Annotated in this window: 50 protein-coding genes and 2 pseudogenes; 22 read left to right on the top strand and 30 right to left on the bottom strand. The window is 59.9% G+C overall.

The genetic code is table 11. The features are described from left to right. Both JFT63_RS27335 and JFT63_RS27330 read left to right on the top strand, forming a co-directional pair. Positions 1-1577: RHS repeat-associated core domain-containing protein (locus tag JFT63_RS27335; RefSeq protein ID WP_198845148.1), on the top strand; the 1577-nt coding region annotated here is incomplete at its 5' end. Between the two features lies 1 nt (position 1578). Continuing rightward, positions 1579-1992, top strand: a complete 414-nt coding sequence (locus JFT63_RS27330; protein WP_034125790.1) for a hypothetical protein — start codon at positions 1579-1581, stop codon at positions 1990-1992. 59 nt (positions 1993-2051) lie between these two features. Here JFT63_RS27330 and hemB read toward each other — a convergent pair whose 3' ends face one another. From hemB to JFT63_RS27315, 3 genes are all read right to left on the bottom strand, one after another. Further along, positions 2052-3026 (bottom strand): porphobilinogen synthase, encoded by a 975-nt coding sequence (hemB, locus tag JFT63_RS27325; protein ID WP_016977356.1) that lies wholly within the window; start codon positions 3024-3026, stop codon positions 2052-2054. A 116-nt stretch (positions 3027-3142) separates the two neighbouring features. Further along, the gene (locus JFT63_RS27320; RefSeq protein WP_198845147.1) at positions 3143-3985 is read right to left on the bottom strand and encodes a PhzF family phenazine biosynthesis protein; all 843 of its coding nucleotides are present in this window, start codon (positions 3983-3985) and stop codon (positions 3143-3145) included. 3 nt (positions 3986-3988) lie between these two features. Next, positions 3989-4687, bottom strand: coding sequence for a glutathione S-transferase N-terminal domain-containing protein (locus tag JFT63_RS27315; RefSeq protein WP_057704314.1), 699 nt, complete (start codon positions 4685-4687; stop codon positions 3989-3991). A gap of 252 nt (positions 4688-4939) precedes the next feature. On the opposite strand from JFT63_RS27315, the gene JFT63_RS27310 reads away from it, so the two are divergent. Both JFT63_RS27310 and JFT63_RS27305 read left to right on the top strand, forming a co-directional pair. Further along, complete coding sequence (locus JFT63_RS27310) at positions 4940-5641, top strand: hypothetical protein (protein ID WP_057704315.1); 702 nt, start codon at positions 4940-4942, stop codon at positions 5639-5641. Between the two features lie 58 nt (positions 5642-5699). Continuing rightward, complete coding sequence (locus JFT63_RS27305) at positions 5700-6755, top strand: permease (RefSeq protein WP_198707886.1); 1056 nt, start codon at positions 5700-5702, stop codon at positions 6753-6755. A 441-nt stretch (positions 6756-7196) separates the two neighbouring features. On the opposite strand, the gene mnmH is transcribed toward JFT63_RS27305, so the two are convergent. From mnmH to JFT63_RS27285, 4 genes are all read right to left on the bottom strand, one after another. Next, positions 7197-8300, bottom strand: coding sequence for a tRNA 2-selenouridine(34) synthase MnmH (mnmH, locus tag JFT63_RS27300; RefSeq protein WP_198845146.1), 1104 nt, complete (start codon positions 8298-8300; stop codon positions 7197-7199). After that, positions 8300-9334 (bottom strand): selenide, water dikinase SelD, encoded by a 1035-nt coding sequence (gene selD / locus JFT63_RS27295; RefSeq protein ID WP_057704318.1) that lies wholly within the window; start codon positions 9332-9334, stop codon positions 8300-8302. Before selD ends, mnmH begins: the two co-directional genes overlap by 1 nt. A 94-nt stretch (positions 9335-9428) precedes the next feature. Continuing rightward, entirely contained in the window at positions 9429-10178 is a 750-nt protein-coding gene (locus tag JFT63_RS27290; RefSeq protein WP_057704319.1) for a TerC family protein, read from the bottom strand. A gap of 31 nt (positions 10179-10209) precedes the next feature. Beyond that, complete coding sequence (locus tag JFT63_RS27285) at positions 10210-10461, bottom strand: hypothetical protein (protein WP_057704320.1); 252 nt, start codon at positions 10459-10461, stop codon at positions 10210-10212. A 134-nt stretch (positions 10462-10595) separates the two neighbouring features. On the opposite strand from JFT63_RS27285, the gene nhaR reads away from it, so the two are divergent. Beyond that, a complete protein-coding gene (gene nhaR, locus JFT63_RS27280) occupies positions 10596-11498 on the top strand; it encodes a transcriptional activator NhaR (protein ID WP_057704321.1) in 903 nt (300 codons plus the stop codon). A gap of 25 nt (positions 11499-11523) precedes the next feature. On the opposite strand, the gene JFT63_RS27275 is transcribed toward nhaR, so the two are convergent. Continuing rightward, positions 11524-12678 (bottom strand): MFS transporter, encoded by a 1155-nt coding sequence (locus JFT63_RS27275; RefSeq protein ID WP_198845145.1) that lies wholly within the window; start codon positions 12676-12678, stop codon positions 11524-11526. Between the two features lie 242 nt (positions 12679-12920). Between JFT63_RS27275 and sstT the strand changes: the two genes are divergently transcribed. Beyond that, on the top strand, positions 12921-14141 hold the full coding sequence (gene sstT, locus JFT63_RS27270) for a serine/threonine transporter SstT (protein ID WP_057704323.1): 1221 nt from the start codon (positions 12921-12923) through the stop codon (positions 14139-14141). Between the two features lie 68 nt (positions 14142-14209). Here sstT and JFT63_RS27265 read toward each other — a convergent pair whose 3' ends face one another. Further along, on the bottom strand, positions 14210-14719 hold the full coding sequence (locus tag JFT63_RS27265) for a DUF1993 domain-containing protein (protein ID WP_044273114.1): 510 nt from the start codon (positions 14717-14719) through the stop codon (positions 14210-14212). Between the two features lie 116 nt (positions 14720-14835). Between JFT63_RS27265 and JFT63_RS27260 the strand changes: the two genes are divergently transcribed. Further along, positions 14836-15486 carry a YceH family protein gene (locus JFT63_RS27260; RefSeq protein ID WP_057704324.1) on the top strand — a complete coding sequence of 217 codons (651 nt, stop codon included), beginning with the start codon at positions 14836-14838 and terminating at the stop codon, positions 15484-15486. A gap of 143 nt (positions 15487-15629) precedes the next feature. Here JFT63_RS27260 and JFT63_RS27255 read toward each other — a convergent pair whose 3' ends face one another. Beyond that, a complete protein-coding gene (locus JFT63_RS27255) occupies positions 15630-16448 on the bottom strand; it encodes a shikimate 5-dehydrogenase (RefSeq protein ID WP_198707890.1) in 819 nt (272 codons plus the stop codon). Between the two features lie 156 nt (positions 16449-16604). Here JFT63_RS27255 and JFT63_RS27250 point away from each other — a divergent pair, with 156 nt between their 5' ends. The 3 genes from JFT63_RS27250 to JFT63_RS27240 all read left to right on the top strand — a co-directional run bounded on the left by JFT63_RS27250 (position 16605) and on the right by JFT63_RS27240 (position 17667). After that, complete coding sequence (locus tag JFT63_RS27250) at positions 16605-16979, top strand: hypothetical protein (protein WP_078820851.1); 375 nt, start codon at positions 16605-16607, stop codon at positions 16977-16979. Between the two features lie 219 nt (positions 16980-17198). Next, positions 17199-17393, top strand: a complete 195-nt coding sequence (locus tag JFT63_RS27245; RefSeq protein ID WP_003190284.1) for a hypothetical protein — start codon at positions 17199-17201, stop codon at positions 17391-17393. Positions 17394-17484: 91 nt separating this feature from the next. After that, the gene (locus JFT63_RS27240) at positions 17485-17667 is read left to right on the top strand and encodes a hypothetical protein (protein WP_057704326.1); all 183 of its coding nucleotides are present in this window, start codon (positions 17485-17487) and stop codon (positions 17665-17667) included. Here the strand turns inward: JFT63_RS27240 and JFT63_RS27235 are convergent. Next, positions 17664-18731: an AI-2E family transporter gene (locus JFT63_RS27235; protein WP_057704327.1), complete on the bottom strand. Its 1068-nt coding sequence runs from the start codon at positions 18729-18731 to the stop codon at positions 17664-17666. The genes JFT63_RS27240 and JFT63_RS27235 overlap by 4 nt on opposite strands. A gap of 171 nt (positions 18732-18902) precedes the next feature. Between JFT63_RS27235 and trhP the strand changes: the two genes are divergently transcribed. Then, a complete protein-coding gene (trhP, locus tag JFT63_RS27230; protein WP_198845144.1) occupies positions 18903-20234 on the top strand; it encodes a prephenate-dependent tRNA uridine(34) hydroxylase TrhP in 1332 nt (443 codons plus the stop codon). Here the strand turns inward: trhP and JFT63_RS30185 are convergent. The 3 genes and pseudogenes from JFT63_RS30185 to JFT63_RS27220 all read right to left on the bottom strand — a co-directional run bounded on the left by JFT63_RS30185 (position 20224) and on the right by JFT63_RS27220 (position 23389). Then, the gene (locus tag JFT63_RS30185) at positions 20224-20979 is read right to left on the bottom strand and encodes a methyl-accepting chemotaxis protein (protein ID WP_438811495.1); all 756 of its coding nucleotides are present in this window, start codon (positions 20977-20979) and stop codon (positions 20224-20226) included. The two genes, trhP and JFT63_RS30185, sit on opposite strands and share 11 nt — an antisense overlap. Before the next feature lie 102 nt (positions 20980-21081). Then, positions 21082-21903 (bottom strand): annotated as a pseudogene (locus tag JFT63_RS30180) (cache domain-containing protein); the annotation flags it as partial. Positions 21904-22069: 166 nt separating this feature from the next. Beyond that, a complete protein-coding gene (locus tag JFT63_RS27220; protein ID WP_198708125.1) occupies positions 22070-23389 on the bottom strand; it encodes a Na+/H+ antiporter family protein in 1320 nt (439 codons plus the stop codon). Between the two features lie 228 nt (positions 23390-23617). Here JFT63_RS27220 and JFT63_RS30175 point away from each other — a divergent pair. Together JFT63_RS30175 and JFT63_RS30170 are read left to right on the top strand one after the other, a co-directional pair. Next, positions 23618-24907 (top strand): annotated as a pseudogene (locus JFT63_RS30175) (HAMP domain-containing protein); the annotation flags it as partial. Between the two features lie 102 nt (positions 24908-25009). Further along, the gene (locus JFT63_RS30170; RefSeq protein WP_420875860.1) at positions 25010-25765 is read left to right on the top strand and encodes a methyl-accepting chemotaxis protein; all 756 of its coding nucleotides are present in this window, start codon (positions 25010-25012) and stop codon (positions 25763-25765) included. A 128-nt stretch (positions 25766-25893) separates the two neighbouring features. On the opposite strand, the gene JFT63_RS27210 is transcribed toward JFT63_RS30170, so the two are convergent. From JFT63_RS27210 to JFT63_RS27195, 4 genes are read right to left on the bottom strand one after another with little or no spacing between them, the layout of a single operon-like run. Beyond that, positions 25894-27207, bottom strand: a complete 1314-nt coding sequence (locus tag JFT63_RS27210) for a sensor histidine kinase (RefSeq protein ID WP_057704332.1) — start codon at positions 27205-27207, stop codon at positions 25894-25896. After that, complete coding sequence (locus tag JFT63_RS27205; RefSeq protein WP_057704333.1) at positions 27204-27872, bottom strand: response regulator transcription factor; 669 nt, start codon at positions 27870-27872, stop codon at positions 27204-27206. Before JFT63_RS27205 ends, JFT63_RS27210 begins: the two co-directional genes overlap by 4 nt. Next, a complete protein-coding gene (locus JFT63_RS27200; protein WP_057704334.1) occupies positions 27872-28183 on the bottom strand; it encodes a PepSY domain-containing protein in 312 nt (103 codons plus the stop codon). The genes JFT63_RS27205 and JFT63_RS27200 overlap by 1 nt, the downstream gene beginning before the upstream one ends. Beyond that, positions 28183-28485, bottom strand: a complete 303-nt coding sequence (locus JFT63_RS27195) for a PepSY domain-containing protein (RefSeq protein WP_057704335.1) — start codon at positions 28483-28485, stop codon at positions 28183-28185. Before JFT63_RS27195 ends, JFT63_RS27200 begins: the two co-directional genes overlap by 1 nt. Before the next feature lie 159 nt (positions 28486-28644). On the opposite strand from JFT63_RS27195, the gene JFT63_RS27190 reads away from it, so the two are divergent. The 4 genes from JFT63_RS27190 to codA all read left to right on the top strand — a co-directional run bounded on the left by JFT63_RS27190 (position 28645) and on the right by codA (position 32955). Further along, complete coding sequence (locus tag JFT63_RS27190; protein ID WP_198845143.1) at positions 28645-29724, top strand: patatin-like phospholipase family protein; 1080 nt, start codon at positions 28645-28647, stop codon at positions 29722-29724. Positions 29725-29834: 110 nt separating this feature from the next. After that, positions 29835-30191: a 6-carboxytetrahydropterin synthase QueD gene (gene queD, locus JFT63_RS27185; protein WP_003190259.1), complete on the top strand. Its 357-nt coding sequence runs from the start codon at positions 29835-29837 to the stop codon at positions 30189-30191. A 209-nt stretch (positions 30192-30400) separates the two neighbouring features. After that, positions 30401-31669 (top strand): cytosine permease, encoded by a 1269-nt coding sequence (gene codB, locus JFT63_RS27180; protein WP_198845142.1) that lies wholly within the window; start codon positions 30401-30403, stop codon positions 31667-31669. 50 nt (positions 31670-31719) lie between these two features. Continuing rightward, on the top strand, positions 31720-32955 hold the full coding sequence (gene codA, locus JFT63_RS27175; protein WP_057704338.1) for a cytosine deaminase: 1236 nt from the start codon (positions 31720-31722) through the stop codon (positions 32953-32955). Positions 32956-32963: 8 nt separating this feature from the next. Here codA and JFT63_RS27170 read toward each other — a convergent pair whose 3' ends face one another. From JFT63_RS27170 to tssI, 4 genes are read right to left on the bottom strand one after another with little or no spacing between them, the layout of a single operon-like run. Then, positions 32964-35114: a lipase family protein gene (locus JFT63_RS27170; protein ID WP_198845141.1), complete on the bottom strand. Its 2151-nt coding sequence runs from the start codon at positions 35112-35114 to the stop codon at positions 32964-32966. 14 nt (positions 35115-35128) lie between these two features. After that, positions 35129-35890: a hypothetical protein gene (locus JFT63_RS27165; RefSeq protein WP_198708114.1), complete on the bottom strand. Its 762-nt coding sequence runs from the start codon at positions 35888-35890 to the stop codon at positions 35129-35131. A gap of 4 nt (positions 35891-35894) precedes the next feature. Next, on the bottom strand, positions 35895-36731 hold the full coding sequence (locus tag JFT63_RS27160) for a DUF4123 domain-containing protein (RefSeq protein WP_198845140.1): 837 nt from the start codon (positions 36729-36731) through the stop codon (positions 35895-35897). After that, positions 36731-38734, bottom strand: coding sequence for a type VI secretion system tip protein TssI/VgrG (tssI, locus tag JFT63_RS27155; RefSeq protein ID WP_198845139.1), 2004 nt, complete (start codon positions 38732-38734; stop codon positions 36731-36733). Before tssI ends, JFT63_RS27160 begins: the two co-directional genes overlap by 1 nt. Positions 38735-39426: 692 nt before the next feature. On the opposite strand from tssI, the gene JFT63_RS27150 reads away from it, so the two are divergent. Then, positions 39427-40578, top strand: coding sequence for an MFS transporter (locus JFT63_RS27150; protein WP_057704344.1), 1152 nt, complete (start codon positions 39427-39429; stop codon positions 40576-40578). Positions 40579-40587: 9 nt separating this feature from the next. Here the strand turns inward: JFT63_RS27150 and JFT63_RS27145 are convergent, their stop codons facing one another. The 7 genes from JFT63_RS27145 to JFT63_RS27115 form a co-directional block, all read right to left on the bottom strand. Next, positions 40588-41493 (bottom strand): type III secretion protein, encoded by a 906-nt coding sequence (locus JFT63_RS27145; RefSeq protein WP_186562008.1) that lies wholly within the window; start codon positions 41491-41493, stop codon positions 40588-40590. A gap of 177 nt (positions 41494-41670) precedes the next feature. Next, entirely contained in the window at positions 41671-41988 is a 318-nt protein-coding gene (locus tag JFT63_RS27140) for a hypothetical protein (RefSeq protein ID WP_057704345.1), read from the bottom strand. A 140-nt stretch (positions 41989-42128) separates the two neighbouring features. Then, complete coding sequence (locus JFT63_RS27135; protein ID WP_233102427.1) at positions 42129-43211, bottom strand: type III secretion effector protein; 1083 nt, start codon at positions 43209-43211, stop codon at positions 42129-42131. 161 nt (positions 43212-43372) lie between these two features. Next, the gene (locus JFT63_RS27130) at positions 43373-45778 is read right to left on the bottom strand and encodes a TonB-dependent siderophore receptor (protein WP_198845138.1); all 2406 of its coding nucleotides are present in this window, start codon (positions 45776-45778) and stop codon (positions 43373-43375) included. A gap of 97 nt (positions 45779-45875) precedes the next feature. Next, positions 45876-46826, bottom strand: a complete 951-nt coding sequence (locus JFT63_RS27125) for a FecR family protein (RefSeq protein WP_198845137.1) — start codon at positions 46824-46826, stop codon at positions 45876-45878. Positions 46827-46852: 26 nt separating this feature from the next. Then, positions 46853-47350: a sigma-70 family RNA polymerase sigma factor gene (locus JFT63_RS27120; RefSeq protein ID WP_057704349.1), complete on the bottom strand. Its 498-nt coding sequence runs from the start codon at positions 47348-47350 to the stop codon at positions 46853-46855. A gap of 98 nt (positions 47351-47448) precedes the next feature. After that, complete coding sequence (locus JFT63_RS27115) at positions 47449-47823, bottom strand: c-type cytochrome (RefSeq protein ID WP_198845149.1); 375 nt, start codon at positions 47821-47823, stop codon at positions 47449-47451. 197 nt (positions 47824-48020) lie between these two features. Here JFT63_RS27115 and JFT63_RS27110 point away from each other — a divergent pair, with 197 nt between their 5' ends. The 3 genes from JFT63_RS27110 to JFT63_RS27100 are packed head-to-tail and all read left to right on the top strand — an operon-like array spanning position 48021 to position 51539. Beyond that, entirely contained in the window at positions 48021-48821 is an 801-nt protein-coding gene (locus JFT63_RS27110; RefSeq protein ID WP_198845136.1) for a glucose 1-dehydrogenase, read from the top strand. Beyond that, complete coding sequence (locus tag JFT63_RS27105) at positions 48814-50640, top strand: glycoside hydrolase family 15 protein (RefSeq protein WP_198845135.1); 1827 nt, start codon at positions 48814-48816, stop codon at positions 50638-50640. Before JFT63_RS27110 ends, JFT63_RS27105 begins: the two co-directional genes overlap by 8 nt. Beyond that, on the top strand, positions 50628-51539 hold the full coding sequence (locus JFT63_RS27100) for an alpha/beta fold hydrolase (protein ID WP_198845134.1): 912 nt from the start codon (positions 50628-50630) through the stop codon (positions 51537-51539). Before JFT63_RS27105 ends, JFT63_RS27100 begins: the two co-directional genes overlap by 13 nt. On the opposite strand, the gene JFT63_RS27095 is transcribed toward JFT63_RS27100, so the two are convergent. After that, positions 51525-52493, bottom strand: a complete 969-nt coding sequence (locus JFT63_RS27095) for a GlxA family transcriptional regulator (protein WP_057704354.1) — start codon at positions 52491-52493, stop codon at positions 51525-51527. The two genes, JFT63_RS27100 and JFT63_RS27095, sit on opposite strands and share 15 nt — an antisense overlap. Positions 52494-52581: 88 nt before the next feature. Here JFT63_RS27095 and inhA point away from each other — a divergent pair, with 88 nt between their 5' ends. Further along, positions 52582-53262 (top strand): isonitrile hydratase, encoded by a 681-nt coding sequence (inhA, locus tag JFT63_RS27090; protein ID WP_057704355.1) that lies wholly within the window; start codon positions 52582-52584, stop codon positions 53260-53262. Positions 53263-54089 lie beyond the last annotated feature (827 nt).

The raw sequence follows: 54089 nt of genomic DNA, 5'->3' as shown, positions 1-54089 counted from the left end.
ACCTGCGCCTGCCGGACAACAACCGCCTCACCTTCAACCACGACAAGGGCGGCCACCTCGCTACCGTCGAACTCAACGGCGAAGTGCTCACCTCACACCTATTCAAGAGCGGCCGCGAACACCAACGCCAACAAGGTCAACTGCTCAGCCACTATCACTACGACGAGCAAAACCGCCTGCACGCCCACGCAGTAACGCAGCAGCAAAACTACCTCTACCAACGCCAATACGACTACGACAAAAGCGGCACCCTCACCCGCCTGCTCGACACACGCAAAGGCGAACACCTTTACCGCTACGACCCACTGAATCGTCTGACCCGCGCCGATCATTCTCAAGACGTCCAGGAACGCTTCGCCCACGACCCGGCGGGCAACCTGCTGATGCAAGACCGCCCCGGCCCGGACATCGTCGCCGGCAACCGCCTGATGATCCAGGGCGACCGCCATTACGACTACGACGCCTTCGGCAACCTCATCCGCGAACGGCGCGGCAAGGGCCAGCAACTCGTCACGGAATATCGCTACGACTGCCAGCATCGGTTGATCAGCGTCATCATGCCCAACGGCGAAACCGCCCGTTATCGGTATGACCCGTTTGGGCGGCGTGTCAGCAAGACTGTGGATGGCAAGACCACGGAGTTTTTCTGGCAAGGCGACAAGCTAATTGCCGAACACCATGCGGACTGTCATCGCAGTTATATCTACGAGCCCAACAGCTTCCGCCCACTGGCACTGTTGGAAGGTTTCGGCCCAGAAGAAACCCAGCCCTACCACTACCAGTTGGACCACCTCGGCACGCCGCAAGAACTGACCGACACCGAAGGCGAAATCGTCTGGTCCGCCCACTACCGTGCCTACGGCCAGATCGCCCGGCTCGATATGGGCAAAATTGATAATCCGCTACGTTTCCAAGGGCAGTATTTCGACCAGGAAAGCGGGCTGCACTACAACCGCCATCGCTACTACAATCCGGATATTGGTCGCTACCTGACACCGGACCCGGTGAAGCTGGCGGGTGGGATCAATGGGTACCAGTACGTGCCCAATCCTACGGGGTGGGTAGATCCGCTTGGACTGAACAGATGCCCAGGTACGGTAGGATGCAAGCCATCCCTAGGCGTTGAAGATCCTTCAACTCCAACATTAAGTAAGAAATCAGAACCCAACCTTCCGATTTCTCATAATGACGAAGAGTATCTTTTTCGCGGAGACAAAACCCCTCCAAGCGAGGTATTCAAAAATGGCTTTAAAAGCAAAGGTGATAGCGAAGATTTGTACCTACACGCAATTGACAGTAGTGACCCTCCCAGCAACTTCATAAGCACATCGCCATCACGGGCAGTCGGGATCACTTTTGCTACCAGCTACGGAGATAAAAAAGGCTATTTATACACACTTAAGAATATTGAGGGGCATGATATAAATACAGAACTAGGCAAGCAGGCGCCGTACCCTAAAGAGCTAGAATTCGCTATCCATAACAAAATCGACACAGAGGACATATTAGGCGCCACCCCAGTAAAATCTGATGGAACTTACGTTGGATATTCCATACCAAACCCCAACAGGAAATAAAATGAAAACTAAAAATATAAAGGTAATAATCAAAAACGAGCACAAGGAGGTCACCGTCAAATATGACCCAAGGAAGCTCATCATGACATTTTCAGAGGCCGATAACTTTAAAAAAGTTTATGAAGGGCATGACCTATATATTTGCCTCGCAAAAATCAGAGCAGACTTCCCGCATATAACTTTTTTATGCAAAGGGGCAAAAATAAATGTTAAACCTTCAAGAATGGCTTCTCAGATGAGCGCGGGGCTCGTCGCATATGAAATGACTTTAGGTCAGCAAGCTACCAACGACGACATAGTCCATTTGTTTGACTACGAAGAGGAGAACCTAACAAACGACCCACAGGAACAAATTGATTTCTTCAGGAAATGGTTGGTGTCACTAGGTGCGCAAGATTACGAAAAATTCAACTAAGTTATGAGTGCCCCTCCCCCTGTGATAAGCCTGCTCACCACAGGGGAGAAAAGATGTCTTTAGATCCCCGCCAACGCCAAATCCATCGCAAAGTAGGTAAAGATCAAATCCGCCCCCGCCCGCTTGATCGATCCCAACGTCTCGCGCACCACCCGGTCCTCATCAATCGCTCCGGCCTGTGCGCCGAACTTGATCATCGCGTACTCACCGCTCACCTGGTAGGCCGCGACCGGTAGGCGTGAGGCCTCACGGATGTCGCGGATGATGTCGAGGTAGGCACCGGCTGGCTTGACCATCAGCGCATCAGCGCCTTCCTGTTCGTCCAGCAGCGATTCGCGCACGGCTTCGCGGCGGTTCATCGGGTTCATCTGGTAGCTTTTGCGGTCGCCCTTGAGGGCGCTGCCGCCCGCTTCGCGGAACGGGCCGTAGAGGGCCGAAGCGAATTTGGTCGAGTAAGCCATGATCGGAATGTGGGTGAAACCGGCGTCGTCGAGGGCACGGCGGATGGCCTGGACCTGGCCGTCCATCGCGGCTGACGGGGCGATCACATCGGCGCCGGCGCGGGCAGCGGCCACGGCTTGTTTGCCGAGATTGACCAGGGTTGCATCGTTGTCGACATGGGCACCGTGCATCACGCCGCAGTGGCCGTGGTCGGTGTATTCGCAGAAGCAGGTGTCGGACATCACGATCATTTCCGGCACCGCGTCCTTGATGATCGAGGACATACGCGAAACCAGGCCGCGCTCTTTCCAGGTATCGCTGCCGCTGGCGTCGAGGTGGTGAGACACGCCGAAGGTCATTACCGACTTGATGCCGGCACGGGCGTAACGTTCAATCTCGCCGGCCAGTTTCTTCTCCGGGATGCGCAGCACGCCCGGCATACTGGTAATCGGCACGAAATCGTCAATTTCTTCTTCAACGAAGATCGGCAACACCAGGTCGTTAAGAGTGAATTCGCTTTCCTGGAACAAGCCACGCAGCTCCGGGGAGCGGCGCAGGCGACGTGGGCGGGCTTGGGGGAACTGACTGGTCATGGCTTTCCTGAAAAATGGCTGAAATCTTTGGGGCCAAAGCTTATGCCCCCAAGTCCCGGCAACACAAACGCCAAGGGGCCAATAGTGTATTGCCGGGCGCGTAACAATTTATTGATCTAGAGCTGTAGACGCCCCTGAATACGCAGCGCCACGGCACCGCCGACCCAGATCTCATCGCCCTCACGTTCGATGTGAATACGCCCCGCGCGCCCTATCGCCGTGCCCTGGCTGACCACATAACGGCTGGGCGCCAGCCCCTCGGCGAGCAGCCATTGGGCCACACCGGCGTTCAAACTGCCGGTGGCCGGGTCTTCCGGGGCGCCGTCGCCAGCGATAAAGGCGCGCACTTCAAACTGCGCGTCTACCGCGTCACGCAGCGGATCACAGGGGGCGATCACCCCCACGGCCAGGCCCAGCAGTTGCGAATAGTCCGGTTGCAACGCGAGCACCGCGTCACGATCAGCCAGCATCACCGCCAGCCAACCCGCACCATTGTCGACCCACTGACTGCGCACAATCGCCTCGGGCGCCAGCCCCAATGCCAGGCGCACGCGCTCCAGCAATGGCGCCTCAACCGCTCCCGCACGCAGCAACGGCGGCGCGATAAACGCCAGTTGCTCACCCTGGCGGCGAATGCGCACCAGACCGATTTCGCACTCCTGGATGATCTCCTCGCCTCGGGGCACGCCACCGGCCTGCAGCCAGGCGTGGCAACTGCCCAAGGTCGGGTGGCCGGCAAACGGCAGTTCCGTGAGGGTGGTGAAAATGCGTACGCGGTAGTCGGCTCGTGGATCCCTGGGTGTCAGCAAAAACGTGGTCTCGCTGAGATTGGTCCAATTGGCAAAGCCCGCCATCTGCTGCTCGGTCAGGCTGTCGGCGCCGAGCACCACGGCCAGCGGATTGCCTTTAAGCGGTACGCGGCTGAATACATCCAGTTGCTGGAAATCGAAAGTCGGCATGTTTCAGCTCGGAATGTTCAGGCCACGAATCACCGCCGGACGTGCGACAAAGCCGTCCAATGCGCGCAGTACATTAGGGAAATCGGCAATACCCACCAGGTCGCCGGATTCGTAGAAGCCGATCAGGTTGCGAATCCAGGGGAAGGTGGCGATGTCGGCAATGCTGTAGTCATCGCCCATGATCCAGGTGCGGCCCAGCAGACGCTTCTCCAGAACACCGAGCAAGCGTCGGGCTTCGGCGGCGTAGCGGTCACGCGGGCGCTTGTCTTCGTAAGCCTTGCCGGCGAACTTGTTGAAGAACCCCACCTGGCCGAACATCGGGCCGATGCCGGCCATCTGGAACATCAGCCATTGCAGGGTTTCATAACGGGTGGCCGGGTCTTCGGGCAGCAACTGGCTGGTCTTTTCCGCCAGGTAGATCAGGATCGCGCCGGACTCGAACAGCGCCAGCGGCTGCCCGCTCGGGCCGTTGGGATCAATGATGGCGGGGATTTTGTTGTTGGGGTTCAGGGACATGAACTCTGGGGACAACTGGTCCTGGGTGTCGAAACTGACCTTGTGCGCCTCATAGGGCAGGCCCAGTTCCTCAAGCATGATCGACACCTTGACGCCGTTGGGCGTGGGCAACGAATACAACTGCAAGCGTTCCGGGTGCTGGGCGGGCCATTTGCTGTTGATCGGGAAAGCGGCGAGTGCGTTCATCGAGAACCCCCTGGACGGAAAGTCCCCATGATAGTCATCTACCCGTTGTCGTGCATGGGTCATCGTTGCGCAACATTTTCCGGCTAGTATCCCCCGTGGGCGAACCAAAACGCCCGTTTGCACTCTTAAGAGCGCCCGAAGGGTGAATGGAGGCACCTTGCTATATCGACAGGGAATACCGCAGGACGCTCCACGCGTCACTGGGGCCGGGCCTGTCCGCCTTAACCCGACGCACGAAGACTCGAACCTATAATGAAGATCAAGCCTCTGCGCCTTGTGCAACGATTCAAACGTTATTCATACATGATGTTGCCGCTGCTGCTGGTCAGCGCCGCCGCCGTCACCGCCCTGGACGCGCGTGAAAGCCGTGCGCAACCGGTCGATGGCGTGCAAACCCTGGTTTTCCTGCGCCATGGCGAGAAACCTGCCGGCGGCCTGGGCCAACTCAACTGTCAGGGCCTGAACCGCGCCATGAACCTGGCGAGCGTGTTGCCGGAAAAATTCGGCAAGGCCAACTACGTATTTGCCGCCAACCCGACGCGCAATGTTGAAGAAGGCGAGCTGGATAATTCCTACAGCTACATTCGCCCACTAATAACCATCAGCCCCAGCGCGATCAAGCTCGGCCTACCGGTGAACATCGAGTTTTCAGCGAATGACACCAGTGCCCTCGCCGAAGAACTGGTCGAGGACAAGTATCGCAACGCGATAATCTACACGGCCTGGTCCCATGGTTACTTGCCGGAGCTGATCAACAAAGTCGCCAGCGAAGCAGCCGGCGAGAAGCACACTATTACCGAAGACTGGTCCGGCAATGACTATGACTCGCTGTACGTGCTGACATTGACCTGGCACAACGGCAAGGCGTCACTGCTCAGTCGCAATTACAAGCAGGGGCTCAACAATGGTGACGAAAGCTGCCCGGACCCGACTCAGTTGAGTGCCGATTCCTGAAGGTTGAGCCGCAGGGGCGTATGATGCCGGGCTATCGACTCACCTGCGGATCCTCTTCATGTCCAATCTCGCTTCCACCCAGCCCCGTCGGGGCTGGTCGTTCTGGTACAAGCCTGCACTGTTTCTCCTGGTGGCCTGCATCGGCCTCTACTATGTGAAGTGGTCGCCCTACTACCTCAAGGCGTTTGTAGCGGCCGACAACCACAGCATTGGCGCCTCGATTCTCAATGATCAGCAAAGCTCGCCCCTGGCGGCGGCGCTGGCCTACGCCCAGGTGTATTTCCTGGCGATCTGGAAAGCCGCGGTGCTGGCGGTAATCCTCGGTTCCTTGCTGCAGGTATTGATCCCTCGCGACTGGCTGCTGCGCCTGTTCGGCCGTGCCGGGCTGGGCTCGACCCTGCGCGGCGGGCTGTTCGCCTTGCCGGGGATGATGTGCAGTTGCTGTGCGGCGCCAGTGGCAGCGGGTATGCGCCGTCAGCAGGTGTCGGTGGGCGCGGCGTTGGCGTTCTGGATCGCCAACCCGGTGTTGAACCCGGCCACGCTGGTGTTCATGGGGTTTGTGCTGGGCTGGGATTTTACCGCGCTGCGGCTGGTGGCTGGGATTGTGCTGGTGGTGGGAGTGTCCCTGGTGGCGCAGCGTATTGCGCGCCCTGATCAAGTGCCGGAAGCGGCGCTGGAGGCTGTCGCCGAAGTCAGCACCGTCGAGTCGCAACCCTTCCTGAGCCGCTGGTTGCGCACCTTGTGGCAACTGTTCTGGAGCACCATCCCGGTGTACATCCTGGCGGTGCTGATCCTCGGCGCGGCCCGGGTGTGGCTGTTCCCACACGTGGACGGCGCAATGGCCAACAGCCTGGTGTGGCTGGTGCCGCTGGCGATCGTCGGTACGCTGTTTGTGATTCCTACGGCGGCAGAGATTCCCATCGTACAAACCATGATGACCCTGGGCATGGGTACCGGCCCGGCAGTGGCCTTGCTGATGACCCTGCCGAGCGTGAGCCTGCCGTCGCTGCTGATGCTGCGCAAGGATTTCGATGCACGGGTACTGGTGACGGTGGCCGGGTTGACCATGCTGGTGGGGGTGGTGTGTGGGTTGATTGGGGCGGTAATTCTTTAGAGTTTCAGTGGGGCTGATGGCCTCATCGCAGCATAGGTATCTACACAACTGTGCAGTTCGCCGCAACCGCCGGTAACCACGATGCGAAGCGAGCCGCTCTTGATCTTGATCTGCTTTTGATCTTAGGCGCCCCGTTAAACCACGCTGGCCGGAATTCAGGTGGCCGTTACCGCAGGAATGGATATGTACACGGTCCAACTGTGTTGACTGTCAGGCCGTCTTCGCAGGCAAGCCAGCTCCCACAGTTGGATCGCGGTGCGTCAGCTCGATCAGCGTCGGCTGCCAGGCCGTCACGGGAGCAAGCTCCCTCGCCACAGGTCCAGCGTCGCGCCGAAGTTGTGTAGATACCTATGCTCATCACAGGCAAGCCAGCCCCTACCTTTTGAAGTGTGAATACATACAAAGGTGGGAGCTGGCTTGCCTGCGATGGCGTCCGAAAGGTCACCCCACCCGAGCTGCTCGCTCGCGCAAATACTCCACCACCGCACCCTGCTCCCCGGCAAACTCGATACGCGCGCCCTTGCTCTCGCGCTGGAACGCATACATCGGGTCGTAATACTCACGCAGCAAGCCTTCAATCCATACCTGATGCAGCTCCACTGCGCCGCTGCGTGCCTGTTCGGCCAGGGCCTCCTGCAACACCGCCTGCAGCCGTTGGAAACGCTCGCCGCCCAGGCGCTTGTGAATATTGGCCAGGCTCTGGGTCAGGCGCTCGGCAAATAATCGCTGGCCGATTTCCCCAAACACCTCAATGAACTCGGCGCACAGATCCACCACGTAATCCTTAAGGATGCGCTCGACACGGCCCTCGACGCTGTCTTCCAGCCACACCATAGGAAACGTCTGCATGCCCTTGTGCAATGGCAGCGGCAGCGCACAGCTGCCGATCATGCGGCTCTCGTCCTCCACCACAAACTGCTCGATACCACCTGCGCGCTTCTTCAGCAAATCCACCGCCAGGCGATTTTCGAAGTCGATATTGGAGGGTTGCGCCGTGGCGCGCTTGCCGAAGCTGGAACCGCGATGGTTGGCATGGCCTTCCAGGTCCAGGGCATTGTGCAGTTGGCCCAATACTTCGGTCTTGCCCGTGCCGGTCATACCGCCAAGCAGTACGAAATCGCACTCGGCGGTCGTCTGTTCCAGGGTCTCCAACAGGAACGTACGCATGGCCTTGTAGCCACCGCCGACACGCGGGTAGTCAATGCCCGCTTCGGTTTTCAACCATTGCTGCACGATCTGCGAGCGCAGCCCACCGCGAAAGCAATACAGATAGCCATCGGGGTTAGCCTGAGCAAACTGCGCCCACTGCTCGATGCGCTCGGCCTTGATCGCGCCAGAGACCAGCTCATGGCCCAGGACGATTGCGGCTTGCTGGCCTTGCTGCTTATAGCAAGTGCCCACCCGCTGACGCTCGTCGTCGGTCATCAGCGGCAGGTTGACCACACCGGGGAACGCGCCCTTGGTGAATTCCACCGGCGCGCGGGTATCCATCATCGGCCGGTCGTTGAGGAAGATGTCGCGGTAATCGGTGATGTCAGTTGCCATCAAATCACCTCTACCGCGTTGCTCTGTCGCTCAAGCAGTTCGCCGATAGGTTCAAGGCTCAGGCCCAGCTCAGCGGCTACCGCATGAAACTCGGCATCGCCTTCGGGGGTAACGGCGATCAGCAGGCCACCGCTGGTTTGTGGATCGCACAGCACGCGCTTGTGCAGCTCCTGCACGCGCCCCAGCTTGCTGGCGTAGCTCTCGAAGTTACGCAAGGTACCGCCCGGTACGCAGCCCTGGTCCAGGTAATACTCAACCCCTGGCAGGCGTGGGACTTTTGCATATTCGATGCGGGCCGTCAGGCCACTGCCGTCGGCCATTTCCACCAGATGGCCGAGCAGGCCGAAACCGGTGACGTCTGTCATCGCGGTCACACCGGCCAACTTGCCGAAGCGGCTGCCGGGCTTGTTGAGAGTACACATCCAGTCACGGGCCAGGCCAATATCGGCCTCGCGCAATTTGCCCTTCTTTTCGGCGGTGGTGAGGATGCCGATACCCAAAGGCTTGGTCAGGTACAGCTTGCACCCGGCGGTGGCGGTGTCGTTGCGCTTCATGTGGCGCTTTTGCACGATCCCGGTAACGGCCAGGCCGAAGATCGGCTCCGGCGCGTCGATGGAATGCCCACCTGCCAGCGGGATGCCGGCGGCGTCACACACCGAACGGCCCCCGCGGATCACTTCTCGGGCAATCTCCGGCGCCAGCACATTGACCGGCCAGCCGAGAATGGCGATGGCCATCAAGGGGTCGCCGCCCATGGCGTAGATGTCGCTGATGGCATTGGTGGCGGCGATGCGGCCGAAGTCGAAGGGATCGTCGACTATCGGCATGAAAAAGTCAGTGGTGGAGACCACGCCGCGCTCGTCGTCGATGGCGTACACCGCCGCATCATCGCGTGAAGCGTTGCCCACCCACAGGTTAGGGTCCAGGTTCTGTGCGCCACTGCCGGCAAGGATAACCTCCAACACCTGGGGCGAAATCTTGCAGCCGCAACCCGCGCCGTGGCTGTACTGGGTAAGGCGAATCGGCTCGTTCATGGGTGACCTCAAGCTATCAAGTGGGCCGATTCTAGCAGACAGCAAAAGGCCGGCTGGGCTCTTGTGAGCGCAGCCGGCCTGTTTGGGTCAGCGGTTACTGGCGGGCAGCGAGCAAACGCTTGTGGCGATTACGCCGTGCAATGTTCAGGCACTCGATAGCCGCCGAGAATGCCATGGCCGCATACACGTAGCCTTTTGGCACATGGGCGCCGAAGCCTTCGGCGATCAGCGTCATGCCGATCATGATCAAAAAGCCCAGGGCCAGCATCACCACGGTCGGGTTGTCGTTGATGAACTTGGCCAACGGTTCGGCCGCCACCAGCATCACGATCACCGATGTCACGACAGCAATGATCATGATCGGCAAATGCTCGGTCATGCCCACAGCAGTGATGATGCTGTCGATGGAGAACACCAGGTCAAGCAACAGGATCTGCCCGATGGCCGCCGCGAAGCCGATGGCCACAGTGTTGCCCACTGTTGCTTTCTCTTCAGGCTCCGGATCCATGCTGTGATGGATTTCGGTAGTTGCCTTCCACACCAGGAACAGGCCACCGGCGATCAGAATCATGTCCTTCCACGAGAACGCCTGGCCGAGCACTTCGAACACCGGCGCCGTCAACTGCACGATAAAAGCGATGGTGCTCAACAGGCCCAGACGCAATATCAGCGCCATGCTGATACCGATGCGCCGCGCCTTGGCCCGGTGCTGCTCGGGTAATTTGTTGGTGAGGATCGAGATAAAGATCAGGTTATCAATGCCCAGCACGATTTCCATGACGATCAAGGTAGCCAGTGCGACCCAGGCGGTGGGGCTGGCGGCCAGTTGTAAAAGGTAATCCATAGGTCAGTCCTGACGTGGTAGTGCTGGGAAATTAGGTTTCTTGGGTGTTCGATTCAGCGTCTTTTTCTTCCTGATCATCCTTGTTCTGCGGATTGATCAAGCCTTGGGTCGCTTCGCTCAATGCCTGTTCGGCGGCCTTCTGGGTGTCATCAATCGCTTGTTTGGCCGTTTCACTGGCTTTGCCCAGCACTTGCTGCGCGCTTTTCTCGACCTGGTCACAACCGCTGATCATCACCAATGAAAGCGCAAGCAGCGACGCCACGCCCAGAGAATTGAGTTTCATGCTGTATTCCTCATTAGAACCATTGGGTCCAAATAGTGGCCCCGCGATAGCGAGGCATTCTATGCAGGCGAACAGTTCAGGAAAATTCGTATTTTTCTCGCGTATACTTCGTTTTTTACGAAGTGTAGACCGCGATGCTCAATTATCGACAACTGCATTACTTCTGGGTGGTGGCCAAGACCGGCAGCATCGTGCGCGCCTGCGAACAACTGAATCTCACGCCCCAGACCATCAGCGGGCAGATCAGCCTGTTGGAACAAACCTTCGGCATTGCCCTGTTTCAGCGGGTGGGACGCCAGCTGGAACTGACCGAAGCCGGGCGTCAGGCGCTGCCCTACGCCGAGCAGATGTTCCAGACGGGTAATGAGCTGGAGGCGATGTTGCGCGCCCAGCCCGATGAGCAACAGATCCCGTTCAGGGTCGGCGTGGCGGATGTGGTGCCCAAATCCATCGTCTACCGGCTGATCGCGCCGACCATGGAGCTGAGCGAACCGCTGCGCATCACCTGCCGTGAAGACAAACTCGAACGTTTGCTCGCCGACCTGGCGATCCAGCGCCTGGACCTGGTGATTTCCGACAGCCCCATGCCCACGCATCTGGACATCAAGGGCTACAGCCAAAAACTGGGGGAATGTGGTATCAGCTTTTTCGCCACCCAGGCGTTGGCTGACCAGCATGGCGGCGATTTCCCACAGTGTTTGCACGGTGCGCCGTTGTTGATTCCGGGCGCAGAAACCGTGGTACGCAGCCGCTTGCAGCGCTGGTTTGCCGAGCAGCAGATTCAACCGCGGATCATCGGTGAGTTCGACGACAGTGCGTTGATGCAAGCGTTTGGGCAGTCCGGCAGCGGCATCTTCATCGCCCCCAGCGTGATTGCCGACGAGGTGGTGCGCCAGTACGGCGTGGCGCTGATCGGCCAGACCGACGCGGTGACCGAGTCGTTCTACGCGATTTCGGTGGAGCGCAAGGTCAAGCATCCTGGGATCGTGGCGATTACCGAAGGGGCAAGGCGGGAGTTGTTTACCGCCCTGCCCTGAAAAATGTGGCAGTACGCCCTTTTAATCAGGCGTTGGCCGCAGAAGGTTTGGCGGTCATCAGCCACAGTGCGAGCAGAATCGACACCAGGATAAACCCCGAAGCGGCAAACCCCAGGCTGCCCAGGCCCAGGGTGTCAATCACATGCCCACCGACCATCGCACCCAGGCCGATGCCGAGATTGGCCCCGGCAATATTCAGCGAGGCGGCAAACGCCGGTGCGTGGGGCGCCGCCTTCATCAATCGCACATGGCTGACCAGGAACATCGCCGCCTGGGTCACGCCCCATACCGCCATCGCCGCCGCCAGGCCAATGGTCGAATGAATCGCCGGCACCACTGCCACCATCCCCGCGATCATGAAGCCGCAAAACACCATCGACGCAATCAAGGGGTGACGATCCACCGCGCGCCCGCCGAGGGAATTGCCGATCAGCCCGACCGCGCCAAAGCCCATCAGGCACCAACCCACCAGCGTGCCGTCGAACCCGGCCAGGCGCTCAAGGATGTCCGCCAGGTAGGTATAGGCGGTGAACATGCCGCTGAAGACCAGGATCGACAGCAGGATATGGCCCTGCATCACCGGGCTGCGCAGGATCTTGAATTGCGAGCGCAGTGTGGCCTGGGCGTTCTTTGCCTGGGTCACCGGCAGGTAGATGAGCAGTAACAACGCCTTGGCCAGGGCAATCACTGCGAGCACCGCAAACGCGGTACGCCAGCCGAACATATCGGAAATCAGCGTGCCCACCGGAATCCCGAACACCGTGGCGCAGACGATGCCGAAGCCGATTTTTTCAATGGCACGCCCGGCGAATTCAGGGCCGACAATGTCCACCGCCGTTTCGCTGGCCAAGGCCCAAAACACCGGCAGCCCCAAGGCAGGGATCAAGCGAGCCAGGGACATGATCCAAATATTGGGCGCCAATGCCGCCACGGTATTAGCCGCCGCGAACATGATCAGAATGCTGATAAACAGACGCTTGCGCTGGAACCGTGCGCAATACGCGGTCAGGAAGGGCCCGAACGCTGCCACGGTAAACGCGAACAGCGTCACCAGCAGCCCGGCCTGGGACACACTGACATTCAAGTCCCGGGCGATCGAGGGCAACAAGCCGACGATCACGAATTCTGTGGTCAGCACGGTAAAACCGGCAGCCGACAGCAGCAAGATAGGGAACAACATGCAAACTCCAGAAACAGCGACATCAACGACAGCCCGAAGGGCTCGCTGATTGAGAGGAAAGATGAGAGGGGGTGAATCTTAACAGAACATGTCCGGACTTGACCAAATCCTACGTAAGCGGGTGACGGAATGCCGCAGCGAACGAGACGCGTCCTACACCATGCTAGACTTCGCGCCTGCTTCCTACAGTACTTTCTGCCTGCAATGCTGTGCCCTATTAAAAAAACTAGAGACAACTCTTTATGACTGCTGCCCCTTCCCTGTTGCAACGTTTAATGCGCGTCAGCCTGGTCACCCAAATTGTCATCGGCCTGATCGCCGGGATCGTGTTGGCCTTGCTGTTCCCCGAGGCCGCGCGCGCCGCTGGTTTTATCGGCAAGGTGTTTGTGACCGCGCTGAAGGCCGTCGCGCCGATCCTGGTGTTTGTGCTGGTCATGGCCTCGATTGCCAACCATAAGCATGGCCAGGAAACCCATATCCGCCCGATCCTGTTTCTTTACCTGCTCGGTACCTTTTCCGCCGCCGTGGTTGCAGTGGTCGCCAGCATGTTGTTCCCGTCTGCCCTGGTACTGGCCACCCATGACGCCACGGTAAGCGCCCCCGGCGGTATCGGCGAGGTGCTGCAAAGCCTGTTGCTCAGCGTGGTGGATAACCCGGTCAGCGCGCTGATGAATGCCAACTTCATCGGTATCCTGGCCTGGGCCATCGGCATGGGCGTTGCCATTCGCCATGCCGGTGAAACCACCCGCACGGTCCTGGACGATCTGTCCAACGGCGTCACCCTGATCGTACGCGTGGTCATCCGTTTCGCACCGCTGGGCATCTTCGGCCTGGTGGCCTCGACCCTGGCCACCTCCGGCTTCGGCGCCCTGCTCGGCTATGCGCACCTGCTGGTGGTGCTGATCGGCTGCATGGTGTTCGTGGCGCTGGTGATCAACCCCGCCATTGTGTTCTGGAAACTGCGTCGCAACCCTTACCCGCTGGTGCTGATGTGCCTGCGTGAAAGCGGCATCACCGCCTTCTTCACTCGCAGCTCGGCGGCGAACATTCCGGTCAACCTGGCGTTGAGCAAACGCCTGGGCCTGCATGAAGACACCTACTCGGTGTCGATCCCGCTCGGTGCCACCATCAATATGGCCGGTGCCGCAATCACTATCACCGTGCTGACCCTGGCCGCCGTGCATACCCTCGGGATCGTCGTGGACCTGCCGACCGCCGTGCTGCTCAGCGTGGTCGCGGCCATTTGCGCCTGTGGGGCTTCGGGTGTAGCAGGCGGCTCGCTGCTGTTGATCCCGCTGGCGTGCAGCCTGTTTGGCATCCCAAGTGAAATCGCCATGCAGGTCGTGGCTGTTGGTTTCATCATCGGCGTGCTGCAGGATTCGGCAGAAACGGCGCTGAATTCTTCTACCGATGTGTTGTTTACGGCGGCGGCTTGTTTGGGCAAGGAAGAACAGCCAGCTTAAACGCCTCGCAAAAAAAGCCCGGTGCCGTTCATTCACGAACGACACCGGGCTTTTTTATGCTTGCCGGTTTAGAACGCGCCCATGTAATCACGCTTGCCCACTTCCACACCGTTATGACGCAGCAAGGCGTAAGTGGTGGTGACGTGGAAGAAGAACTGCGGCAGGCCGTAGGTCAGCAGGTAGGACTGGCCGCTGAAGCGCTTCTCTTTAGGAGTGCCTGGGCGGGTGACGATCTCGATGCCTTCCTTGCCGTCGATCTGCTCGGGCTTGATGGTGTCGACAAACGCCAGGACCTTGGCGATCAGCGCTTGCAGGTCGGCGAAGGTGACTTCGCTGTCTTCGTACTTCGGCACTTCGATCTCGGCCAGGCGTGCCGACACGCCCTTGGCAAAGTCGACGGCGATCTGCACCTGGCGTACCAGTGGGAACATGTCCGGGAACAGACGCGCTTGCAGCAGGGCATTGGGCTCGATGTTCTTGGCGCTAGCGTGGGCTTCGGCTTTGTTCAGCACATCGCTCAACGCGTTGAGCATTTGCTTGAAGACTGGGATAGAAGCGGCGTACAGGGAAATAGTCATGTCAGTCTCACGATAATGGCAGGGTTGGAACCAGCGGCGATTATAGCCATGCCCGGCGCTTGTCTTTTATTTTTTGAGGATTACGCTGGTGACCTTCACTGCATAGGGAACGCGCGATGACCGCCGAACATGATACCGACACCCCTGAGCCGCGCCTGAACAGCACGCAAATCCGCATCCTCGGCTGCCTGATCGAAAAACAGGCGACCAACCCGGAAACCTACCCCCTGACGCTCAACGCTCTGGTGCTGGCCTGCAATCAGAAAACCAGCCGTGAGCCGGTGATGAACCTCAGCCAGGGCCAGGTCGGCCAAAGCCTGCGTGCGCTGGAGGGCCAGGGTTTCACCCGCCTGGTCATGGGCAGCCGTGCCGATCGCTGGGAACACCGCGTGGAAAAGGCGCTGGAACTGGTGCCGGCCCAGGTGATCTTGACTGGTTTGCTGTTTCTGCGCGGGCCGCAGACAGTCAACGAGTTGCTGACCCGCAGCGGGCGTATGCATGATTTCGAAGATGCCGAGCAGGTCGTTCACCAATTGGAACGCCTGATTGCCCGAGGGCTGGCGCTATTGGTGCCGCGCCAGGCGGGGCAGCGTGAAGACCGGTACACCCATGCGCTGGGAGACCCGGCGGATATTGAAGCGATTATGACCGCGCGGGGGAATCCGGTAGAGCGTAGCGCGGGGGCTGTTTCGGTGGAGCGGATTGAAGAGCTGGAAGCGCGAATTGCCGCACTGGAAGAACGGTTGGCGCAACTGGAACAGGCCTGATCTGTAGGAGCGAGCTTGCTCGCGAAAAACGTCAACGATAACGCGTGCTTGCTGAATGAACGCGGCGTCTATGGGTTTTTCGCGAGCAAGCTCGCTCCTACAAAAGGGCCTTGTCCCTTTCCACATGGGGCATGTGCAGCCAGCTAGCTTCGGGCGAAGGCCACTGCCGCCTGGAACTGCTCCTGTGTTGGGCGCACGCCTGTATAAAGCACAAACTGCTCCAACGCCTGGATCGCGATGACTTCCAACCCAGTAATCACCCGCTTGCCCTTGGCGCGCCCATGCACGATCAGGGGCGTTTCCGCCGGGATCGCCACCACATCAAAGACCGTCTCTGCCTGATCAATCGCATCGGCATCGAACGCCAATGCATCCGCCTCGGCCCCGCCGGTCATACCGATGGGCGTCACGTTGATCAACATTTGTGGGCGCAGGTCGCCCAGGTCCGCCTGCCACTCATACCCCAGATTGCTGGCCAATGCCCGGCCCGCCACCTCATTGCGCGCGACGATCACACCGCTGGCATAACCGCCATCACGCAAGGCGCTGGCCACTGCCTTGGCCATGCCGCCGCTGCCGCGCAGGGCAAAGGTGGAGTCTTTGGGCACGGCGTGCTTTTTCAGCAGTTGCTCGATAGCGATGTAGTCGGTGTTGTAAGCCTTGAGATGGCCATTGGTGTTGACGATGGTGTTCAGCGAATCAATGGCTTGAACCGAATCGTCGAGTTCATCCACCAGGGCGATGGCGGCCTCCTTGAACGGCATGGAAACCCCGCAGCCCCGCACGCCCAAGGCTCGAATGCCGCCGATCGCGCCGGGTAAATCCTGGCTGCTGAAGGCTTTATAGTAGAAATTCAGCCCCAGTTGTTCGTACAGATGGTTATGAAAACGCAGGCCAAAGTTCCCAGGGCGCGCCGACAGTGACATGCACAGCTGGGTGTCCTTGTTGGGATGCATCTGCATGGGTAACTCCTTGAAGTAAGCAAATCGGTACAGACCTTACACAACCTTTACCTACTGGCCGTGCTGTTTTTTTGAAATACGTTGTCTTAAAAGTATCCCCGCGACAATCCTTGAGTCTATTGATTGCAGACCACAAGCGCAGGGGCTAACCGAGGAATGACCATGATGCGTAAAATCCCCAGAATCGCCTTGCTTATCGGCGCACTTGCGATGGCCGGCCAAGCCTCCGCCCACGGTGGTGGTTGGGGTGGCCCGGCAGTGTTGGGTGCGCTTGTCGGTGCGGCTGTCGTTGGCTCCGTGGTTGCCAGTCAGCCTCGTGAGGTCTATGTGCAACAGCCGGTGTATGTCCAACCACAGCCGGTGTATGCCGCCCCACCGCCGGTCTATTACGCGCCGCCGCCACCGGTGTATGTGCAGCAGCAGGTTTACTACCGCCCGGCGCCGGTCTACTACGGGCCTCCCCGTGGCTATTATGGCCCGCCTCGCGGCTACTACGGCCCTCCCCACGGCTACTACCGCCACGGTTGGTAAGTATCAATGGAGTTGACTTGAACAGGCCTCGCCCACATGCGGGGCCTTTTTTTGCCTGGAACGTCCGGTTTTATCCTGCCAATGTCGCTATGACGACAATCCCACAGTACAAGAGTCGCATATCCTCTTGATCGGCCCAGGCGTGCGCTGTCATGGTTGCGTCATAAAACAGTCTCACTATCGACCCGGTCCACCAATAACAATTAAGGACGAACGAACATGCCCACCCAGAATCCGCACCGCACCGCCGGCCTCTGCACGTCCAGCAAGGTCTACAGCGCCTTGACCGAGCTCAAGCACCTCGAAGGCCATCGCAGCGCAAAATTCCTGGCGCTGCTGGCGGAAAACCTGGTGCGCAAGGGGCTGCTCAGTGAACACGAAGTAGTGAACATGCTCGACCAGGTGGTGGATTAACGCCTGGCGTTGATGTCGACTATCGAGCCAGGTGATTTTTCCCGGATAGCGACACACCTTAAGGTGACCTCCATAGCGATTGGAGGTACTTATGCCCACTGTTCAAATCATGTCTGTCATCGGTAGCGCCGTTCCCACCCCTCTGCGCAAGCTCGGCTTGCTCGCCTGCTGGTACGTGGTACGCGATGGCGAGCCTATCAGCGGCCCGCTCACGTCGTTATCCGACGCCGAGGCACAGCGCCGGCGGGTATCGGACTTCATGCTTCAAGCCTAGGGCAACGGCAACTTGACCCGCGGTTTGGTTTCAACGAACAACGCCCAGCACGACATGAACAAGGCCGCCACCAGCGGCCCGATCACGAAGCCGTTGAGGCCAAACACCGACAAGCCTCCCAGGGTCGAGATCAGGATCAGGTAGTCCGGCATCTTGGTGTCCTTGCCCACCAACACCGGGCGCAGCACGTTGTCTACCAGGCCGATCACGAATACGCCAAAAAGCCCCAGCACCACGCCCTGCCAGATGGCACCGCTCAGCAGGAAATATATAGCCACAGGCGCCCAGACAATCCCTGCGCCCACTGCCGGCAGCAGGGACAGAAACGCCATCAATACTGCCCAGAGCAACGCACTGGGTATGTCCAGGAACCAAAAGATCAGGCCACCCAGTGCCCCCTGAGTGACCGCCACCAGCACATTGCCCTTGACCGTTGCCCGCACCACCCGGTTGAACTTGAGTTGCAGGCGGCGCTTTTGCGGCTCGGCCAGCGGCACCGCCGTGCGCACCTTGCGTACCAGCTCGGGGCCATCACGGAGCAGGAAAAACAGCAGGTACAGCATGATGAAAAAGCTCACCAGGAAATCAAAGGTGCCCTGGCCAAAACTGAATGCCTGGGAGGCAAAAAACTGACTGCCCTGCATCGCGCCCTTGGCTACCTTTTCACTTAGCCCCTCCAGGTTGCCCATGCCGAAGCGGTCGAGCAGTTGCTGGAAATACGGCGGCAGGAAGTTCTTGAACTGTTCGATATAACCGGCCACGTCCAGCTTGCCGCTTTCGACGTTTTTATACAGCGTGGCGCCTTCTTGCACCAACAATGCACTGGTGATGATCACAGGCAGAATCGCGATCACCAGGCACACCATCAAGGTAGTCAGGGAGGTCAGGTTGCGGTTCCAGGCAAAACGCTGCTGCAGGCGGCGTTGCATCGGTGCAAAGATGATGCCCAGGATCACCGCCCAGAACACCGCGCCGTAGAACGGCAGCAATATCCAGATAAAGGCGATGGTCACCAGCGCCAGCAACAGCAGCAGGGTTTTAAATTGCAGGTTGGTTTGATTCATGTCCGGTCCATATGAGAAAGCCGGGCCGGTGTCGGCCCTGTTGCTTAGTCCGCGGCGAAACCTGGGAGTGCCCTTGTTTATCGAACAAGCATAGATCGGCTTGTTTAGACCTGGGTCAATGAACGATGGGCGCCCCTGCACTACCCTCGCGCCTTTTTGCGACCCACGCCCATGCCCCCGATAATCGTCCCCGAACTGCTCGCCCCCGCCGGCACCTTGAAAAACATGCGCTATGCCTTTGCCTACGGCGCCGACGCGGTATACGCCGGCCAGCCGCGCTACAGCCTGCGCGTGCGCAACAACGAATTCGACCACGCCAACCTAGCCCTCGGTATCCAGGAAGCCCATGCCCAGGGCAAGCGTTTTTACGTGGTGGTGAACATCGCGCCGCACAACGCCAAGCTCAAGACGTTCCTCAAGGACCTGGCCCCGGTGATCGCCATGGGCCCGGATGCGCTGATCATGTCCGATCCCGGGCTGATCATGCTGGTGCGCCAGCATTTCGCGCAGATGCCGATTCATCTGTCGGTACAGGCCAATACGGTGAACTGGGCCAGCGTGGAGTTCTGGCAACAACAAGGCATTGGCCGGGTGATCCTGTCGCGAGAGCTGTCCCTGGAAGAAATCGGCGAGATCCGCCAGCACGTACCGACCATGGAGCTGGAGGTGTTTGTACATGGCGCCTTGTGCATGGCCTATTCCGGGCGCTGCCTGCTGTCGGGCTACATGAATAAGCGCGACGCCAACCAGGGCACCTGCACCAACGCCTGCCGTTGGAAATACCAGGCCACGCCGGCAGTGGAGAACGCGACCGGCGACATCGTCCAGCACCATCAGCCGACGCTGGGGCTCGGTACACCCACCGATCAAGTATTCCTGTTACAGGAAGCCAACCGCCCCGATGAGCAAATGCCCGCCTTTGAAGATGAGCATGGCACCTACATCATGAACGCCAAGGACTTGCGCGCCGTGCAGCATGTGGAGCGCCTGGCGCAGATGGGCGTGCACTCATTGAAGATCGAGGGCCGCACCAAATCCCATTTCTATTGCGCACGCACCACCCAGGTGTATCGCCAGGCGATCGATGACGCAGTGGCCGGGCGCGCGTTTGATCGCGGATTGATGACCAACCTGGAATCCCTGGCCCAGCGCGGTTACACCGAAGGTTTCTTGCGCCGGCATGTGCACGACGAATACCAGAACTACCAGAACGGCAGTTCGGTGTCCGAGCGCCAGCAGTTTGTGGGGGAATTGACCGGCGAACGTCGCGGGGAATTGGCCGAGGTCAAGGTGAAGAATCGCTTTGCCGTGGGCGATCACCTGGAATTGATGACGCCCGCCGGCAATTTTCACTTTGACTTGGCCACCTTGCACAACGCCAAGGGGCAAGCCATGGAGGTGGCGCCGGGGGATGGGCACACGGTGTATGTGCCCTTGCCGGCCGAGATGGACCTGGGTTTTGGCCTGCTGATGCGCGACGTTGTGGTCGGGGTCAAATCCTGAACTGGCCGACCAACTGCCCCAAACGCTGGCCCAGGTCCGCGAGGCTGCGGGAGGTCTGGGCGCCGAGCTGGGTTTCATCCGCAACGCTGTCCACCGCCACGGCAATCTGATGCACGCTGCGGTTGATCTCTTCGGCCACAGCGGTCTGCTCTTCGGCAGCGCTGGCAATCTGTGCGTTCATCGAGTTGATGGTACCGATCAACTGGGCCATGGTATCGAGGGACGCGCCGGCTTCGTTGGCCTGAGCCGAGGTACCTTCGCCCGCATCGCTGGAGCGACGCATCGCGTCCACGGCGGCTTCAGTGCCTTTTTGCAGGCGGTCGATCATGCCCTGGATTTCCTGGGTGCTGGTTTGCGTGCGGCTGGCCAGGGCGCGCACTTCATCGGCGACCACGGCAAAGCCACGGCCGGCCTCCCCGGCCCGCGCAGCCTCGATGGCCGCATTGAGCGCCAGCAGGTTGGTTTGTTCGGCAATCGAGCGGATCACACCGAGCACACTGACAATCGACGACACATCCTGCTGCAGGCTGTCCAGGGACACACCGCTGCTGCGAATATCACTTACCAGCGCGTGAATCTGCGCGATGCTGCCGTCTACCACGCGTTTAGCGGCCTGGCCTTCGGCATCGGTCTGTTGCGCGGCGACGGCGGCGCCCTGGGCACTGCGCGCCACTTCATGGGCGGCGGACGACATCTGATTGATCGCGGTGGCCACCTGATCGGTTTCGTGGCGCTGGCGTTCCATGGCCTGCTCGGAGCGCTGGGCCTGGTCGGACACCTGGCTCACCAGCCCGGTGAGCTGGGCGGTCATGTCGGTGATCTGGCGCACCAGGCCGTGGATTTTATCGACAAAGCGATTGAACGCGCCGGCCAGTTCGCCCAGCTCATCCTGGCTGGTAATGGCCAGGCGGCGAGTCAGGTCGCCTTCACCGGCGGCGATGTCGTCCAGGTTGGCTTTCATCAGGTTCAGCGGGCGCAGGATGGTGTTGGCGACTAACATGCCCACCGCCGCAATCACCAGCAACACCACCACCGCCACGCCCAGAATGCTCAGCAGCACGCCTTGCATACGTTGTTCGACCTTATCCTGGACCACCGCCACCTGGGCCTCGATACCGTCCAGGTTCACCGAGGTGCCGATCACCATGTCCCACTTGGGCAGGTATTCGGTGTAGCCGAGCTTGGGCACCAGTTCGGTCTGGCCGGGTTGGGTTGAACTGTATTGCAGGTAGTGGGTGCCGTCCTTGCCGACCTTGACCAGGTCGCGATTGACGTAGACACCGTTGGGGTCACGGTTGTCCTTGAAGCTTTTGCCCACGCCATCCGGGCTGTTGCCCTTGAACAGGCGGATCGTCTCGGAGTCGTAGCCGAAGAAATAGCCGTCTTTGCCGTAGCTAGTGTTGGAGAGCAACTTGACCACCTGCGCCCGCGCCGCGTTATCGCCGGGGGCGGCTGCGTCGTAGAGCGGCTTGATGGTGGTCATGGCCACTTCGACATAGCCTTGCAAGGTCGCCTTGGCATCGTTGAGCAGGCGCTGGCGGGTTTCATCCACTTCGTTGCGGGCCTGGCCCTGCAGAATCCACACGGTGGTCAAGCTGATGACCACGGCAAACAACAACACCGGCACGACGGCAAGGGCCAGGACTTTGGCCTTCAAACTCAGACGCATGGCTTTTCTCTCTTGTTAGTGGCGACTTGAGAGGTTAACGGCCATGTGAGCGATTTCTGTAGGAGCGAGCTTGCTCGCGAAAAACCTGAGAGCACTGAGGGTTGCCAGGTTGCCCGCGTTATCGTTGACGCTTTTCGCGAGCAAGCTCGCTCCTACAGGAACCTCGTCAGAGCGTCATCGCGGCCAGCCAGCCAAACGCCAGCAACGGGATGTTGTAGTGCAGGAAGGTCGGCACCACGGTGTCCCAGATATGGTGGTGCTGGCCGTCGATGTTCAGGCCGGAGGTGGGGCCGAGGGTAGAATCCGACGCGGGCGAGCCGGCATCGCCCAAGGCACCGGCGGTACCGACGATGCACACAATGGCCAACGGGCTGAAGCCCAGTTGCACACACAGCGGCACGAAAATCGCCGCGAGGATCGGCACCGTGGAAAACGACGAGCCGATGCCCATGGTCACCAACAAGCCCACCAGCAGCATCAACAACGCGCCGACGCCCCGGCTATGGCCGATGAACGCCGCCGAGGTTTGCACCAGCGAATTCACGTCACCGGTGGCCTTGAGCACTTCGGCAAAGCCCGACGAGGCGATCATGATGAAGCCGATCATCGCCATCATCTTCATGCCTTCGGTGAACAGGTCATCGGTGTCGCGCCAGCGCACGATGCCCGACACCGAGAAGATCAAAAAGCCGGCCAGGGCGCCGATGATCATTGAGTCCAGCCACAGCTGAATGATGAACGCGGCAGCAATCGCCAGCCCGGCCACCAGCAGGGTCAGCGGGTTGTACTGCACCGCCACTTGCTCGACGCGCTCGATTTTTTCCAGGTCGTACACGCGTTTTTTGCGGTAGCTGACAAACACCGCCACCAGCAGGCCGACCACCATGCCCAGTGCCGGCAGGCCCATGGCGTGGGTGACATTGACCTGGCTGATATCCACGCCGCTCTTGGCCACGTTGGCCAGCAGGATCTGGTTGAGGAAGATATTGCCGAAACCCACCGGCAGGAACATGTACGGCGTGATCAAGCCGAAGGTCATCACGCAGGCGATCAGGCGGCGGTCCAGTTGCAGCTTGGTCAGCACGTACAACAGCGGCGGTACCAGCAACGGAATGAACGCAATATGGATCGGCAGGATGTTCTGCGAAGCAATCGCCACCACCCACAACAAGCCGATCAGCAGCCATTTGACGTGGTTGCCACCGCTGGCGTCCTGGCGGTCCACCAGCAGCAAGGCTTTGTCCGCCAGCGCATGGGCCAGGCCGGACTTGGCAATAGCCACGGCGAAAGCCCCGAGCAATGCGTAGGACAAGGCCACAGTTGCCCCCCCGCCCAAACCGCCGTTGAAGGCTTTGAGCGTGGCCTCGATGCCCAGGCCACCGGTCAAACCGCCCACCAGGGCGCCGACGATAATGGCGATGACTACATGCACGCGGGACAAGCTGAGCACCAGCATGGTGCCGACCGCGGCGATGACTGCGTTAATCATGGTTACCTCAAGCAGAAACATAAAAGACAGGCAGGCCCGCGCACGGCCCATGGGAACAGCTGCCGGCGTGCAGGCGTGAAAGAGGTCTTATTAGAGGGCGCGCACTTTGCAGCAGGCAGGCGCTCATGTCAAAAAAGCTGTGGCAAGCACCCGCACCACAACATAAAGAAACCCTGCGCGCTGCCGATAGCCTGACTCAATGTGTTTTCAGGTAAGGATGTCCCGATGTCGCTCAGGCAGCTCTCCATTCAATGGAAAATCACCCTGCTGGCGGGTTTGTGCCTGCTGGGGATCGTGACCCTGCTGGTGGGTCTGTCGCTGTATCGCATGGCGCAGAGCTCGGAGCAGGTCAAGGCGTCCAGTATGCAGATGCTCGACGAAGCCGCCCAGGCGCGCATCGAGGCCCAGGGTGAAGTGCAGGCGCTGGGCATTCGCCAGCAGTTCATGGATGCCTACCAATACGGCCATGGGTTTTCCCGCCAGGTGCTGTTTTTGCGCGAGCAGGCGGAAAAACGCTTTCTCGATGCCTTTGATACCCGTGAAGACCTGACTCGCCAAGTAAAAGCCGCGCTACAGGCCAACCCCGACCTGCTGGGTTTGTCCCTGGTATTTGAAGCCAATGCGCTGGATGGCAAGGACGAGCTGTTCGCCAACCAGGCGGAGCTGGGCAGCAATGACAAGGGGCGGTTCGCCCTTTACTGGTCGCAGCCGACACCCGGCAAAATCACGTCAATGGCCCTGCCTGAAAGCGACATGGCCGACACCTCCATCGGCCCCAGCGGCGAAAAAGCCAACGCCTGGTTCACCTGCCCGCGCACGACCCTCAAGCCGTGTGTGATCGAGCCCTACTTCTATGTGATCGACGGGCAGAACGTGCTGATGACCAGCATCGTGTTCCCGCTGATGGTCAATGGCAAAGTCATTGCGTCACTGTCGGTGGACATCAACCTCAACAGTTTGCAGGCCGTGAGCCAACAGGCCAGCCAAAAGCTGTACGACGGCCAGACTCAGGTCAGCATCCTCAGCCCCACCGGTTTGCTGGCCGGCTACAGCCCGGACGCGAGCAAACTCAGCCAGCGTCTGGAGCAGGTCGACACGGCCAACGGCGCGCAGTTGGTCAGTGCCTTGGCCAACAGCACCCAGACCCACAGCCTGCGCACCGACCATCAACTTAAGGTGCTCGCGCCGTTTGCGCCGATCCCCGGGGGCAAGGCCTGGGGGGTGTTGCTGGATGTACCTGGAAAAGTTCTGGTAGCCCCCGCCGAGGCGCTGAAAACCCAGTTGGATGCTGACAATGCCAAGGGCACCCTGCTGGAACTGGGCCTGGGCCTGCTGGCCGCGGTGGTGGGCCTGGTGCTGGTGTGGCTGATGGCGCGCAGCGTGACTCGGCCGATTCTTGGCGTGGCGCATATGCTCGAAGACATCGCCAGCGGCGAAGGCGACCTGACCCGGCGCCTGGCTTACAGCAAACAGGACGAACTGGGCCAATTGGCTGGCTGGTTCAACCGTTTCCTCGACAAGCTGCAACCGATCATTGCCGAGGTTAAACGCTCGGTGCAGGACGCCCGTGGCACCGCCGACCAGTCCGCCGAGATTGCCACGCAAACCAGCGCCGGCATGGAACAGCAGTATCGCCAGGTGGATCAGGTGGCCACCGCGTCCCATGAAATGAGCGCCACCGCCCAGGACGTCGCCCGCAGTGCCGCTCAGGCAGCCCAGGCGGCGAAGGATGCCGACCAGGCAACGCGCGAAGGCTTGACCGTCATTGACCGCACCACCGCCAACATTGGCGACCTGGCCGCCGATATGAGCACCGCCATGACCCAGGTGGAAGGCTTGGCCGCCAACAGCGAGAAAATCGGCACGGTGCTCGAAGTGATTCGTGGCATCGCCGAGCAGACCAACCTGCTGGCGCTTAATGCCGCCATCGAAGCCGCCCGTGCCGGTGAGGCCGGGCGCGGTTTTGCCGTGGTCGCCGACGAAGTGCGCAACCTGGCACGGCGCACCCAGGAATCGGTGGAAGAAACCCGCCTGGTGATCGAACAGTTGCAAAACGGCACCACCGACGTGGTCGGCTCCATGGGCAACAGCTATCGCCAGGCCCAGGGCAGCGTCGAACAAGTCGGCCAGGCCGTCACGGCCTTGCGCCAGATTGGCGACGCGGTCACGGTCATCAGCGACATGAACCTGCAAATCGCCAGCGCCGCCGAAGAGCAAAGCGCGGTGGCCGAAGAGATCAACAACAACGTGGCGACCATTCGCGATGTGACCGAGTCGCTGTCGGAACAGGCCAATGAATCGGCGCGGGTCAGCCAGGCGTTGAACAGCCTGGCCAACCAGCAGCAGGGGTTGATGGATCAGTTTCGGGTCTGAATGTAGCAAGGCTTTTCTGTGGGAGCCGGGCTTGCCCGCGATGCAAACACCTCGGTATTTCAGGCAAGCCGAGTCGATGCTATCGCAGGCAAGCCAGCTCCCACATTTTGAACTGGGGTGGGTCAGTGCTAGCGGCGTGGTAGCTCGATCAGTACCTTAAGCCCACCCAGCTCACTTTCCTGCAACTGCAACACCCCGCCCCACACCTCAACGATGTCCCGCACGATTCCCAATCCCAGGCCATGGCCGACCCTCTGCTCATCCAGGCGTGTTCCGCGACTGAACACTTGGTCGCGCTGGGACTGGGGAATGCCGGGACCGTCGTCTTCCACCGCCAGCAGGTAGCCGCTGGGCGTGTCGCTGACGCTCAAGCGGACCTCGGCATCCGCCCATTTACAGGCGTTGTCCAACAGATTGCCGAGCAGTTCCAACAGGTCTTCACGGTCCCAGGGCAAATGCAGGCCCGGCACGACGTGATAGCTAAGGTCCAGGTGTTCGCCATGGATCATGCGCAGGGTGGCCAACAAACCAGGCAGTTCTTTTTCACAGTCAAACAGCGCACCCGGCAGCGCATCGCCCGCCAGGCGCGCACGGTTGAGTTCGCGATTTAGACGCTGCTGCACCTGTTCCAGTTGCTCGCGCAGTAACTGGCTCAACTGCGGATGATCCTTGAGCGCATCACTGGAGGCTGCGCTCAACAGCACCGCCATCGGGGTTTTCAGCGCATGGCCCAGGTTGCCGAGGGCATTGCGTGAGCGCTTGAGGCTGTCTTCAGTGTGGGCCAGCAAATGGTTGATTTGCGCCACCAGCGGTTCCAGTTCCTGCGGCACCTGGGTGTCGAGTTGGGAGCGCTGGCCTTGCTGCAGCTGGGCGATCTGGTTGCGCGCCGTCTCCAGCGGGCGCAGGGCGCGACGCACGGTGACCCGTTGCAGCACCAGCACCAGCAACAGCGCCGCCACCCCCACCACCAGGCCAACCTGACGCATCAGACGAAAGCTTTCCCGCACGGGCGTGTAGTCCTGCGCCACGCTGATGGAAATCATCGTGCCGAAGCGCTTGTAGTCCGAGCGCAACACCAGCAACTGCTGACCTTCCGGCCCCAATTGCAGGTTGCCCTTGAGCCCCGCCTCGGGGAGTCTGGGCAGCTCCTGATCCCACAGTGAACGGGAGCGCCAATGGACATCGGCAAAGTCGATACGAAAATAATGCCCGGAGAACGGCCGCTGATAAGCCGGCGACAAGCGCTGTTCATCCAACTGGACGCCATTGGGCCCGCGCACCAGCGCCACCAGCAGGTTCTCGCTGTCGTTGCGCAAACCCGCCTCCAGATAGCGCTGCAAGCCTGCTTCGAACAGCCAGAGGCTGGTTTGCGCCAGCACCACACCGACCACCACCATCACGCTGATCAACCCCAGGCTCAGGTGCCGCTGGATCGACTTCATGCCGGAGTGGCGCCAAACCGGTAGCCCTGGCCGCGCCGGGTTTCGATCACGCTGCGCCCCAGTTTGCGGCGCAGATGGTTGACGTGGACCTCCAGCACATTGGAGTCCCGCTCGGTCTCGCCGTCATATAAATGCTCGGCCAGATGGCTTTTGGACAGAATCTGTTCGGGGTGCAGCATGAAATAACGCAACAAGCGAAACTCAGCAGCCGTCAGTTGGATCTCGGCCCCCTCGCGCAGTACACACTGGCGCCCTTCATCCAAATGCAGGCCGGCGGCTTGCAGCGTTGGCTGATTGGCTTGGCCGTGAGAGCGGCGCAACAGCGCCTGGATGCGCAGGTAGAGTTCTTCGGGGTGAAAGGGTTTGCTCAGGTAGTCATCGGCCCCGGCCTTAAGCCCTTCGATGCGCTCGGCCCAGGAATCGCGGGCGGTGAGGATCAGCACCGGGATGGCCAGCGCGGCGGCGCGCCATTGCGCCAACACCTCAAGCCCGGGCAAGCCAGGCAGGCCAAGGTCGAGGATGATCAGGTCATAGGGTTCGCTGCGCCCTTGATACGCGGCGTCGCGGCCATCGGCCAGCCAGTCGACCGCATAGCCCTGGCGCTGCAGGCCGGCCAGCAGTTCGTCGGCCAGCGGTACATTGTCTTCCACCAGAAGCAGGCGCATCAGTCTTCCTCATCTTTGATCAGCACACCATTGGTCGCGTCCAGCTTGATCTCGCGTACCACGCCTTCGGTGGTCACCAATTCCACTTCATAGGCGTATTGCCCGTGTTTCTTTTCCAGTTCGGCCTCCAGCAGCCGCGAGCCGGGATGACGCGTCATGGCCTGCTGCAACAACTGCTCCAGCGGCAGAATCACGCCCTGCTGGCGCAGGGCCAGGGCTTCATCCTGGTTGAGGTCGCGGGCCGCCAGGCTGGAGCAAAAAATCATGAGCACCAGCGCCACTCGACTGCCGACGCGTAAATTTACCTTCATTACGTATCCTGATGATTCTTGAGAACCTGCCCGGTGAGCGCGTTCAATTCAACATCCCATTCAATGCCGTCGGCGTCTTGCAGCTCGACTTCGTAGACGTATTTGCCGTATTCCTCATCCAGGTCGGTGTCCAGGAGCGTCGAACCGGGGTGAAGGGCCAGGGCCGTGGCTTCCAATTGATCGAAAGCGACAATAGTAACAGTGGCGGGCACGATCAGTGGCTTGTCGGGGTCCGCGGCGGCGGCCGGGGTCGCCGTTACGATGATGATAGCGGCGGCGCCCAGAACAGTGAGGCGCTTCATGATAAGTCTCCGTTACATGATGTTTTCCTACGCCGGTCACGGTACCTGTCGCAACTTAACTGAAACTGAATTGCCACCATGGCAATTTACGAGCGGACCGTTTTTCCCACTGCCAGCGAGATTTTCTATAATCCCCCGCTCGCCTCAACAGAGACCGGTATGACAGCCATCCATATCAAGTTCCCTGCCTTGACCCTCAAGGCAGGCAAACGCGCGTTCAGCCGTATTCGCGAGCAGGGCCTTGCGCCTGCCGACGTGGGCATCCTCCCCGGTGCGGCCGGTGGCCCCAAGGCCCTGGGTATCCAGGGGCTGGACTTGGCGCTGTTCGGTGACTGGTTGCCGCGCGCACCAAGGGAGCGCGCCCTGATCGGCGCGTCCATTGGTTCGTGGCGCTTTGCCAGCACCTGCCTGCCCGACCCGGTGCAGGGCATACTGGACCTGGGCCGTTTGTACAACGAGCAGCGCTTTGCCAAGGGCGTGACCATGGCCGAAGTCAGTCAGAGCTGCCAACGGATGCTCGATGACCTGCTGGCCGGTCGTGATGCGCAAGTGCTGAGCAACCCCGACTACCGGCTCAACATCATGGTGGTCAAGAGCCACGGGCTGCTTGCCGATGACCACCGTGGGCGGCTGGGGCTGGGCTTGTCGTCGGTGATTGCCGATAACCTGCGGGGCCGCGCCCGGCTGTCGCGGCATTTCGAGCGGCTGATCATCCACGACCCGCGCCAGGCGCCACCGGTACATCCGCTCAAAGACTTTGCCTCGCGCTTCATTAACCTGGAACTGGGCAACCTGCGCCAGGCGCTACTGGCGTCCGGCTCAATCCCCATGGTCATGCAAGGCGTGCGCGACCTGCCCGGCGCCGGGGCGGGCACCTACCGCGACGGTGGCCTGCTGGACTACCACCTCGACCTGCCCTATCACGGCGATGACATCGTGCTGTACCCGCACTTCACCGACCGTGTCATCCCCGGCTGGTTTGACAAGGGCCTGCCGTGGCGACGCAGCAACCCGCAAGGCTTGCAGGATGTGCTGTTGCTGGCGCCATCCAGGGACTACCTGGCCCGCCTGCCCCACGGCAAACTGCCAGACCGCAGTGACTTCAAGCGCTTTATGGGCGACGACCCAAGCCGCAATAAGTATTGGCAAACCGCGATGAGCGAAAGCCAGCGGCTGGGGGATGAGTTTTTGGCATTGGCGGATAACGGCAAGCTGGGCGACCGACTGTCAGCCCTCTGAGGGTAGGCGCGAGCTTGCTCGCTCCTGCGACATGAGGGGCGGTATGCGCAGAGGTTGATCAAACTGTTAAACTCGCCGCCTGCCAGACACCTGACCGAGCTGAAAACACTGTGGAAATCTTCAAAGAATTTACCTTCGAATCCGCCCACCGCCTGCCCCACGTACCGGAAGGCCATAAATGCGGGCGCCTGCATGGGCATTCGTTCAAGGTGGCTATTCACCTGAGCGGCGATCTGGACCCCCATACCGGCTGGATTCGCGATTTCTCGGAGATCAAGGCGATTTTCAAGCCGCTGTATGAGCGACTCGACCACAACTACCTCAATGACATCCCCGGTTTGGAAAACCCTACCAGCGAAGTGCTGGCCAAGTGGATCTGGAATGAATTGAAACCGCTGCTGCCTGAGCTCAGTGCGATTCGCATTCATGAGACCTGCACGAGTGGCTGCATTTATCGCGGCGAGTAAGCGATAACCTGTCGAAAAACCACCTGCGCGGGTGGTTTTTTTTTGCAAACTGAATTCGCCTGAGCCAGTTTGGCTCAGCGCTGCACCGCTTTGGCACCGGATTGGGCTGGGGCAACTTCATAGGGCTTGCTCCCATTAGCTGATGTCTCTCCCCTGCGTTGGCACGCACGATGCAAACGAGCTGCGTCACTACTCAGGGAGCAGCACCCATGACGCAGCAACCACCTGGCAACGATTACCCCCTTAGCGAAGTTCCCCTGCATGCACGCAAAGGCCTGGCCTCTACGGCCATGGTGCTGCTGGGGTTTACCTTTTTTACTGCAACCATGTTTGCCGGTGGCAAGCTGGGGGTGGCGTTCAGTTTCATCGACATGCTCGGGGTCGTGGCCCTGGGTAACCTCTTGTTGGGTATCTATGCCGCAGGCCTGGGTTACATCGCGTTCAAGAGCGGCTTGAATTCGGTGTTGATGGGGCGTTTCTGCTTTGGCGAAGTGGGCAGCAAGCTCAGTGACTTGATCCTCGGTTTTACCCAGATCGGTTGGTATGCCTGGGGCACGGCCACGGCAGCCGTAGTATTGGGCAAGTATTTCCAACTGAGCCCAGGCAGTGTGCTGGGGTTGATGATGGTGTTTGGCTTATTATTCTGCGCTACCGCCTACGTGGGGTATCGCGGGCTGGAAATCCTGTCCTGGATCGCAGTGCCGGCCATGGGGTTATTGTTGATTCTGTCGATGTGGGTCGCCACGGTGAAGGTCGGCGGGCTGCCGGGGCTGCTGGCGGTGGTGCCGACCGCGGAGTTGGACCTGTCCACGGCGATCACCCTGGTGTTTGGCACCTTCGTCAGCGGTGCGACCCAGGCCACCAACTGGACGCGCTTTTCGCGCTCGGCCAGGGTCGCAGTGCTGGCCAGTCTGATCGGCTTTTTTATCGGCAATGGCCTGATGGTGCTGATCGGCGCCTACGGCGCCATCGTCTATCAACAACCGGATGTGGTGGAGGTTTTGCTGCTGCAAGGCTTCGCCATGGCCGCGATGGCGATGTTGCTGCTCAATATCTGGAGCACTCAGGACAATACCATCTACAACTTCGCCGTCGCCGGTTGCAACCTGCTGCGCACCCAACGCCGCAAGACCGTGACTCTGGCCGGTGCCGTGATCGGCACCCTGCTCGCCTTGCTTGGTATGTACGACCTGCTGGTACCGTACCTGATCCTGCTGGGCACCGTGATCCCGCCGATTGGCGGGGTGATCATGGCGGACTTCTTCTATCGTTATCGCGGCCAGTACCCGCGCCTGGCGGATGCTCGCCTGCCAGCATTCAACTGGCCGGGTCTGGTAGCGTATGGGGTGGGTACCGTGCTGGCGTTCAATTCGCCATGGGTCGCGCCGCTGGTGGGAATTGTTGCCGCATCGCTGACCTACGTGTTGCTCAGCGCCATACTACGCAGCATGACCGCCGGGGCATCGGTATCGTCCTGAGGATCCGGCGGCTGCCTGCCTGATTGTTTTTAGCCAAGAGGAACTTGACCATGCACATCATCAATGCCCGCCTGCGCAACCGTGAAGGCTTGCATGATCTGCACCTGGAACACGGCCGGATCGCCAGTATTACTGCGCAAACAAGGGTGCCCACGCTCGGGGCCGGCGATTTGGATGCCGCCGGTAACCTGGTGATACCGCCCTTCGTCGAGCCCCACATCCACCTCGATGCCACGCTCACTGCCGGCGAACCGCGCTGGAACATGAGCGGTACGCTGTTCGAAGGGATCGAGTGCTGGGGTGAACGCAAGGCCACCATTACCCAGGAAGACACCAAGGCCCGAGCCAAAAAAACCATTCAAGCCCTCGCCGCCCATGGCATCCAGCATGTGCGCACCCATGTCGACGTCACCGACCCGGACCTCACCGCGCTCAAGGCCATGCTGCAAGTGCGAGAAGAAAGCGCACACCTGATCGATCTGCAAATTGTCGCCTTTCCCCAGGAAGGCATTGAGTCGTTCCGCAATGGCCGCGAGTTGATGGAGGAAGCCATTCGCTTGGGCGCCGATGTGATCGGCGGCATCCCCCACTTCGAATACACCCGCGATCAAGGGGTCAGTTCGGTGAAGTTCCTTATGGACCTGGCCGAACGCACAGGTTGCCTGGTGGACGTGCACTGTGATGAAACCGATGACCCACACTCACGCTTTCTCGAAGTGCTTGCCGAAGAAGCCCGCAGCCGCGACATGGGTACCCGCGTCACCGCCAGCCACACCACGGCCATGGGCTCTTACGACAACGCGTACTGCGCCAAACTGTTTCGCCTGCTGGGGCATTCCGGCATCAGCTTTGTGTCTTGCCCCACCGAAAGCATCCACCTGCAAGGCCGCTTCGACAGCTTCCCGAAACGCCGCGGCGTCACTCGTGTCAACGAGCTGCTTGAGGCCGGCATGAACGTGTGTTTCGGCCAGGACTCCATCGTCGATCCCTGGTACCCGCTGGGTAACGGCAACATCCTGCGCGTGCTGGAAGCCGGCCTGCACATCTGCCATATGCTCGGCTACCGCAACCTGCAAAGCGCGCTGGACCTGGTCACCGACAACAGCGCCAAGGCCATGGCTCTGGGTGACCGCTACGGTCTGGAAGCGGGCCGCCCGGCCAACCTGCTGATCCTGTCGGCCGACAGCGACTACGAAGTCATTCGTAGCCAGGGCCTGCCGCTGTACTCGATCCGCAACGGCAAGGTGCTGATGAAGCGGCAACCGGCACAGGTGGAGTTTATGTGACCCAGTGGCTAAACGATTGAGTCGATATCCAGTGTTTGCGGCCTTGCCAGATCATTGTGGGAAGGCGTTGGGATGCTGGCAAACTGAGCAGGCTCGTGATTCTCACGGTGGCTGAACCAGCGTTTGAGGCTGGCTTGCAGGTGCGCCGCCCCCGCATGACTGCCGTAGACATCGCGGGCTTCAATGCGACGCCAGCGCAGGCTGGCCAAGCGCTCGCGGCTGGCGTGCAAACGGTCGATCTCGGCGTTCAAGGCATCGTTGGTTTCATGGCTGCGATCATTGGCCGGGCGCCGACGGGCGAGTTCACGCCGTTTGGCCCGCAGTTGCGCGCGCATGTCCTCAAGAGCCTGGTCAAGCAGCTCGAACTCCCTTGCGGTCACCAGGGTGCCTTGGCTATCCAGGGTTTGTTGCCAGCGTCGCAATGTAGCCCAGGCCGCGGGGACGTAGCTGGCGGTCATGAAGTGTTGACCGGCCTGAAAAAGCTGCCTCAATAGAGTGTCGCGGTGGGGCATGTCGCCCTGCAGTTGCAACGCGCGATTACAACCCGCTTCTTGGATGGACTCACAGCCTGGCTTCCATAACACCGAAGAATGGGTGCCGTCCGGGAGCATGATCGGCATGAAGTGATGTTGCTCACCATGATGTTGGTAGGGGTTGCCACCCATGCGCACCAACCCTGCGGCGAATAACAGGCCGCCGGGTGCAGGCGCACTGAATAAGGTGATGGCCCCGGGTATCCAGAGTTTGGCGGTGGTGTTCATCCACGGGGCGGGAACACTGGGCACGGGGTCGTTGTGATTGACGATGCGGTGGTGAACCAGTGACGAAGCGCCGACAGTGAATTCGGAGTCTGCGGCGCGGGGCGCGCCGTAGGTGTAAAGGAGGATGTTGTAGTGGGCGTCCGGCATTCGGCGCAGCCCTTCGGCAAGCAGCAATGCAATGGCACCACCGAGGCTGTGGCCGCAAATGATAATGCGTTGGCCGGTGTGAAACTGATCAAGGTATCGCAATACGAAATTACGCATAGCACGGTAGGCCTGGTAAAAACCGTCGTGCACTTTTCCGACGCCTTCGGCGAAAGGCACCTGATGGGCGTCTGCGTCACGTAGCACATCGGTATGGCTGACGGTTCCTCGCACAGCGATCAGGATTGCCTCACCGTGATGAGTGACGAAAGCCTGGGTATCCGTGCCGAACTTTTCGTCATCGAAAAAATGCAAATGGGCGGGGTGCTCCTGCTCTTCCTTCAGTTCCGGTCGGTTTTGGGGATATAACTCAGGATCGAATGGCAAGATTTCGAAACGGCTGGAATAAGGGACCTCTTCATAGAGAGGATGAAAACGCTGCACTTGCTTCGGATCAATTCGCCAGGCTTCTTGATACAAGGAGAGCTGTTCAGCGAATAAATTTCCAACGCTTGGATCCAACGGAAAGCGGACTTCATGCAAAGGCCTTTCTGAGGGTACCTGACCAAAATCGCAATAACTCAACGCAGCAAACAATGCGAGTTGGTACAGGTTCAGGGCACTGAATTTATCTTCAATAGATAGCATGGGGCGCAACGCCCGTAGTGGTCGTACTTCGAGAACAGTGTGGTTGTTGGGGAACAGTACGATACCGGACAACGTTGGCTCGGGTGGGCCGAACCCCAGATCGGCCATCATCTTCAGTGCGTGACGTTTGGGACGATGGGCACAAGGTCTTATCGGAGGGAGGTGGGCGGCATGGCGCACTAGATCCCTGACTTCAACTTGGTAGAACCGGTTGGCTTGTTGTTGTGCAGGATTGGCCTCAGCCCGACGCCCATCGGCCACAGCGAATCCAGTCTGCTCAGCACGAACTTGCAGCTCGGTAACAGGAAGCTGATAAGTCGGTCGCATCATTAACCGGCGATATGGCTGACCTGATCCTGAATACAGCTCATCAAAAACAAGAACCACAGGGCCGCTATTAATATTCTCCAGCTTGGCAAAACCTAATCCGTTCAATCTCCCCTTGTACTCCTGTCCTGCACTGTCGCGGACGGTATATGGCAGGCCGCCATACGTCGCGCCAACTCCGAGCTCATCGACCAGGCAAAAGCTGACCCAGTGCCCTCGCAATGAACAAGCTGGCGCACTGTCGCTGAAAAAGGATCGCTTCCTTGCGTCCAAATACATGGCTTAACTCCTTATCACTCACACGTTGGATAAATATTGCAGATGCGGCCATCCGGCATTTTTATTGGCTTGAAATCGGTGTTATTGCCATTGCAGTAAGCATCCTGATCGGCGAAATCTATACCCTTACAGCGTTTCCACCCTCCTGGAACAGCGACCCAGTTATCGCCAAAAGCGGGGCGTTCCTCATCCGTCACCTTTAGCGTCATCCTGAGGGTTTTCCCCCGCAGTTGATCGCGCTGTGCATTTCCACCAACGCGTGTTGTCTGCAGCTGCCCCAGCGCATTAACCGAACGGCACTGGAGGATCTTCCTGATCGCATGAAAGGGACCGACTGTCCGAAACAACCATTGACACTGACCTGATAACGCCTGCACACCTTGCTGCTGTATCCCAGGCCTATCCAGATGATCTCCAATAGAGATATAGGCATCATCCCCACCCACATCTGCATCCCGCGCGCCCCACTTCGCATAAAAACCAAACTCCACACTGCGCAGTACCAACGGGCAACCCTCGACTGTTTCAGTCAGCGGTAGTTCATAGCTAACCCTGCTCGCTACCGGTTTGTATTCCGTAAAAAAGACTTTTCGCTCTGGTCTCTTATCTCGACGCCTGGGCAAAACACAGCTCTCACCCGTCGCGGGTCGGTAATTGGCAGCGGTTTTAAGTTCAAACTGCGCCGGCAAATCCACCTCCAACGTAAAACTATCCACCCCCCGCCCCGCGCAGCCCGAAAGCGCCACGCCCCCAAGAACAGGCAACACCGCTGCCATCCACCTATTCACCGCTTTCCCCCTCCCTGCGCCATTGCTCCACGACCCGTTCAAAATGCGCTTCAGGCGCCTCCCCACCCCGAGGGGGCCAATGAATAACGCTGCTTCGGATCGCCTCTTCCAACCGGCGCACCACCAGGAACGCCAACTGCTCGGGGCTGCGCCATTGCCAGGTCCGAGCCTGTTCCAGTACTTGGGTGAGCCAGACCCTGGGGTCCTGGAATTCGACCAGTGCCGCCAGGTCCTCACTGTGTTCCGCGAGCAGGTAACGGAGGATATTGGCGTGCAAAATGGCGTCGGCTTGTGGGTTGGGTGTGTTGAGCCAGGGGGCTGGCTCCGGTGCAGAATAGTGGCCCGGAGCAGGGTTTTCGCTTTGATGCCAGCGGCCTTCATGCCAATAACACACACTGTTCAGCGGCCCGAGATAGACCGGCCAGTGCTCCTTGGATAGATGGAGCAAGGCGCGGGCCAGGGTGCGGTTGTCGTGAATACGATAGAGCGTCTGCCGCCCCGCTGGCCCCACCAGCAGCCTGTCGCGCCAATGACGCGCCACTCCCGTCAAGTCGGCAGCAGATAGGCTAAAGAGCCATCCCCAGTTCGATTCGGGGTGTCGCAGCAGATCAATCAGCGCGGGCTCATTCGCTTGCTCCAGCAATAGGATCAGCGGGCCGGAACTCGCCAACTGCGCCGCAGCGGTCTCGCTGTAGAGGTTGCAATAACGCGACAGATCGCGTTCTGCCAGCAGCGGTTGGCTAGCCTCATGACGCCCCTCAAGCATCAGGCACAGGTGATAGCCGCGTTGCTGCTGTTGGGCCATCCATCGAGTGACCAGGCTGTCCATCAAGCCGCCCTCCCCGCCATATCGTACTGACCTTCGCGGCAGCATTCGCACAGGGGGAAAAAGTCCGCACCCAGTTTTTTAGCCAAATCCATGATGACGCCTTGCGCTGCAGACATTTGCGCGTCGGCAACTGACGAGGGCGTTGCGCACGGTGCCCCGCCCAGGGTGATGGGCCGGCTGCTGAAAATACCGCCGGCCTGAATCAGCAGGTGCTCGCCGCCCGCCTTCAGGCTCAGTTGCGCACCCGCATCGATCACCAGGTTGGCGCCCGCCTTGAGATGAACCTGTTGCCCGGCTTCGATCACCAGGGTCTGAGCAACACGGGTGAGGCTATCGCCCTGTACGTCGAGGTGGTCGTGCGCCTCAAGCACAACCTTGCGAGCACCGAGAACGTGGCGACGCTCCTCACTTTCCAAGCGAACCGTACTGGCTCCACGAATGACTTCATGCCGTTCCCCTGCCACTTCCAGGCGGCTGTCATGCCCCACCTGTTGTTCCAGATCACGCTGGGCACGCAGATAGATGAGTTCTTCGCCACGGCGATCTTCAAGGTGCAGCTCATTACCACCGCCACCGCCTGGGGAGCTGCGGCTGCGCAGTACGGTGCGTGTCTTGTGTTGCGGCAAAGGGTAGGCCGGCAAGTGCAACGCATTGGGCAGGCAGCCGTTGACCAAAGGTTGGTCCGGGTCGCCTTCCAGAAAGCTCACCAGCACTTCCATGCCTACCCGTGGAATGACCAGGGCGCCAAACCCGTCACCGGCCCAACCCGACGCTACCCGCAGCCAACAGCTGCTCGTATCGTCGTTTTTGTCCAGGCGATCCCAGTGAAAGCGCACCTTCACTCGGCCATAGGCATCACAATGCACGTCCTCACCAGCGGGCCCGGTTACCGTTGCGGTCTGGCTGCTACTGATCGTCGGCTTGGGGTGCTTGAGGGCCGGGCGATGCACTGCGCGCCAGGGCGTTGCAGTGAATCGGTTGCGATAGCCCTGAAACCCGGCGGCCTCGAATGCCGACTCCTCCAACACCTGCGGCTGGTAGCCCTCATGACGCACCGATGTCAGCAACCATAAGTCATTGCAGGCTGGATCCGGGTGCCCGCACAGTTCAAGAAAATGACCACTGCGTAACGCGGGTTGATCGCTTTTGCCCAACACCCGATGACGATCACGCTGATGGCGCTCCAGGCCACGTCGCGCCAGTTGCGCTCCCCGGGCACGGCCAGTGAAACCACCGGGGTATTCATAGTCGTCCCAGGGCTCTGCCGCTTTGGCACCGGCCTGTTCTTGCAGGCGAAACGAAGGATGCTCAAAGTCATAGTCTCGACGTACAGTTCGCTGACTGCGTGTTTGCAAACGCCGGTCGAAGCGCTGGACCACCCGGGCCTCGAGCGCCGGATCAGCCGACGAACAATAACGCTGCACCGCCAGCCGTCGAAATACTGTTTGATCATCACCGAATACCAACAGATGGTTATCCACGCTGTGGCGAAAGTGGTAGTGAATACCCTCTTCCTCACACAGCCGCTGGATAAAGTGCAGGTCCGATTCCATGTACTGCACGCAAAAAACTCGCGGCGGGTACACCACGGGGCCGAGTTCGAAGGCATAGGCATCGGCGAGAATCCCGTGGTGCTCAAGGACTGTTGCAAGGATCTGCGGCACGCTGCGTTGCTGGAATATCCGCTGGTCGCGGCGATGGGCAAGACACGCCAGGCGCGGGGCGAGGGTCAGGTGATAACGGGTGAGCCGCACGCCGGGATCATCTCGACCGATGGCGTAGACCTGCCCATGCAGCCCCTGATCCGCTTCGCCAAAGTCCAGATAGGCGGGTTGATGAAGCAGCGCCTCCAAATCGAAAGAAGGGTCTTCGCTGACCAATTGCACATGTATGAAGTAAGGCTGATCGAGGGCTTCAGTGCCTTTGAATGCCACTACCTGAAAGTCTGTGATTATGCCTGGAAGAACTAATTTGAAACGTGACGAAACAAACGCGTTAACCATCCCTTGTTACCCGCAATCAATTTTTCAACTGAACGACTCTCCCTCGCCAATACCGGGTGGATTGCGAAAAAAAGCACCTGAACACGCTAAAGCTTAGCGATTTCATGCGCTTTTCGGCCTTTTCCAAATAAAACAGAAGTTTCGTACATCGAGGATGGAAGTGTCGCTTATAAAGCAGGACATACAGCCAATAAGGTATCGAAGAACAACAAGAAAATTCTTACGCGAGTTTATATCTGCATAACCCAGTTCCAAAGAAACAGCTGACATCTTTCCAAGCTGGTAGCCTTCTTCCCTAAATAACGGATATGTACTCGGTCTGATCCAGCACGCTGGTCGTGCCCGGAAGCCTATATCGGGATCAAGCTCCCTCGCCACAGGTCCGGCGTCGTACCAAGGTGTGTTGATGTCTCCTCATTTGGAAGTGGTCTGGAAGGTGGTAATCCGCCGCAAGAAACCTGGGGTTCAGCCACTCTCACGAGGATTACTCACCTTCCAGACCACCTCCTACAGGTTCGATCACTCGTGTGTGGTTATCAGCCGCCAAAGCGTTCCGGCTTTGTAAAAAACAATTGTCGCCATCGGTACTTCCAATCCCGCACGCGAAGGGAACCCGGCTCGCTCCAAAGGGCCTGATGTGCAAGGATGTCGCGCTGGACATCGCTCGATAAACGCAAAACCAAGGATTTCTCATGACTGCCATCCCCACCCCTGCGCCCGTAATCCCCGGGCGGCTGGAGCAGATGTCGACGCGCATCGCTTTCTTTATCGCAGGCTTTGGTATCGCTGCCTGGGCGCCCCTGGTGCCCTATGCCAAAGCGCGCGCAGATCTGAATGAAGGCACGCTTGGCCTGCTGCTGTTGTGCCTGGGCGTCGGCTCGATCCTCGCGATGCCGGCAGCCGGCGCCCTGGCATCGCGCTACGGCTGCCGTCGTGTACTCACCGCAGGGACCCTCATGATCTGCCTGGCCCTGCCGATGCTGGCCACGGTCAGCTCGATCCCGTTGTTGATCGCTGGCTTGTTCCTGTTTGGCGCGGGCCTGGGCACCGTGGACTCTACCGTCAATCTGCAAGCGGTGATTGTCGAGCGCGCCAGTGGCAAAACCATGATGTCGGGCTTCCATGGTTTATTCAGCCTGGGAGGGATCGTTGGCGCGGCGGGGGTTGCCGGTTTGCTGGGCCTGGGCCTGTCGCCACTGCAGGCGACGCTGGTAGTGGTGGTTATCATGGTTGCGGCATTGCTCAAGGCCGCACCGCACCTTTTGCCTTATGGCAGCGAAAGCTCCGGCCCGGCGTTTGCGGTGCCCCATGGTGTGGTGTTGTTTATTGGGTGCCTGTGTTTCATCGTATTCCTGGCCGAAGGTGCGGTGCTGGATTGGAGTGCTGTATTCCTCAGCGCTGAACGCGGCCTGGATGAAGCGTACGCCGGCCTTGGCTACGCGGCATTTGCCTTGACCATGACCGCGGGGCGTTTGACCGGTGATGCCATTGTCCGACGCCTGGGGACTACGCGCGTGATCGTGATCGGGGGCACCTTGGCGTGCGTCGGCCTGCTCATCGCGACGCTATTGCCGGCCTGGCAAACTGCATTACTGGGGTACGCATTGGTGGGTGCCGGGTGTTCAAATATCGTGCCGGTGCTGTACACCGCCGTCGGCAAACAGAAGGTCATGCCGGAACATATTGCGGTACCGGCCATCACCACGCTCGGTTACGCCGGTATTCTCGCCGGCCCTGCGGTGATCGGCTTTATCGCCCATGGCAGCAGCCTGAGTACCGCCTTTGTATTGATTGCGGTGTTGCTGGCGGCCGTGGCCATCAGCGGCAAAATCCTCAAGGTATAGGCGCGGCAGTCAGCGCGCTTTGCGAGCATCGTCCTGCTCCCGCCAGCGCTCGAGGCTTTTGTTGCTCAGCCAACCCTCTTTGTAAGTGGGGCCAAACAGTCGCGTGCCATTGGCACGTTCCAAGGAAGGCAGCAAACCAGGGCGCTCTATAACGTTTTTCGCCGTGTAGACACACCATTCACTGTACTGGGGCCTGGGCATGCCGGTAGATGGGTCCAGTACAGTGCTGCCCTGCTGATCAACTTCGTACGGGTCCTGCATGACCGCCTTGAGCTTGGCAATCTCAACGTACTGATGTTGTTCGAACAGGAAGGTGCGATCCATCGTCTTGTCTCTCAAGTGTTCAAACTGGCTTTGCAGCGCTTGCACCACTTGCGCGTTGCCTTGGGTATGAAACGGATCCTGGCTGAATACGCTCGCCGAGCTGTTGCCATGCAACGCCTGGGCTGCCGTGCTGAGACTGTCACGCGTGATATCACCGTCGCGGCTGAAGATGGTGTCACTTAACCGCGGACGCTTGAGAATTTCCCTGACGACCTGAATGGCACCATCCAGTGCCTCGGTTTCACCCAGGGGTTGAGCCGCGATCCGCTGCAATGACATCCAGGTCAAGCGCCCCTCATTAAGGAAGGGGTGCAGCAGACCAAAGGCTTTTTCAAGGGCCTTTGCCAATTGCTTGTCCGTTGAAGTTGCACCTGGCACGGACCCGCTCGCCCGTTCAGTGGGGAAGTTCTGCAGGTCTCGATGACTTAGAACGGATAACGTTCCGCGCGAAAGAATGGGCTTGCCAGAGATGCCTCGCTCAGGCGTGCAAGAAGCTTCCTGCCAGGTGACCGGTGGTAGCGTCGTTGCTTGCGCGGCTGATCCGCCAAGGGCAAGAGGCCGGCCGGGAGGTAGTACACCCTCGATTTTCATGGATTTTCTCCAACTCTGTTCAGATGCATATCCGCTTGGTGACCTGTGCCGGAATGAACCAGATCAACGAATGGATTCCACTCGGACAAGCACCTCATATGTGGTTGGAGGGAGACGGCAGTTCCGGATGAGCAACGAATACCAATGACAATATGTAAAAGCCCAGGCGAGGCACGATCAACCGGACTTTCGACTACGCCACCACGTCGCCAGACTATTGATCAGCCCGGTGCGTTTCAGTGAGTCGGCGTGGGCCACTGGAACCTGACGGTCCGCCAGCATGCCCCGGGAAAAATCATCTGCAACGGGTGCCTGAAACTTCCGCTCGCTGGCAAACGCTTTCATGCGCCGGGCTTGGGCCACATATTCCTGCGCAGCGGTGGGGATACCTTCTGACACACCGCCCTTCTCGGATATGGCAGGATTTGCTTGCTGGGGGTTTTGCAAAAGTTCAAGGCGGCAAGGTTGGGAGGAATTAAACGAAGTTGAAGTCATGTGTTTTCCCTCGGACAAAATGTGAAAAGTGGCGGGCCTATGCACCACCACAGCTATCACCTATGTGGCAAATAAGCGTAAGCCGTTCCTTAAATAACGGAATCAGGCGCCGTTCTCGCAGCACAGCGCCTGAAGGTGGGTTATTGGGCCAGTAGGGCCAATGCTTTGCGACGGATCTTTCCGTCACCGTCGGCACTGACGAGGTTATCCATCAGCTTGAGCAGATCACCTCGTTTCATGACTGCCTGGGCCAATTGGATCAGGTGATCCTTGTCGGCATCGCCCGTGAGCGCCTGACTTGCGAGTTTCTTCAAGTCTCTGAATTTAAGGCTAGGCCCGCCGCTTCCCTCTTTGAGTTCATCGAAATGCTCAAGCATTTCAGCGGCCAACTCTTTGTCAGTCTTGTACTTGAAGTAGTTATCCCCCTGGATAACCGCGTTCAGGCTTTTCCAATCAATAAGATCATTCAACGCACCGGTTTGACCGTCTCGGTCAAGCGCCGCCATCAGCTCCGGCCGCCGCAGCAGCTCATTGGCCAAGCGGGTGTTTTCCCTCATGACCGGATTGGGCGACCATCCTCTTTTCGCCATTGCAAGAATGCTGTCAACACTGATAGACCCAGGGTTGTTTGGGTCTCTAAAGGCATTGAAGCTGTCGCGCAATTGCTGCGCCAACTCTTCGTTGCTCTTCAATGAATATTGCGGGTCGGGCCTGCCGGGTGCGACCGGATATGGCCTCCCCCCTGCGGTAGGGTCGGGGCGCAAAGGTGGATTGCTTGCCCCTGGGTTGGGCCTTGGCGGCGGGTTGCTACAGCCTGGATCAGGTCTTGGTGGCTGCCCACAGCCGGGATGCATGGGCGGCCGATGCCCCAAGAACCAATGACTGAGCCAGCGCTTGAGTTGGCTCAGTAAGTGACGCAGCCCGGAAGGGTTGTGGTGATGGCCAAGCACATCAGCAACAGTGGTTGCCGGCTGATGTTGATCGAACACCGGCCCGGCCTTGTTTTGCGCGGACGGGAAGCTCACATGGGCAGCACTCTGATCATTGAAAGAAGGCGCAGCAGGTGCCTCGCGGGTGTGCTTGACGACGGCCTTGGCAGTGGCTTGCGAAAGGTCTGGCGTTGGTGAAGCAGAGACGGACGTATCCATCGATACCGACATAGGTTTCTCCATTACAGTGGGCGCGATTTCAGCTTGTCGCTCCAACGCAGTGTCGAAGCCCATCAGCTTTCCCATGTGTGGTTTTGTGTCGGAAACAGTTCCTGATCCAGCAACAATATGTGCTTTGACGGTGTAGGAAACAGATCAGGCAGGGTCGCGTTACGTCTGGCACAGGTAAAAAAAATCGCAGCCCCTGGGCTGCGATGTTTGCCAACAATCGAAGATCAGAACCCTACGCTTGCCTGTACAAAGAACGTGCGCGGCTCGCCCAGGTATATCCCGGCATTGTTGTCACTGGAGCGCGTGTAATGTTGCTGGTCGAAGAGGTTTTTCACCCCCACGCCAAGCTTCAGGTTCGACAGTTGCGCGCCAAAGTCATAACCGCTGCGCAGGTTGACCGACACATAGCCCGGAATATCACCGTACTGGCCGTCAGCGGTGCCTTGAGTGATGTAGGTGGTGCCGGTGCCTGGCGCACGTTGGCCAGACTGGGCATAGATGTCCAGGTTGTGGGTCCAGTGGTTGACATCGTAGCGCAGGCCCAGGGTCGCCACTTCACGGGAATACAGCGGCAGATCGCGGCCCTTGAACGGCACGTCACCCTCGGAGGTGGCCTTGGTATAGGTAAAGCCGGCGTTGGCGGTCAGGCCGTCGAGGCGCGGGTCAAGATTGGACAAGTCGTAGTGAGCCGACGCTTCGATACCGGCGTGCTTGGTGGCGCCGAGGTTGGTCCAGCCCACGTCGTTGCTGACGTATTGCAGTTCATCGGCAAAGTCGATGTAGAACAGCGTCACTTCGCCGCCCCAGATGCTGTCGTTGTAGCGCGTCCCGATCTCGTAGGTCTTGGCTTTTTCCGGGTTCAGGCCATTGGCGGTCTGGTTGCCGGTACCGCCCTGCCCCAACTGGAAATACTGCAAGCTGCCGAAGGAGGTTTCGTAGTTGGCGAACAGTTTCCATGCGTCGCTGACGTGGTACATCACGCTCAGAGCCGGTAGCGGTTCATTGTTATGGATCTCGCGGCGCTTTTCCTCGGTACGCTTGCCGTTCAGGGCCACGACCGGGCGGTCATGCCATTCGGTGCGGATGTCTTCAAAGCGGATGCCCGGGGTGATCGTCCATTGGCCGATGTCGATTTTGTTGTCGATGTAGAAAGCGTTGGCTTCGGTGCCGCCGGTGCGGTCTTGATAAACGTGGCCGTCGTTCTGCCCACCTGGCGTGGGCACGTTGTTGACCAGGTTCAGGCTCGTAGCCTGTTCGTGCATGCCTTCCTTCAAGTAGCGGTAGCCAACGCTGACTTCCTGCGTGCTCGGGCCCACGTCGAACACATGGGACACCCGCGGTTCGATGCCGAAGGTGTAGTAGGTGCGGGGGTAGGAACTGAGGGTTTTCAGATCGCGGTTGGCGATGTTGCTGCCTCGAAAGCTGTCGGAGTAGTAGGTCAGTACTTCTGCCTGGGTACGGTCGTCGATCTGGCGGATGTACTTGAAGGACACGTCCTTGCGGCGGCCGCTGAAGTTGTCCCAGTCGCGCACCGACTGGTAAGGGTTGGCGTCAAATTGCTTCTGGGTCAGACCACCGGGCATGTCGGCGCTGGCATCGTAATAGTGGAAGTTGAGCGAGAAGTCGTCTTGATCAGTCGGCGCCCAGTGGGTCTTGAAGATCACGTCGTCAATGTCGTTGGAATTGTTGCTGTTGCGGTAGCCGTTGCCATTGACGCCGGAGTACAGCAACGCGGCGCCGATGCCGTTGTCGGCGGTGCCGCCGATAAACGCATTCTCCACGTGCTTCCATCCACCGTGGGCGGACGTTTGCAGGGTGGTACCGACTTCACCGGAGAATTTTTCCGGGATGGCGCGGGTCACGAAGTTGATCACGCCGCCGACGTTTTGTGGGCCATAGCGCACGGAGCCGGCGCCGCGCACGACGTCGATGCTGTCCAGGTTACCGGCGGAAATGGGGGCCATCGACAGTTGCGGCTGGCCGTACGGGGCGAAGGCTGCCGGTACACCATCAATCAGCACGGTGGAGCGTGGCGACAGGCGTGAGGTCAAGCCGCGTACGCCGACGTTGAGGGAAATATCGCTGCCACCGGTGCCATTGGATTCCTGCACCTGCACACCAGGCACGCGGCGCAATACGTCACCAACGTTCATTGCGCCCTGCTCCACCATGGCTTCGCGGCGCACCACAGTGCGTGCTCCCGCATGGTTTTGCACCACGGCGGCATCGGCATCGCCGAGCCAGTCGCCCACCACCTTGATGTCGGTGACGCCCAGTTCCAGTGGCGAGCCGGCCTCGCCGGTGCCGGCGCTCAACGTGCGCAAGGTCACCGAACCTGCGTCGATCTGGTAATCCAGCCCACTGCCTTGCAGCAATTGGCGCAGGGCTTGTTCAGGCGAGAGATTGCCATCCACCGCGGGGGCTTGCTTGCCGGCGACCATATCGGGGCTGAAGAACACTTGCAGCGAAGTTTGCTGGCCCAGTTGGCTCAAGGCTGCGCCCAGGGGCTGGGCGCGAATATGAATGCCATCGCCAGCCTGGGCGACAGGCAGCGCGATGCTGACAGCAATGGCCAGGGCGAGCGGCGCCCAGCGGGAGATTTTATTGTTGTAGAGGGCGAGTTTTTTCACGTCGAACCTAATCCTGTGATCGCAAGAGTGTGCGGCCGTTAATGCAAACCAGTTGCAGTTGCAGGAGAAGACGAACAACTCGAAAAAAACCTGAATGTCAGCGTGAAATAATTTCCTGACTGCCGTCCGGCAAGGCGCGCAAGGCAACCGGCAGGATATGCGGCAGGGCTTTGAGCAAAGCGTCGGTGTCGTTGGCGTTGAACACGCTGGTCAGGCGCAGGTTACCCACCGCTGGCGTGGTGACGCGCAACGGTTGCTCGCGGTAGCGCGACACCTCCCGCGCCACCTCGGCCAGGGTGGCGTTGTTGAACACCAGTTTACCGGTGCGCCATGCCGTCAGTTCTTCAGGGTTCACCGCGTAGGCTGCGGCCACCTGGCCCTGAGTATCGACGTGAGTGCCCCGGCCGGCGGTGAGCGTCACGATTGGGGTCGATGCCTGCCCCTGCACCTTGACCGTGCCGGCTGCGACCACCACGCGGGTCTGCTCATCATCGCGCCGCACATCGAAGCGCGTGCCGGTGACCGTCACCTGCCCTGCGCCGGCGGCGACCACAAAGGGGCGACTGGCGTCGTGCTCGACGCTGAACATCGCCTCGCCCTGCTTGAGTTCAATGCCTCGCCGGCCTTTTTCGTAGTGAACCGCAACCACGCTGCGGCTGTTAAGGTCCATCACAGAACCGTCGGGCAGAGCCACTTGGCGCTGCTCGCCCACTCGGGTACTGAACTCGGCGCTGTAGGGCTTTGGTTGGCCCAACCCGCTGACCAAACCCAGGCCCACCGCAATGGCAACCACACTGGCCGCTACCGCATAGCGCAACACCGCAGCACGCCTGGGGCGCTCAGCCGGCACGTCGCACAGGGCCTGCAAACGGGGTTGGGAAAGCAGATCCGTGGCGCTCCACAGCCCTTGCAGTACATCGAATTCATATTGGTGTTCGGGCTGCTCGGCACGCCAGGCATCGAAACGTTGACGCTCTTCGGCATTCAACGGGCCGTCTTGCAGGCGCACAAACCATTGCGCCGCCTCGTCACGGGCACGCTTATCCATCGGGGAAGATCCTGTTCCTAAGCGGGTCATGGCGCCATTGCATCCAGGCGGTCACGCAGATGCCGCAGGGTGCGGATCATATACTTTTCCACCATGTTTTTAGATAGCCCCAGGCGCGCGGCGATTTCCTGCTGGGTGAGCCCCTCGATTTTCTGCCAGATAAAAATCTTGCGGCAGTTGAGCGGCAACTCGGCCAGGGCCCGCTCGATGGAGTCGGCCAACTGAATCGCGTGCATGTAATGCTCCGGGTCGCCGTTATGGGGAGCCTGATCCACGGCCTGCAACGTCAACGCCTCGCGGCGTTCGTCGCGGCGGTAGCCGTCCACCGCGATATTGCGGGCGGTTTGATGCAGGTAGGCGCGTGGTTGCGCAACCTCGCTGGCGTGGGACTCAAGCACTCGCACAAAAGTATCGTGGGTCAGATCCTCGGCTTGTTGACGGTTCCTCAAGCGTCGGGTCCAGGTTCCGATCAACTCTTCGTAGTGCTCGAAAAAGCCTGTTCTGCGGGGCGGCTGAGGAATCATCGCGAAGGCACTGAGGAGGCGGGGCGTGAATAGTAATGCTTCCTATTAAGCGGAGCAATTGCTGTCCATCGGCGGTACGCCCACCGCATTCAAAACCCTCAACTTTTTGAAATCACGCTGCTCATGTATTGATGCAGATCGCGAAAATCCTGAACGCTCCACGCGTGCGGCGCTATCTTTACACCGTTGTCCTTCAAGGTCTTTGGAATCAGGTTGCCATTTGGGCGAAGTATGATCGACGAGACGATCACCCCAGGATAATCATGCAGCCGCTGCTTGAATGCGGCGGTAGTAAGGTCAGGCGTGGGCGGATTGCTTTTTTTAGCCAATGGCCCGCTGGCCTTTATATCCGGTCCATGGCACACAGCGCACCGTTGGAGATAGAGCGTTTTGCCATTGCTGTTTTCCTCTACGGCCGATGACACTTGAAGCAGTGATAAAACAGCTGTTAAGCCTATGACTAAGGGTTTCATTCTTGGGGTGCCTGTCGACATACGCATTCCTTTGCTCCATCCCTTATCTTTTATTTTCAGCATATTACGATAAACCTGCGCCTTGCGCCCCGGCGCTACGCCAACGGCCCCGGCCTGGGCGTACAAGCCATGCGATGAACTTCCACTCCCCGCCGCCAGTCAGCTGAAAGGACTCTCATAAACACAGTGGGTGGGCGATGCGGATTTCCTTGCAGCAACAAGTGGCCCTGGTCACCGGTGCCAGTTCCGGCATTGGTGCGGGCGCGGCTAAAGCGCTGGCCGACGCTGGCGCGGCGGTGGTGCTTAACTACAACTCCCAGGCGGCACCCGCCGAGGCCCTTGCGGCGCAGATCAATGCCAACGGCGGCCGAGCGCTTGCCATCGGCGGCGATGTGTCCAAGGAGGCCGACGTCGAGCGCCTATTCGCTCAGACCCTCGATGCCTTTGGCAGCCTGGATATTCTGGTAGCCAACTCCGGGCTGCAAAAAGACGCCAACCTGGTCGACATGACCCTTGAGGACTGGAACACCGTGATCGGTGTCAACCTCACCGGGCAGTTCCTCTGCGCCCGCGCGGCGGTGCGTATCTTCAGTCGTCAGGGGGTGCGTGAGGGCGTGTCACGGGCCGCCGGCAAAATCATCCATATGAGTTCGGTGCATCAAGTCATCCCTTGGGCCGGGCATGTGAACTATGCGGCGTCCAAGGGTGGCGTGGAGATGCTGATGCGCACCCTCGCCCAGGAAGTCAGCGAGCAACGCATCCGCATCAATGGCATTGCGCCGGGGGCGATTCGTACGGCGATCAACCGCGCCGCCACTGAAGGCGCGGCGGAAAAAGAGCTGCTTAAATTGATTCCTTATGGCCGCGTCGGTGAGGTAGAAGATGTGGCCAATGCGGTGGTGTGGTTGGCCAGTGATGCTTCTGATTATGTGGTCGGCAGTACGCTGTTCATTGATGGCGGCATGAGCCTTTATCCGGAGTTTCGCGGCAATGGTTGATTTGAAGAAAGAGCACCAAAGCGCCATCGATGCCCATGGCATCATCGGCGACATGCGCAGTGCCGCACTGGTAAATGACCGGGGCAGCATCGACTTTTTCTGTTGGCCGGAATTCGACAGCCCGTCGATCTTCTGCGCGCTGCTCGACACGCCCGATGCCGGCACCTTCCAACTCACCCCGGACCTGCCCAACGCCCGCCGCGAGCAGATCTACCTGCCTGACACCAACGTACTGCAAACCCGCTGGCTGAGTGACGAGGCGGTGGTGGAAATCACCGATCTGCTGGTCGTCAGCGAAGACGTTGACGATTTGCCGCTGCTGATTCGCCGAGTGCGCGTGGTCAGTGGCCAGGCAACTATGCATCTGCGCTGCACCGTGCGCCATGACTATGCCCGCGCCAAGACTCACGCTACAGCGGACGATGGCGGTGTAGTGTTCCGCGCCGACGGCCAGCCCGGCCTGCGCCTGGTGGGCAGCCAGCCGCTGACCCTCGACGCGGATGCGGCCGTCACTCGCTTCACCCTGGCCCAGGACGAAGGCGCCGAATTTGTGCTCGGCGGCCAGGACGATCCGCGGGTGATCAACGACTGCACCAATCTTTATCTGGAGCGCACCCTGGCGTTCTGGCGCGGCTGGATCGGACAGTCCAATTACCGTGGACGCTGGCGCGAAATGGTCAATCGTTCGGCCTTGGCGCTTAAGCTTTTGACCTCACGCAAGCACGGCGCAATCATCGCCGCGGCGACTTTCGGCCTGCCGGAAAGCCCCGGCGGCGAGCGCAACTGGGATTACCGCTACACCTGGATCCGCGATGCCTCATTCACCGTCTACGCGTTTATGCGCCTGGGCTTTGTCGAGGAAGCCAACGCCTATATGCGCTGGCTCAAGGGCCGAGTCAGCGACTGCTGCGGCCAGCCCACCAAGATCAACATCCTCTATGGCATCGACGGTCGCCAGGAGTTGCCGGAAACCACCCTCGATCATTTGAGCGGCCACGGCGGCGCACAACCGGTGCGTGTGGGCAATGAAGCGTTCGACCAGATCCAGCTGGATATCTACGGCGAACTGATGGACGCCGTTTACCTGGTCAACAAGTACGGCGAAGCCATTTCCCACGAAGGCTGGAAACATACGGTGGAAGTGGTCGATCAAGTGTGTGAGATCTGGAACCGCAAAGACGTGGGCATCTGGGAAATGCGCGGCGAGCAGCATCACTTTCTGCACTCGCGCCTGATGTGCTGGGTGGCCCTGGATCGTGCCATTCGCCTGGCCTCCAAACGCTCACTGCCCGCCCCGTTTGCACGCTGGGACCAGACGCGTCAGGCAATCTACGCCGATATCTGGAGCAACTTCTGGAACGAAGAGCGCGGGCATTTCGTACAGCATATCGGCAGCACGGCGCTGGACGGCTCGATGTTGTTGATGCCGCTGGTGCGCTTCGTTGCCGCCACCGACCCCCGTTGGCTGGCGACGCTGGAAGCAATCCAGAAAAGCCTGGTGCGCGACGGCATGGTCTACCGCTACCGCAATGACGACAGCCAGATCGACGGGCTGCAAGGCACCGAAGGCGCATTCGCCGCCTGCTCGTTCTGGTACGTCGAATGCCTGGCCCGCGCCGGGCAGGTGGAAAAAGCCCATCTGGAATTCGAACAGCTGCTGCGCTACGCCAACCCGCTGGGGTTGTACGCCGAAGAGTTCGACAGCCAGGCTCGGCACTTGGGCAACACACCCCAGGCGTTGAGCCATCTGGCCTTGATCAGTGCGGCAACGTTCCTGGACCGCAAACTCAGCGGGGAGAAGACTGTATGGCAACCCTGACCTCCCCGGCCGCGCTGTTGTATGTACGCACGTCCATGCTAGACGTGGCTTACGAGACGCACGGCCCCATCGCGGGCGAGCCGGTGATCCTGCTGCATGGCTTCCCTTATGACCCTCGCGGCTATGACGACATCGCGCCAGTGCTGGCCGAGCAAGGCTATCGGGTGTTGGTCCCGTATTTGCGCGGGTATGGCCCGACGCGGTTTATCAACGACCAAATCATGCGCTCCGGCCAGCAAGCGGCGTTAGCCAAGGACCTGCTGGATTTCATGGATGCGCTGTCCATCAGGCAGGCCACTCTCGCCGGGTATGACTGGGGTGGGCGCGCGGCGTGTATTGTTGCCGCGCTGTGGCCCGAGCGGGTGCGCGGCCTGGTGACGGGGGATGGTTACAACATCCAGGACGTCGCCAAGTCCCTCAAGCCTCGGGCGCCGGAAACCGAGCATCGATTGTGGTACCAGTATTACTTTCATACCCAGCGTGGGGTTGACGGTTTGACCGCCAACCGACGTGAGTTGTGTGAGTTGCTATGGCGGCTTTGGTCGCCGACCTGGCATGAAGGGCCGAGTCTGTATGGCAAGACGGCGCCATCGTTTGATAACCCGGATTTTGTCGCGGTGGTGATTCACTCCTATCGGCATCGATTCATGTATGCACCGGGTGATCCCGCGCTGGAACCCATTGAGCAGGCATTGGTGCAGCCACCGGCGATAACGGTGCCCAGCATTTCATTGTGCGGCGCCGATGATGGCGTGGGCCCGGCGTCGCAAGAGGATGACGATGTGGAGCACTTCCGCGGTTTTTATCGACGGCAAGTGCTGCCAGGTGTTGGCCATAATGTGTTCCAGGAGGCGCCCCATGTCACGCTGGCAGCACTGCAGGAATTACTCGACCGCTGAAAAACGCTCCCGATATGCCTGAGGCGTCACCGACAAGGTCCGCAGGAAACTGCGGCGCAATGTTTCTTCACAGCCAAAGCCGCAATGCATAGCGATACGTTTGATCGAAGTGGTGCCGTCTGCCAATTGCCGGCGGGCACTTTCGAGTCGGATCAGTTCAACCGCACGCGCCGGGGTTTGGCCGGTCTCGGCGCGATAGTGGCGCACGAAGCTGCGCTCACTCATACCGGCCTGGGCCGCCAAGGTGGCGATGTTAAGGTCCAGCGTCAGGTTTTCGGCGATCCAGGCGTGCAATTCGGCAAAGCGGCTGTCGCTCTTTTGCAACGATAACGTCACGCTGAATTGCGACTGCCCGCCAGGGCGCTTGAGGAACACCACCAAGTGCCGCGCCACTTCCAGGGCGAAGGCGCGTCCCAGGTCCTCTTCTACCAGGGCCAGGCACAGGTCGATCCCGGCAGTCACACCGGCCGAGGTCCACACCGCGCCTTGCTGGATGAAAATCGGATTGGACTCCACCGTCAGCGCCGGATACTTGCGCGCCAGTTCTTCACAACGCGTCCAGTGCGTGGCCACGCGGCAGCCGTCGAGCAGGCCACTGGCGGCCAGCAGAAACGCCCCGGTGCAGACCGAAGCCATGCGCCGGGCGTGCCGGGATTTTTCCCGCACCCAGTGCACCAGCGCCGGCTCGTCGGCAGCGCCGTACACGCCCCAGCCTCCGGCGATTACCAGCGTGTCACACGGTGTATCGATCGCTGGCAGCGGCTCGGCCAGTAGCGCCAACCCGGAAGACGTCATCACCGGCCCAGCCTGCGCTGCAATCACACTTGCGGTGTAGGGCAACGGCAAGCCACGCTGGCGCGCCAGGTCATTGGCCGACGCGAACACTTGCAGGGGCCCGGTCACATCGAGCACCTGGGCATTGTCAAAGGCGAGTACGTGGATAATTCTGGGCATATTGGCGTGATTCGTGGGCTCAATGGCGTACTCGCCAAAGCCTAGGCTTCTAAAGTGAGGTCGTCCATTCCTTTTCGGAGCTTGATTCATGACCTTGCAGATCGGCTTTCTGTTGTTCCCCGGCATCCAGCAACTGGACCTTACCGGCCCCTATGATGTCCTCGGTTCGCTGCCAGACGTGAAGCTGCACCTGGTGTGGAAAGACCTCGCGCCGATCACCTCCAGCACTGGCCTGGTATTCACGCCGACCATGACCTACGCCGACTGCCCGAACCTGGATGTGCTTTGCGTACCCGGCGGCGCCGGTGTAGGCCCATTGATGGAAGACCCGCAAACCCTGGATTTTCTCAAGGCCCAGGCACAGACAGTGCGCTACATGACCTCGGTGTGCACCGGCTCACTGGTATTGGGCGCGGCAGGGTTGCTGCGCGGTCGCAAGGCCACCACCCACTGGGCTTACCACGACCTGCTCGCGCCGCTCGGCGCCATCCCCGTGCAGGAACGCGTGGTGCGTGACGGCAACCTGTTTACCGGCGGAGGCATCACGGCAGGAATCGACTTTGCGCTGACCCTGGCGGCCGAGTTGTATAGCGAAGCGGCGGCACAACTGGTGCAGTTGCAGATCGAATACGCGCCGGCCCCACCGTTTGACTCCGGCCGCCCGGAGACGGCGCCCAGGCATGTACTGGAGGAAGCCAACAAGCGCACGGTGGAGTCACGCAGAGTGCGCGGGGAGATTGTTGCGCGGGCAGCTGCGCGGTTGGGGTGAATGTTCATCGTGGCGAGGGAGCTTGCTCCCGCTGGGGCGCGAAGCGGCCCCGTTCTTGGTTCGGAAGAATGGGACTGCTACGCGGTCCAGCGGGAGGAGTAATTCGGATTTCTCACGTCCGGTCGCTGAATTGGCAACGACTGGGCAAGACTAGTGATGACCATTCCTAGCAGCAACCTTAAAGGGGTGTGGGAAAAAACCGGCTTCAGCGCCTGGACGCAAGGTGAGTCCTAGGCTGCTGTACGAAACTTCTTTTGATTCTTTCGGGGGTAAACCGCCTGTTCGGTTGTAGCCGACAGTAACCACGATGCGAAGCGAGCCGCTCTTGCTCTTGCTCTGCTTTTGATCTTGATCTTAGGCGCCCCGTTAAACCACGCTGGCCGGAATTCGACAGGGATTTGGGGGGTAAACCGGCAGGGATGCCGGTTTAGCCGCCCCGCGCCATGGATGGCGCGTGGCGGCGGCCCCCAAAATCACTGGCGGATTACGGGCACACCGAGCCCAGGCGAGGTGCCGAGTGGTGGGGCAAGAGCGTTTTGCTTACTTTGCCGCTTTTGCAAAGTGAGCCGCCGTCAGGGCGGAACCCTAAGTAGCCGTTACCGCAGGAATGGATATGCTCTCGGTATGACTGTGCCGGCTGTCAGGCCGCCATCGCAGGCAAGCCAGCTCCCACAATTGGATCGCGGGGTGTCAGGTAGAGAAGCATCGCCTGTCAGGCCGCCATCGCAGGCAAGCCAGCTCCCACAATTGGATCGTGGCGGTGTCAGGTAGTTAAGCATCGCCTGTCAGGCCGCCATCGCAGGCAAGCCAGCTCCCACAATTGGATC

Origin of the sequence: Pseudomonas sp. MF7453, from assembly GCF_016405455.1 — a bacterium.
Taxonomy (GTDB): domain Bacteria; phylum Pseudomonadota; class Gammaproteobacteria; order Pseudomonadales; family Pseudomonadaceae; genus Aquipseudomonas; species Aquipseudomonas paralactis.
Note: the sequence above shows the minus strand (reverse complement) of the source record. Positions and strands in the feature narration are given on the sequence as shown.

What these genes read in the sequence shown, in the direction of transcription:
- JFT63_RS27330 (WP_034125790.1), top strand. Translation starts at nt 1,579, where the DNA reads ATGAAAACTAAAAATATAAAGGTAATAATCAAAAACGAGCACAAGGAG.
- hemB (WP_016977356.1), bottom strand. Translation starts at nt 3,026, where the DNA reads ATGACCAGTCAGTTCCCCCAAGCCCGCCCACGTCGCCTGCGCCGCTCC.
- JFT63_RS27320 (WP_198845147.1), bottom strand. Translation starts at nt 3,985, where the DNA reads ATGCCGACTTTCGATTTCCAGCAACTGGATGTATTCAGCCGCGTACCG.
- JFT63_RS27315 (WP_057704314.1), bottom strand. Translation starts at nt 4,687, where the DNA reads ATGAACGCACTCGCCGCTTTCCCGATCAACAGCAAATGGCCCGCCCAG.
- JFT63_RS27310 (WP_057704315.1), top strand. Translation starts at nt 4,940, where the DNA reads ATGAAGATCAAGCCTCTGCGCCTTGTGCAACGATTCAAACGTTATTCA.
- JFT63_RS27305 (WP_198707886.1), top strand. Translation starts at nt 5,700, where the DNA reads ATGTCCAATCTCGCTTCCACCCAGCCCCGTCGGGGCTGGTCGTTCTGG.
- mnmH (WP_198845146.1), bottom strand. Translation starts at nt 8,300, where the DNA reads ATGGCAACTGACATCACCGATTACCGCGACATCTTCCTCAACGACCGG.
- selD (WP_057704318.1), bottom strand. Translation starts at nt 9,334, where the DNA reads ATGAACGAGCCGATTCGCCTTACCCAGTACAGCCACGGCGCGGGTTGC.
- JFT63_RS27290 (WP_057704319.1), bottom strand. Translation starts at nt 10,178, where the DNA reads ATGGATTACCTTTTACAACTGGCCGCCAGCCCCACCGCCTGGGTCGCA.
- JFT63_RS27285 (WP_057704320.1), bottom strand. Translation starts at nt 10,461, where the DNA reads ATGAAACTCAATTCTCTGGGCGTGGCGTCGCTGCTTGCGCTTTCATTG.
- nhaR (WP_057704321.1), top strand. Translation starts at nt 10,596, where the DNA reads ATGCTCAATTATCGACAACTGCATTACTTCTGGGTGGTGGCCAAGACC.
- JFT63_RS27275 (WP_198845145.1), bottom strand. Translation starts at nt 12,678, where the DNA reads ATGTTGTTCCCTATCTTGCTGCTGTCGGCTGCCGGTTTTACCGTGCTG.
- sstT (WP_057704323.1), top strand. Translation starts at nt 12,921, where the DNA reads ATGACTGCTGCCCCTTCCCTGTTGCAACGTTTAATGCGCGTCAGCCTG.
- JFT63_RS27265 (WP_044273114.1), bottom strand. Translation starts at nt 14,719, where the DNA reads ATGACTATTTCCCTGTACGCCGCTTCTATCCCAGTCTTCAAGCAAATG.
- JFT63_RS27260 (WP_057704324.1), top strand. Translation starts at nt 14,836, where the DNA reads ATGACCGCCGAACATGATACCGACACCCCTGAGCCGCGCCTGAACAGC.
- JFT63_RS27255 (WP_198707890.1), bottom strand. Translation starts at nt 16,448, where the DNA reads ATGCAGATGCATCCCAACAAGGACACCCAGCTGTGCATGTCACTGTCG.
- JFT63_RS27250 (WP_078820851.1), top strand. Translation starts at nt 16,605, where the DNA reads ATGACCATGATGCGTAAAATCCCCAGAATCGCCTTGCTTATCGGCGCA.
- JFT63_RS27245 (WP_003190284.1), top strand. Translation starts at nt 17,199, where the DNA reads ATGCCCACCCAGAATCCGCACCGCACCGCCGGCCTCTGCACGTCCAGC.
- JFT63_RS27240 (WP_057704326.1), top strand. Translation starts at nt 17,485, where the DNA reads ATGCCCACTGTTCAAATCATGTCTGTCATCGGTAGCGCCGTTCCCACC.
- JFT63_RS27235 (WP_057704327.1), bottom strand. Translation starts at nt 18,731, where the DNA reads ATGAATCAAACCAACCTGCAATTTAAAACCCTGCTGCTGTTGCTGGCG.
- trhP (WP_198845144.1), top strand. Translation starts at nt 18,903, where the DNA reads ATGCCCCCGATAATCGTCCCCGAACTGCTCGCCCCCGCCGGCACCTTG.
- JFT63_RS30185 (WP_438811495.1), bottom strand. Translation starts at nt 20,979, where the DNA reads ATGGAACGCCAGCGCCACGAAACCGATCAGGTGGCCACCGCGATCAAT.
- JFT63_RS30170 (WP_420875860.1), top strand. Translation starts at nt 25,010, where the DNA reads ATGGAACAGCAGTATCGCCAGGTGGATCAGGTGGCCACCGCGTCCCAT.
- JFT63_RS27210 (WP_057704332.1), bottom strand. Translation starts at nt 27,207, where the DNA reads ATGAAGTCGATCCAGCGGCACCTGAGCCTGGGGTTGATCAGCGTGATG.
- JFT63_RS27205 (WP_057704333.1), bottom strand. Translation starts at nt 27,872, where the DNA reads ATGCGCCTGCTTCTGGTGGAAGACAATGTACCGCTGGCCGACGAACTG.
- JFT63_RS27200 (WP_057704334.1), bottom strand. Translation starts at nt 28,183, where the DNA reads ATGAAGGTAAATTTACGCGTCGGCAGTCGAGTGGCGCTGGTGCTCATG.
- JFT63_RS27195 (WP_057704335.1), bottom strand. Translation starts at nt 28,485, where the DNA reads ATGAAGCGCCTCACTGTTCTGGGCGCCGCCGCTATCATCATCGTAACG.
- JFT63_RS27190 (WP_198845143.1), top strand. Translation starts at nt 28,645, where the DNA reads ATGACAGCCATCCATATCAAGTTCCCTGCCTTGACCCTCAAGGCAGGC.
- codB (WP_198845142.1), top strand. Translation starts at nt 30,401, where the DNA reads ATGACGCAGCAACCACCTGGCAACGATTACCCCCTTAGCGAAGTTCCC.
- codA (WP_057704338.1), top strand. Translation starts at nt 31,720, where the DNA reads ATGCACATCATCAATGCCCGCCTGCGCAACCGTGAAGGCTTGCATGAT.
- JFT63_RS27170 (WP_198845141.1), bottom strand. Translation starts at nt 35,114, where the DNA reads ATGTATTTGGACGCAAGGAAGCGATCCTTTTTCAGCGACAGTGCGCCA.
- JFT63_RS27165 (WP_198708114.1), bottom strand. Translation starts at nt 35,890, where the DNA reads ATGGCAGCGGTGTTGCCTGTTCTTGGGGGCGTGGCGCTTTCGGGCTGC.
- JFT63_RS27160 (WP_198845140.1), bottom strand. Translation starts at nt 36,731, where the DNA reads ATGGACAGCCTGGTCACTCGATGGATGGCCCAACAGCAGCAACGCGGC.
- tssI (WP_198845139.1), bottom strand. Translation starts at nt 38,734, where the DNA reads ATGGTTAACGCGTTTGTTTCGTCACGTTTCAAATTAGTTCTTCCAGGC.
- JFT63_RS27150 (WP_057704344.1), top strand. Translation starts at nt 39,427, where the DNA reads ATGACTGCCATCCCCACCCCTGCGCCCGTAATCCCCGGGCGGCTGGAG.
- JFT63_RS27145 (WP_186562008.1), bottom strand. Translation starts at nt 41,493, where the DNA reads ATGAAAATCGAGGGTGTACTACCTCCCGGCCGGCCTCTTGCCCTTGGC.
- JFT63_RS27140 (WP_057704345.1), bottom strand. Translation starts at nt 41,988, where the DNA reads ATGACTTCAACTTCGTTTAATTCCTCCCAACCTTGCCGCCTTGAACTT.
- JFT63_RS27135 (WP_233102427.1), bottom strand. Translation starts at nt 43,211, where the DNA reads ATGGGCTTCGACACTGCGTTGGAGCGACAAGCTGAAATCGCGCCCACT.
- JFT63_RS27125 (WP_198845137.1), bottom strand. Translation starts at nt 46,826, where the DNA reads ATGGATAAGCGTGCCCGTGACGAGGCGGCGCAATGGTTTGTGCGCCTG.
- JFT63_RS27120 (WP_057704349.1), bottom strand. Translation starts at nt 47,350, where the DNA reads ATGATTCCTCAGCCGCCCCGCAGAACAGGCTTTTTCGAGCACTACGAA.
- JFT63_RS27115 (WP_198845149.1), bottom strand. Translation starts at nt 47,823, where the DNA reads ATGAAACCCTTAGTCATAGGCTTAACAGCTGTTTTATCACTGCTTCAA.
- JFT63_RS27110 (WP_198845136.1), top strand. Translation starts at nt 48,021, where the DNA reads ATGCGGATTTCCTTGCAGCAACAAGTGGCCCTGGTCACCGGTGCCAGT.
- JFT63_RS27105 (WP_198845135.1), top strand. Translation starts at nt 48,814, where the DNA reads ATGGTTGATTTGAAGAAAGAGCACCAAAGCGCCATCGATGCCCATGGC.
- JFT63_RS27100 (WP_198845134.1), top strand. Translation starts at nt 50,628, where the DNA reads ATGGCAACCCTGACCTCCCCGGCCGCGCTGTTGTATGTACGCACGTCC.
- JFT63_RS27095 (WP_057704354.1), bottom strand. Translation starts at nt 52,493, where the DNA reads ATGCCCAGAATTATCCACGTACTCGCCTTTGACAATGCCCAGGTGCTC.
- inhA (WP_057704355.1), top strand. Translation starts at nt 52,582, where the DNA reads ATGACCTTGCAGATCGGCTTTCTGTTGTTCCCCGGCATCCAGCAACTG.